Source organism: Lentzea sp. NPDC058436, from assembly GCF_042721515.1.
Classification (GTDB): domain Bacteria; phylum Actinomycetota; class Actinomycetes; order Mycobacteriales; family Pseudonocardiaceae; genus Lentzea.
The window spans coordinates 1-54,696 of the sequence record NZ_JBHXLF010000016.1 but is presented as its reverse complement, the minus strand read 5'-3'; the positions used below and the strand labels follow the sequence as shown (position 1 = coordinate 54,696).

Here is a 54,696-nt window from a genome sequence, read left to right as displayed (position 1 = left end):
AGTCGTCGGTGTAGGACGCGTGGGCGTTCGCCAGGCCTGTCGTCCTGTCGCCGTTCGACACCGCGTCGTTGCCGACGATCGCGACCAGTTCGCCGTCGTACTTCAACGCCTCCGGCCCGAGCTCGGCGATCACCGTGCCGGGGAAGCGGTTGCCGAGGTTCTCCGCAGGTGCCTCGCGCACCAGGTCCGCGAGGGCGGGGGACAGCAGCACCTCGCCCGCCTCCGGGTACCGCGTGATGCCCTTGGCCACCGGCACGTCACCCGGCTCGTTGCGCGCGACGTCCCACCGTTCGATGACCAGCCCTCGGTAGGAGTCCCTGGTCATCGCGACGGAGATCGTGCTTCTGCCGTCGGCGTTGGTGTGCACGTCGCGCCATGCCGTGCGGTCGGCGCGCGCCTGCAGGCCGTTCGGTGCGGCGAGGAGCCACAGGACCAGCGACACCGCGATCATCACGCCGAGCGCCACCAGCACCGTCGCGACCTGGCTGCGGCGGTCCCTGCGCAGCACCGCGAGAGCGATCCTCACGCGGACACCCCCGTGCCGATCTTGTGGGCGATCTTCCCGTCCTGGATCTCGACGACGCGCAGCGCCCTGTCCGCGATCGCCTTGTCGTGCGTGACGATCACGACGGCCGCGCCGGTCTCCTCGGCGGCCTGCAGGAGCGCGGTCATCATCTCCTGGCCGGTGCGCGTGTCGAGGGCGCCGGTCGGCTCGTCCGCGAAGATCACTCGCGGCCTGTGGGCGAGTGCCCGCGCGATCGCGACCCGTTGCGCCTGCCCGCCGGACAGCTGGCTCGGCAGCCGCTTCTCCAGCCCCTGCAGGCCGAGCCGCGACAGCCACAGCCTGGCCGCGCCGAGCGACTCCTCCCGCGCCCCGCCGGCCAGCAGCATCGGCAGGGCCGCGTTCTCCTCGGCGGTCAGCTCGGCCACGAGCATCCCCGACTGGAACACGAACCCGAACGCGGTGCGCCGCAGCGCGCTGCGTCCCGTCTCGTTCAGCTCGCCGATCGCGCGCCCGTCGAGGAACACGTCGCCGCCGTCGGAGCGCAGGATGCCGGACAGCACGTGCAGGAGCGTCGTCTTGCCGGATCCGGACGGACCGACGACCGCCAGCACGTCCCCGGCCTTGATGTCGATGTCCACCCCGGCGAGCGCGTGCACGTCGCCGTAGGTCTTGACCAGGCCACGAGCGGCCAGAACCGAATTCATGTTCCTCAAGGTGCCGCGTCCGGCCCCGGGAAACCTCAGCCTTGACGACACACCGGATCAGCCGGATGACCGAGGCCGCAGAGGTCTGGTGGTCCTACCGTTGACCCTCGTGGACAGTCATCGGGGCCAATGGCCGATCGCCGCCGTCCTCGCCTTGCTGATGCTCGGCGAGCTCATCATCATGGGCGACCTCGGAACCGGCGGCGCACTGGTGTGGCTGCTGACGGTGCCGGTCTGCATCGTGGCCGTCACGTCGTTCAAGTCGCGGGCCTTCACCATCCCGGTCGCGGTCGTGGCGATCTTCCTGGTGTCGCTCGTCATGGGCTTCTTCAACGTGCACGTGCCGACGATCCTCAGCCCGCTGACCATCGCCGAGACCGGTGCGTGCCTGGTCATCACGGCCGTGGTCGTCCGGGAGGAACCCCGCCGCTCCGCCACCTGGTCGGTCGGCGCGCTGATGGCCGTGAGCTTCTTCGCCGCCATCGTCCGCGGCAACTGGCTCTCCGGCGGCAACTACAACGAGCTGATCGGCTCGCTCGTGCTGGGCTTCGCCGCCGTCGGCACCGGCCTGTACTTCCGCGCCCGCGACGCCGAGAGCGGACGCCTCATCGCCGCCGCCGTCACCGACGCGCAGAAGGAAGAGCGCATCGCACTTGCCCGCGAGCTGCACGACGTCGTCGCCCACCACGTGACGGGCATGCTCGTGCAGGCCCAGGCCGCACTGGAGGTCTCCGACGACGACCCGCGCGCCGCCCACCGCCTGCTGCCGGGCATCGTCCGTTCGGGCACCGAAGCCCTCGGCGCGATGCGGCGCCTCGTCGGCACCCTGCGCCAGGGCGAGAACGAGGCCGCGACCACCGACCTCGCCGCGGACGTCATCGCGGCCGTCGAACGCACCCGCGAACTCGGCTTCGAGACGCGCCTGCGCATCGACCTGCCCGACGAGGTGGCCCCGGAGCTCGGCCGCTCGGTCCTGCGCCTGGTTCAGGAGTCGCTCACCAACGTGCACAAACACGCGGTACGGCCCACCATGATCGACGTGGACATCTCCCGCACGCCCGCAGGAGCGTTGCGCGTGGTCGTCGCCGACGACGGCCAGGCGCACGAGCTGAACCAGGGCGGCTACGGTCTCGTAGGCATGCGTGAGAGGGTCGACCTGCTGGGAGGCCTGTTCTCCGCCGGTCCGCGTGAGACCGGCTGGCAGGTCCTCGCCGAGCTACCCCTGGGAGCGAAGAAGTGATCTCGGTTCTGATCGCCGACGACCAGGAGATGGTCCGCGTCGGGTTTCGGATGATCCTGGAGAAGCAGCCGGACATCACCGTGGTGGCCGACGTGCCCGACGGCGTCTCGGCCGTCACCGCCGCCCGTGAGCACAACCCCGACGTGGCGTTGCTGGACATCCGCATGCCGGGCCTGGACGGGCTGGAGGTCACCAAGAAGCTCTCGCCCACCACGAAGGTCGTCGTGGTGACGACGTTCGACCTGGACGAGTACGTGCACACGGCGCTGGAGAACGGGGCGTCCGGGTTCCTCACCAAGGACGCCGGTCCGGCGCTGCTCGTCGAGGCCGTTCGTGCGGCTGCCGCGGGCAACGCGCTGATCTCGCCGCAGGTGACGGTGCGGATGCTGGAGCACTTCGCGCGGCCGGCCCAGCGGCCCGACCTGTCGTTGCTGACCGCTCGGGAGCAGGACGTGGTCCGCGAGGTCGCCCGTGGACTGTCCAACCAGGAGATCGCCTCGTCGCTCTTCCTGTCGTTGTCGACGGTGAAGACGCACCTGGCGTCGGTGCAGACGAAGCTGAACGTGAAGAACCGCGTCGGGATCGCGTCGTGGGCGTGGCGTGCGGGGCTGGTGAACTCGTGAGCGAGTTCCCGCGCACGATCGGCAAGGTCGCGGCCCGCGAACTGGCGGCGCACGGCTACACGACGTTCGACTCGCTGACCGCGGTGTCGGAGAAGGAACTGCTGAAGATCCACGGTGTCGGCCCGAAGGCGCTCAGGATCCTGGGGGAGGAGCTGGCGGCGCAGGGCAAGGCCTACGCCGCCGACTAGTGGTGTACGGGCCCGGCACACGTCGCCCCAGGCCACCTGGCGTGTGGACCCGGCGCACGTCGCCCGGGCCACCCGCCTGACTTCCTCAGACACCCATCGGGTGCCAGACCGTCTTCGTCTCCAGGTACGCGCGCAGGCGCGACATGTCCGGCGTGGCCGTGAAGTCCTCGTTCTGCTTGTTGCGCAGCACGCGCTTCACGGTGCCGGCCGCTGACCTCTCCAGGTCCGCGCGGATCGACTCCGGCGCACCGGTCAGGTCGAGCGCGTTCACGTCGCCGTGCGAGGCGAGCCACGGCGCGATCTCCGCCGTGCGGCCGGTGATGATGTTGACGACGCCGCCGGGGACGTCGCTCGTGGCCAGCACCTCGGACAGCGTGATCGCCGGCAGCGGGCGGTCCTGCGAGGTGATGACCACGCAGGTGTTGCCGCTCGCGATCACCGGGGCGATCACCGAGATCAGGCCGAGCAGCGACGACTGCTGCGGCGCCAGGACCGCGACCACGCCCGTCGGTTCGGGGGTGGAGAACGAGAAGTACGGGCCCGCCACCGGGTTCGAGGAACCCAGGACGGCCGCGATCTTGTCGGTCCAGCCCGCGTACCAGACCCAGCGGTCGATCGCGGTGTCCACGAGGGACTGCGCCTTCTTGAGCGCGACGCCCTCCGAGGTCGAGACCTCGGTGATGAACTGCTCACGGCGGCCTTCCAGCACCTCGGCCACCCGGTACAGGACCTGGCCGCGGTTGTAGGCCGTCGTCCCTGACCAGCCGCCGAAAGCCTTGCGGGCAGCGGAGACCGCGTCACGGGCGTCCTTGCGCGAGCCCTGGGCGGCGTTCGCGAGGAACGTGCCCTTCGAGTCCGTCACCGGGTAGCTGCGGCCCGACTCGGAGCGCGGGAACTTGCCGCCGATGTAGAGCTTGTAGGTCTTCGCGACCGTGAGTCGATCAGACATCGAGGTAGGCCTCCAGACCGGTGCGGCCGCCCTCACGGCCGAAGCCCGACTCCTGGTACCCGCCGAACGGCGCGGTCGGGTCGAAGCGGTTGAACGTGTTGGACCACACCACACCGGCGCGCATCCGTTGTGCCATCCAGAGGATGCGCGAACCCTTCTCGGTCCAGATGCCGGCGGACAGGCCGTACGGCGTGTTGTTCGCCTTGGCCACGGCCTCCTCCGGCGTGCGGAACGTCAGCACGCTCAGCACCGGGCCGAAGATCTCCTCACGGGCGATGCGCATCGCCTGCGACACACCGGAGAACACGGTCGGGGCGAAGAAGAAACCCTTGTCCGGCAACGGACACGACGACGTCCAGCGCGTCGCGCCATCGGCCTCGCCCGACGCGGTCAGCTCCTGGATCTTGGTGAGCTGCTCGCGCGAGTTGATCGCGCCGACGTCGGTGTTCTTGTCCAGCGGGTCGCCGACCCTGAGCGTGCTGGCGCGCGCGTGCAGCTTCTCGATCAGCTCGTCCGCGATCGACTCCTGCACCAGCAGGCGGGAGCCGGCGCAGCAGACGTGGCCCTGGTTGAAGAAGATGCCGTTGACGATGCCCTCGACGGCCTGGTCGAGCGGCGCGTCGTCGAACACGATGTTCGCGGCCTTGCCGCCCAGTTCCAGCGTGAGCTTCTTGTTCGTGCCCGCGAGCTGACCCTGGATGACCTTGCCGACGTCGGTTGATCCGGTGAAGGCGACCTTGTTGACGTCCTCGTGGCCCACCAGCGCCGCGCCGACGTCACCGGCGCCCGGGATGATGTTGACGACACCCGGCGGCAGGTCGCACTGCTGGATGATGTCCGCCAGCACCAGCGCCGTCAGCGGCGTGGTCTCGGCGGGCTTGAGCACGACGGTGTTGCCGCACGCCAGCGCCGGCGCGATCTTCCACGCCGCCATCAGCAACGGGAAGTTCCACGGGATCACCTGTCCCGCGACACCAAGAGGCTTCGGGTCGGGCCCGTACCCCGCGTAGCCGAGCTTGTCCGCCCAGCCCGCGTGGTAGAAGAAGTGCGAGGCCGCCGTCGGGATGTCGGTGTCGCGCGACTCCTTGATCGGCTTGCCGTTGTCGAGCGACTCCAGCACCGCGAGCTCACGGCCGCGCTCCTGGATCTGCCGCGCGATGCGGTAGATGTACTTGGCCCGTTCGGATCCGGGCATCTTCGACCACACGCGGTCGTAGGCCTTGCGCGCGGCCTTGACGGCGGTGTCCACATCGGACTCCGACGCCGTCGAGACCTCCGCGAGGACCTCCTCGGTGGCCGGGTTGATCGTCTTGAGCGGCTCGCCAGTGCCCTCGACGAACTTGCCGTCGACGAACATCTTGTAGGCGGGCTTGAGGTTCGCGATGTCCCGCGACTCGGGCGCGGGGGCGTATTCCCACATGTCTTCAGTCCACCGTCACGTAGTCCGGGCCGCTGTAGTGGCCGTCCAACTGGGTCCGACGCTGCATGAGCAGGTCGTTGAGCAACGTCGACGCTCCGAACCGGAACAGGTGCGGGTCGAGCCACTCCGGACCGGCCACCTCGTGCACGGCCACCAGGTACTTGATCGCGTCCTTGGTCGTGCGGATGCCGCCCGCGGGCTTCACGCCGCGCAGCTCACCCGTCTGGTCCTTCCAGTCCCGAACGGCCTGCAGCATCACGTGCGTCACCGGCAGCGTCGCCGCGGGCTGCACCTTGCCGGTCGACGTCTTGATGAAGTCACCACCCGCGAGCAGCGCGAGCCACGACGCCCGCCGCACGTTGTCGTAGGTGACCAGTTCACCGGTTTCGAGGATGACCTTGAGGTGCGCGTCCCCGCACGCCTCCTTGATCTTGACGATCTCCTCGAACACCTGCCCGTACCGCCCGCTGAGGAACGCGCCGCGGTCGATCACCATGTCGACCTCGGACGCGCCCTGCTCGACGGCGAACCGGGTGTCGGCCAGCTTGATGTCCATCGTGCTGCGGCCACTGGGAAAGGCCGTCGCGACACTGGCGACGTTGATCCCGGTGCCCACGAGGTCGTCGGCCGCCGTCTTCACCATGTCGGGGTAGACGCAGACCGCCGCGACCCGCGGCACGTCGGGCCGTTCGGGGTCGGGGCGCTTCGCCTTGGCGGCGAGACTGCGCACCTTGCCGTGCGTGTCCGCGCCCTCCAGCGTGGTGAGGTCGACCATGCTGATCGCCAGGTCGATGGCGTGCAGCTTGGAGGCCTTCTTGATGCTCCGCGTGCCGAGGCCCGCGGCTCGTTGCTCGACGCCGACCTGGTCGACGCCGGGGAGCCCGTGCAGGAAACGCCGCAGCGACGATTCGTCGCGCGTGGCGTCAGCCAGGGCCGACGGCAGTGTCGTTGGAGCAGCCATGCCTGGGAGTCTAGGCGGAATGGGACGCCCGTCCTAAGTGACGAATTTCGCGCAGCTCAGACGTGCTTAGTGGGCGTTCACCACGACCTGTTCGCCGGTGCCGTCGACGATGACGACCGCGCCGCGCCGACCCAGTTCCTCGTAGTGCTCGGCGAACTCGTCGAGGTCCTCGATCTCCTCGCCCAGCCACGACCAGTCGCCCGGCAGCTTCGCCAGCTCGTCCCGCACGATCTTCAGCACGTGCTCGAACCGGTTCACGTCCCTGCGGTACCGGAAGTCGGCACTCGGGCAGGTGAGGATCACGGTCCACCGGTGGGTGGCGCGTTCCCCGTCCATCTTCAGCCACACGGCCACGCCGGCGAACCCGGCGAGCTCGACGAGGTCGGCGACCCTCATCACTCGAGCAGCTCGCGCAGGATGCCCTTCTTCGGCTTCTTGGGCCCCTTCACCTCGACCCCGCCCATGATCGCGAGCCCCGTGATCCGCACGGTCGGCGCACCGGGGATGTGCCGCCGCACCGGCACCTTCTCCTCGAACGCCCCCATGAACCCGAACCCGTCCACCTTGACGTTGATGTCGTCGGGCACCCGGATCTCGACGCCGCCCCAGAACGCGAAGCAGCTGATCGTCACCTCGGCCTCGGCGAAGTTCGCGTGGGTCAGGTCGATCTCGATGCCGCCCATGATCGCGACGGCGTTGTGCATGCGCGGGACGACCCAGCCGCCCTTGCGGTTCACGCCGGACCAGAAGGCGATCGACACCGCGCTGCCGGGCTCGCCGCCGATGCGGTCGCTCACGGCGGGCTGGTACTGCGGCACGGCCGGGGTCTGCGGCAGACCGCTCAGCACGAGGTCCGCGGTGATGGGGACGAGTTCGCCGTAGGTCTTGGCGGCGTAGACGGCCACGAGTCGCTCGTCCAGCTCGTGGATGTCGAGGCGGCCCTCGGCGGTCGCCTGGTGCAGCACCTGCGCGATCCGTTCCCGGTCGGCGTCTGAGGCGCGCATATGGCTCTGGTCAGCGGGTACCAGCTCGTCGCTCACCCGAACGAGTCTAGAACGCTCACTTGCGGTTCGGTGCGTACTTGACCGTGATCGCGAAGGCGAGCACGAGGAGCGCGGCGAGCGCTGCCGCCAGGGCCGGGCTGTAGCCCCACGTCAGCGGCAGCACGCCGATCGCCACGGCGAGTGATGCCGAGACACCCAGGATGACCAGGGGGGATTCGCACATCTGCTGGACGGGCTTCTGTTCGATCGTCACCGTTCGCACCTCCGCGTCTCAACTGGCTATGAGACTTTTCGGAGTCGCTTTGTCGATTCTTTACTCCCGGATCGGGTTGCCCGGCCCCCTGATCAGGTGGTCATCGAAACGGGTTCGTGACCGGGGGATCGGCCCGTTGGACCGACTTGGCCAACGCGTCCAGGTCCGCCTGGGGCACGTCGCCCTGTGCGAAGCCGACGCCGCCGCGCAGCGAGACGCGGACGAAGTTCTCGAACTCCAGCTGGACGTCACCCGCGTCGTCGACGACGCGGTAGATCTGCCACGACGTCTGGACCGTGTACGGCACCTTGATCTGGACGTGCCCGTCGAACCGCAGGCTCTCCGCGAGCGCGCGTGACCGCGCCATGGGGTCCGGGAATCCCTGCACCTGGACGAACGCCCACGCGTCCGGCTCCCACTCGATCGCGAGATAGGTGTCGTTCCACAACGCCCGCCTGCCGTTCACGTCCGCGACCGGCTCGCCTCCCATCGGCTTCGCGGCGCCCGCCGTGTGCACGTTGACGCTCGCCATCCGGTCGCCGCCGCCCTCCGGCCGCAGCGAGATCGACTGCGAGGTGCGCCCGGTGGTGAAGAGGTCCGCCTTCAGACCGGGGAGCGACCCGACGCTGATCGTGCGCACGAACGGGTCGAACGTCGTCGCGGCCACCGGGGGAGGACCACCGCCCGGCTTGACCAGGAACGGCAGCACGCCCGCGACGACCAGCACGACCAGCCCGGCCGCCGCCACCCGCAACGACTTCGTGCGCCTGCCCGCTCTGATCGCCCGCTCGACGCTCACCCCGCCGGACGCGGGCACCTCCACTGCCCGCAGCGACCCGAGCAGCCGGACACCGTCCTCTTCGGACATCACTGAGTCACCCCCAACTGCGTGCGCAGGGCCGCGAGCCCGGCCGACGTCTGACTCTTCACGGTGCCCTCCGAGCACCGCAGGGCCCGCGCGACCTCGGCCACGGGCAGGTCGAACAGGAACCGCAGGACGAGCACCGCGCGCTGGCCGGGAGCCACGCGCATCAGGGCCACGCGGACTTCCTCGCGGGTCTCAAGATCCGGGTTCGTGACGCTGTGCAGCTCGTCGACCCGGTCGAACAGGCGCACGCGGCTCCACGGCCGCCTGCGTTCGTTGAGGAACGTGCGGACGAGGATCGCCCGCACGTACGCGTCGGTGTTGTCCGCGGCCCTGGCCCGCCGCCAGTTCGTGTAGAGCCGGGTGATCGCCACCTGGACGACGTCGTCGGCGCTGTGCACGTCGCCGCACAGCAGGTAGGCGGTGCGCCGCAACCAGGGCAGCGCCGCCGTGACGTACTCGGTGTACTCGGTGTCAGCCAACCCTCCCCCTTCGGTCGCACTCAAGACACGGCGACGGGGAGGTGGGGTTGGGTGACCTGGGTCACGGAGTCGGTTGCCTCAGCGGCAGTCCGGCCGCCCGGTAGATCGCGTCGATCACGACCATGTTCTTCACGGCGTCGTCCGCGGTCGTCGGGAACGGCTTGCCGTGCAGCACGGCGTCGGTGAACGCGTCGAGCTGGTAGGCGTAGGTCGGGCGCTTGCCGAACGTCTCGGTCGACCTGCTGTTCTTGAGCCGCAACGACAACCGGTGCACGGCGTGCGGGCCGAGAGGGTTGAAGACGCGAAGCTCGCCGTTCTCGCCGATGGCCTTCATCGACAGCTTGAACACGGTCGACGACCACAGCGACGTGTGCACGGAACCCGTGTGGCCGGAGGGGAAGCGTAGGGACGCACGCATCGCGCGGTCGATGGAAGGCCCGCGCAGCAACGCTTTCGCGGACCGCACCTCGGGTTCCTCGCCGCCCAGCAGCCGTGCCATGTGCACGGCGTAGCAGCCGGCGTCCATCATCGCGCCGCCCGCGAGTGAGTAGTCGTAGCGGATGTTGGAGAACACCGGCAGCGGGAACGCGACGGTGGCCTCGACGTGCCGCAGCGGCCCGAGGACGCCGGAGCCGATGATCTCGGCGACGCGCAGCGCCAGCGGGTGGTAGCGGTAGTGGAACGCCTCCATCACCACGAGGCCCGACGCGTTGGCCGCCTTGGCGACCTGCGCGGCCTCCACGGCGTTCGCGGTGAACGGCTTCTCGCACAGCACGTGCTTGCCGGCTTCGAGCGCGGCCAGCGTCCACTTGCCGTGCAGGCCGTTCGGCAGCGGGTTGTAGACGGCGTCGACCGCCGGGTCGGCCAGCAGGTCCTCGTACGAGCCGTGCACGCGGGCGATGCCGTGCTTGTCGGCGAAGGCCTGGGCCTTGTCCGCCGACCGCGCGGCGACCGCCACGACCTCGGCGACCGTCGAGGCGCGGGCCGGGCGGATGACGGCGGACGGCGCGATCATGGCCGCGCCCAGCACTCCGATGCGCACGTGGTCTGTCACGCGGCCGACCCTACACCTCTTCAGTTAACGCCGTTTACTCCACGAGGTCGGTCTCGCGCGCAGGGAAGAACGGGATCTTGTCGATCGGTGCCGGGTCGGACCAGCCCCACGACTCCATCTGCCGGCGCGAGCGCCTGCCGAAGAACGCGCGCCACAGCTCGTAGCCGTCGACCTCCAGCGTGATCGGGCCGTCGCCGAGGTCGCCGAACTCCGTCTTCACCGTCACGTCGGTCAGCCTGCGCGGCGCCATCCACACGAGGGTCGGCTGCCACACGGTGTCCGGCAGGCGGTCGCGGCCCAGCGTCGCGCGCAGGTCCGCCTCGTGCGTGATCGCGTCCAGCGCCAGCTGGAACGGGATGCGCGGCATCTCGCCGATCCGGTCGCCGGAGTCGTTCCACTGCTCCAGCAGGTCCTGCACGGGGACGTCCTCGCGCTCGGCGACGTGCCGCGCCGTCCACTCGTCCGACGGCGCCCCCTCCATGCGGCCGCTGACCAGATCGGACGCCTCGCCCGACAGGTGCGCGACCACCTGGTGCACGGTCCACTCAGGACAGGCAGGCACGGTGCGGGCGAGCTCCTCCGCGCTCAGGCCCATCGTCAGGCCGACGACGCGCTGACGTGCCTCGCGGTAGATCTCTTCGAACACCCCTGGCTCCTCGCTGCGGGTTACGGTGTCGGGCATGGACGTCCTGGTCGTCGATCATCCACTCGCCAAGGCGAGACTCACAACGATGCGTGACGCGCGCACGGACAATGCCGCATTCCGCGCCGCGTTGCAGGAACTGACCGTGATGCTGGTCTACGAAGCGATGCGCGAGGCGCCGCTGAAGGAGGACCGCACGCACACCCCGGTAGCCCGTACCACCGGCTACAAGCTCGCAAACCCGCCGCTGCTCGTGCCGGTGCTGCGGGCCGGCCTGGGCATGGCCGACCAGGCGCACAAGCTGATCCCGGACGCCCAGATGGGCTTCGTGGGCCTGGCGCGCGACGAGGAGACGCTGCAGCCGACGCCGTACATGGAGTCGCTGCCGGAGAACCTCGCCGGCCGTCCCGTGTTCGTGCTCGACCCGATGCTCGCCACGGGCGGGTCGATGGCGTACACGATCCGCCTGCTGACCCAGCGCGGCGCGACGGACGTGACGGCGATCTGCGTGCTCGCGGCGCCCGAGGGAATCAATCACCTGGAGGACTCGAAGCTCCCGTGCCGTCTCGTCACGGCGTCGGTCGACGAGCGCCTCAACGACTCCGGCTTCATCGTGCCCGGCCTGGGCGACGCCGGTGACAGGCTGTACGGGGCGGTTTAGGACATACCTCCGATCGGACGTAGCAGTGGTCTAGACCTCCGGGCTAACGTGCTCTGGACCACACATCGCCGCTGCCGCGATCCGACTTAGGAGTCACATGTCCAGACGGAGATGGGGTGCTGCCGCTCTTGCGGTCGGCGCCCTGTCAGCGTCGCTGGCCGTTGCGCCCGCGAACGCCGATGTCGAGACCAATGGGCACCACGGTTATTCGAAGACCCGCACCGTCGGGTACTTCATCCAGTGGGGCGTGTACGACCGGAACTTCCGCGTCAAGAACCTCGTCGACAGCGGGGCCGCCGCGCGGCTCACGCACCTGAACTACGCCTTCGGCTTCCTCGACGAGGCGGGCAAGTGCGTCAGCGCCGACCCGTGGGCCGACTGGCAGATGCCCCACACCGCGGAGCAGTCCGTGAGCGGCAAGGCCGACGAGGCCGGCCAGGTGCTGGCGGGCAACCTGAACCAGCTCAAGCAGCTCAAGGCCAAGTACCCCAAGCTGAAGATCAACATCTCGCTGGGTGGCTGGACGGGCTCGCGCTACTTCTCCAACGCCGCGCTGACCGCCGAGTCGCGCGCCGCGCACGTCAAGTCCTGCACCGACATGTGGATCAAGGGCGACCTGCCCGGTCTGCCCGCGGGTGCGGCGAAGGGCGTGTTCGACGGCGTCGACCTCGACTGGGAGTGGCCGTCGAGCCCGGGCAACCCGACTCCTCCGAACGTCATCCGTCCCGAGGACAAGCAGAACTTCACCCTGCTGCTCGCCGAGTACCGCAAGCAGATGGGCTGGAACCGCGACTTGACGGCCTTCCTGCCGGCCGACCCGGCCCAGGTGGACCGCGGCTTCGAGGTCAGGAAGGTGTTCTCCTACCTCACTTTCGGCACGCTGCAGGGCTACGACTACCACGGCGCGTGGGACGCCCCGGCGAACCAGCAGTCCGCGCTGCGGGTGCCGAAGGGCGACCCGTCGGAGTTCGAGTTCAGCACCGAGGTGACGGTCGACGCGTGGCTGTCGCGCGGCGCCCCGCGCTCCAAGGCCGTGCTCGGCGTTCCGTTCTACGGCCGCGGCTGGGACGGTGTGGCCCCAGGCAAGCGCAACGGCCTGTTCGGCACCGGTGTGCCGGCGCCCGCCAAGTACGAGGCCGGTTACGAGGACTTCCACCGCATCAAGGCGAAGCTCTCCGAGGCCGGCAACAAGTACAAGATCTACCGCGACGACCGCGCGGGCTTCGCGTGGATCTACGACGGCAAGACGTGGTGGACCTACGACGACGCGACGGAGATGAAGCGCAAGGCGCGCTACATCAACGACCGCAGGCTCGGCGGCGCGATGATCTGGTCGCTCGACGGCGACACGCCGCAGGGCGAGCTGATCAAGGCGCTCTCCGGGGCCCTGAAGTAGTACCGCACCACCGAGACGGACTGTCCTAACCGGACAGTTCAGCGGGTCCGGGGAGGTTTCGCGGCGGCCGCCTCCCCGGATTCCGTGGTGTCACAGGGTTTTCCCGGCCTCCGCCCGCCAGCCCCTGCCGTGCGCGCGCAACGCCAGTTCGTAGGTGGATTCCGCGTCCACGCCGGGCGGCAGGTTCCCGTTCAGCTCCAGGCTCACCAGGCCGTGCGCGAGGCCCCACATCGACATCGCGATCTGCTCCGGGTCCTCCGCGAGGTAGACGCCCTGCTCGACCGCGCGCCGCACCGCGTTGATCACCGGCGCGAACGTCCTGCCCGCCGCGCGGCTCATCTCCTTCGTCGGTTCGACGACCTTCGAGTACAGCACCGAGTAGAACTGCGGGTCCTCCAGCGCGCTGCGCCGGTACGCGAGCCCGATCTGCAGGAGGTCCTCCGCGGGGTCCTCGGTGACGGGCACCGCGGCGAGGCTCGTGCCGAACTGGGTGAACGCCTCGTCGTAGAGGGCCTCGAGCAGCGCTGGTTTTCCGCCGAAGAGGGAATAGACCGCCGTCGTCGAGGTGTTGACGTCAGTGGCGATCTTGCGCAGGCTCACCGCGGCGGGTCCGTCGGTGCTGAGCAGTTCGCCCGCCCGTTCGAGCAGACGCCGCCTCAGCGCGTCGTCGTGGGTCTTGGGCCTGGGCATCGCGCAATCCTATCGGCCTCTGGCCTGAGTGGTATCACGTTGATACCGTCACTCCATGGCGATGACCTTGCGGTTGACCGAGGAGGAGAACCACCGGCTCGCTGAACTGGCGCAGTCCGAGGGGCGCTCCAAGCAGGAGGTCGTGCGGCTGGCGATCGCGGATCGCTACCGGCGCATGCAGCAGGAGGAGAAGCTCGGCGAGGTGTTGCAGCGAGTCCTGCCCAAGTACCGAGGTCTTTTGGATAGGCTCGGTTCTTCCTGAAACTGTCAGACCTCTCTGATCAACTGGGTGCCGTGATCTCCTACCTCGACGCCGGGGACCTGTTAGTGCTGGCCACGGCCGTGACCGGCGGTGATCTCCTCGTCAGGGACATCGGCCTGCTGGACACGGCGGCTTACCGTCCCCGCGCCACCGTGCTCGGCGTGGAGGCCTACGACACGCTGTGGCTGAAGTCCTCCGCTCTGCTCGACTCGATCGTCCGAACCCGCCCTCTCGTCGAGGGCAACTGGCGGCTGGCCTGGGTCGCCGCCGTCACGATGTGCGACATCAACGGCTACTGGATCGACGCCGACGAGGACGACGCGCTGGACCTCGTCCGCGCACTCGGTCGCGACAAGATCGACGTGCCGGAGATGGCGGGCCATCTCGAAGCGTGGGGCATCTCGAAGGATTCCGCTTGACCTAGAGTGCACTCCAGGTCTTAGCGTCGAGTCGTGAGTTACTCGATAGCCCAAGCCGCGCAGCGCAGTGGGTTGTCCATCGACACCTTGCGCTACTACGAACGAATCGGGCTCGTCGACCCGCCCGCACGGGACTCGGGCGGGCGTCGCAGCTACTCGGAGGAAGACCTGGGTTGGCTGGCCTTCGTGACGCGCCTGCGCACGACCGGCATGCCGATCCGCATGATGCGCGAGTTCGCGCAGCTCAGACACCGCGGCGACCTCACAGCGGGCCGCCGCAGGCAGATCCTCGTCGAGCACCGCAACGACGTCCGTGCCCGCATCGCGGAGCTGCAGACGTCCCTCGGGGTGCTCGACTACAAGATCGACCACTACGCGGTGGTCGAGCGCGACTTGGAGGCGACGGCGTGAGCCGTTCACTGGGATCGTTGGAGGTCGGGCCGCAGGGGCTCGGCTGCATGGGGATGTCGGAGTTCTACGGCGCCGGCGACGAGCAGGAGTCGATCGCGGTGATCCACCGCGCCCTGGACCTCGGCGTCACGCTGATCGACACGGCCGACATGTACGGCCCGCACGTGAACGAGGAACTGGTCGGCCGCGCACTGGCGGGCCGCTCAGGCCACGTGCTGGCCACGAAGTTCGGCATCGTCCGCGAGGAGGGCGGCGGCCGCTCGATCCGCGGCGACCGCGCCTACGTGCGCTCAGCGGTCGAGGGCTCGCTGAAGCGCCTCGGCGTCGACACGATCGACCTGTACTACCTGCACCGCGTGCCGGCCGACACCCCGATCGAGGAGACCGTCGGCGCCATGTCCGAGCTGGTCACCGAGGGCAAGGTGCGCTTTCTCGGCCTCTCGGAGGCGGGCGCCGACACCCTGCGCCGCGCCCACGCCGTCCACCCGATCACCGCGTTGCAGAGCGAGTGGTCGCTGTGGTCGCGCGACATCGAGGCCGAGATCGTCCCCACCGCCCGCGAACTGGGCATCGGCATCGTGCCGTACTCGCCACTGGGCCGAGGCGTCCTGACCGGCCGCTTCGCGTCGTCAGATGACTTCGGCTCCGGCGACTTCCGCGCCGCGAACCCGCGGTTCTCCGGCTCGAACCTCGACGCGAACCTCCGGATGGTCGCCGCGCTGAAGGCCCTGGCCGCAGACCGGGGCGTGACGGCCGGTCAGCTCGCGCTGGCGTGGGTGCAGCACCGCGGGTCCGACGTCGTGCCGATCCCCGGCACCAAGCGGATCAGGTACCTGGAGGAGAACGTGGCGGCGGCGTCGCTGGAGCTGTCGGCAGCCGACCTGGCCGCGATCGAGGCCGCCGTGCCGGCGTCAGCCGTGGCCGGGGACAGGTACCCGGACATGAGCGTCATCGGTCGCTAGAACACACGTTCGAACGCATCCCCAGGGTTGTCCACAGGTTGGGGACAACAGGCTGTGGACAACCCTGGGATTCATGTGGACAACTGCGCCGCAACCGTGGCGCCGAGTTCCCAGCACGCCTGCGCGTCGCCCTTCGTCGGCTCACCCGTGACGACCACGTGCTGCGCCGCCTTCTCCCAGCCCAACCCGGTCGTGGCGGTCTCCACGCTGCGCACCGCCCCGGTCGTGTCGTTGTTGCCGTGCACGTAAAGCCCGAACGGCCTGCCCCGCGTGGAGTCGAGACACGGGTAGTAGACGGTGTCGAAGAAGTGCTTCAGCGCGCCGCTCATGTAGCCGAGGTTCGCGGGCGTGCCCAGCAGGTAGCCGTCGGCCCCCAGGACATCCACAGCGGTTGTGGACAACGCGGCCCTCCTCACGACCTCGACACCCTCGATCTCGGGGGTGGTGGCGCCGGAGACCACGGCCTCGAACATCGCCTGGAGGGCGGGGGACGGGGTGTGGTGGACGATCAACAACCTGGACATGCGCACACGCTGACGGGTGATTTTGCGGTGCGCAACCTGTTCGGCGCGGCTGATCGATATGCTGAGGTCGGCAGCGAGTGCCGGTCTGCGGGCCGGAGGCGTCGCGGACTTCTTCGGCAGTTGGAGCCATCCGAGGTGAGCAGGAGTCCACGGCTGCGCAAGGGAGAGCTTGCTGCTGCGAAGAAGTGAGATGTCAACACAGCGACCCATCAAGCTCACGATGGGCTTAGTCGTTGTGGAGTCGACATGTCGGCATGGTGGGCTGCAGCAGCTCTGGTGGTACCGACCATTTCCGCGTTGATCTGGCGTTGGGTCGAGTTGCGCTTCCTGCACCGCGTCTACGAGCGCGGAGGTGCCAAAGACCTCAAGGTCGCCGCGGAAGCCCTCCGCGCGACCCGATCCCGGAGCCTCACCGAAAAGCTCCCGCGCCGCCGCCCATAGTTCGGCACGATGGGCGCCCGTGACCCGCGCCTCCTACGACATCGTCGCCGCCGACTACGCCCGCCTCCTCCCCGACGCGCACGACGGCCGCCCGCTCGACGCCGCAATCATGCGCGCGTTCGCCGAACTCACCGACGGCCCGGTGGTAGACATCGGCTGCGGCACCGGCCGCATCACCCACCACCTGCACGAACTGGGCCTGGACGCCTCCGGCATCGACCTCTCCGACGGCATGCTCGACCAGGCGCGGCGGCTCTACCCGCACCTCACCTTCACGCAGGGCGACATGACGGACCTGGACCTCGAAGACGAGAGCGTCGGCGGCGCGGTCGTCTGGTACTCCACGGTGCACATGCCGGCGACCGAGGTCCCGTGGCGGGAGTTCCACCGGGTCCTCAGGCCTGGCGGACACCTGTTGCACGCCTTCAAACTGGGTGACCAGCAGAAGCCGCTCACCCACGCGTACGGCCACGACGTGGATCTCACGGTCCACTGGCACGACATGGACGAGACCGCAGGCAACGCGACCGAAGCCGGGTTCAACGAAGTGGCGCGGTTGCAACGTCAGAGGGGTGTGGGCGAAGGTGGCCCGCAGGCGTTCTTGTTGCTCGGCAAACGGAACCCTGGTGCCGGAAGCGCGTCTTGAAGGGTGTACACAGGAGGGACCATGAAGACCACCGCCCTAATGCACACCAGTCCTCGTCAACGTCGCATCACCTGGGGTTTCGGCCTTGCCGTCGGCATCGGGATGATCGGGTTCGGGCCGCTCTTCGCGTCCTTGTGGCCGGGGTTCGACCACAGCCCGTGGGACGTCAACACGATGTTGCTCGGACTCGGCGTGGGGCTCTGCACGATCGCGTACATCTTCGGGCGGATCGCCGTCGCGGCGGTCACCGAGGGGCGCCGCAACGCGGTGTCCCCGCCGACCAGAAGGGCCTACTTCGTGGCCGGCGGGGGTTTTGTCGTCGCCGCGTTGTGCCTGGCGATCGCTCTGACTAGCTGACGAGCGCCGTCACCCGTTCGCGTAGTTCTGCCAGCCGGGCCCTGCCTGACGCACGGGCGGACTCCAGTCCGTCCGTGACCGGCTCGACGACCTCCAGGTACGCCTTGAGCTTCGGCTCGGTGCCGGACGGCCGCACGATCACGCGCACCCCGTCCGCCGTCCAGCGCAGCACGTCCGCGCCGGGCAGCAGGTCCTCCGACGCGAAGTCGGACGGCGGGGTCGCGCGCAGCCGGGACATCGTCGCGCCGATCAGGCTCAGATCGGTGTACCGCAACGAGATCTGGTCGGTCAGGTGCAGGCCGTGGTCCGTCGCGAGCTGGTCCAGCGCGTCCAGCAGCGTGCGGCCCGAGGCCTTCAGGCCGGCCGCCAGGTCCGCGGCGACGACCGCGGCCGAGATGCCGTCCTTGTCGGCGACGTGCTCCGGGTCGACGCAGTTGCCGAGCGCCTCCTCGTAGGCGAACACGAGGCCCTCGCCCGCGCGGGCCAGCCACTTGAAGCCCGTCAGCGTCTCCGCGTAACGGGCGCCGTGCGCGGCCGCGATCGACTTCAGCAGCGACGACGACACGATCGTCGTCGCCACCAACGGATCCGTGGACTCCGTGGTCGACAGCACGAGCGAGCCGAGCAGCACGCCCGTCTCGTCACCGCGCAGCATCCGCCACGACGAGCCGTCCTTCACCCCGAGAGCACAGCGGTCCGCGTCCGGGTCCAGCGCGATGGCCAGGTCCGCGTCCACCGACGCCGCAAGGGAAAGCAGCTCGTCCGACGCGCCCGGCTCCTCCGGGTTCGGGAACACCACGGTCGGGAAGTCCGGGTCCGGCACCGCCTGCGACCGCACCACGTGCACGTCGGTGAAACCCGCGCGCCGCAACGCTTCCACGGCGAACGCGCCACCCACGCCGTGCATCGGCGTCAGCGCGATCTTCAACGAACGCGAGTTCCCGCGTGGCAGTGACGCGACCTGGTCCAGGTACGCGTCGACCTCGGCGTCGGAAACCGTTGTGTACGAGGAGTTCCGCATCACGGACACCGCCGCCGGAACCGCCTCGATCGCCTTCTCGATCTCCCCGTCCGACGGCGGCACGATCTGCGAACCACCGGCCAGGTAGAGCTTGTACCCGTTGTCCGCGGGCGGGTTGTGCGACGCGGTGATCTGGATCCCCGCCACCGCGCCGTGCGCGCGCACCAGGTACGCCAGCACCGGCGTCGGCAACGGCCCCGGCAGCACCCGCACGTCGAAGCCCGCGGCCGCCATCACCTCGGCGGCGGCCGTCGCGAACTCCTCCGAGCCGTGCCGTGCGTCGCGTCCGACGAACACCACGCCCGTGCCGGTGAGCCAGGCCGCCAGCCCGGCGGTCGCGCGGACCACCGTGGCGACGTTCATGCCGTTCGTGCCCGCCCGCACCGGCCCGCGCAGCCCGGCGGTGCCGAACGTCAACGGTCCCGCCATGCGGTCTTGGAGGTCCTCCAAGGCGGCCGGGTCGCCGCCCATGGCCCGTGCCAACACGCCCTGCAGCTCGGTTCGAGTCACGTCCGACGGGTCGTCAGCGATCCACCGGAACGTCGCGTCACGCAGTGCCGGCGTCAGGCTCATGCGCGGTCCACCAGCGAACGCAGGAGCGTGCCCATGCGCTCGGCCGCGGCAGCACCGGCCTCCAGCACCTCCTGGTGGTTCAGCGGCTCGCCGGTGATGCCCGCCGCGAGGTTCGTGACCAGCGACAACCCGAACACCTCGACACCTTCGGCACGCGCGGCGATCGCCTCGTGCACGGTCGACATGCCGACCAGGTCGGCGCCCATCGTGCGGAGCATCCGGATCTCGGCGGGCGTCTCGAAGTGCGGACCCGGCAGACCCGCGTACACGCCCTCCTCCAGCGAGGAGTCGATCTCCTGGGCGAGCTTGCGCAGCCGAGGCGAGTACAGGTCCGTGAGGTCGACGAACCGCGCGCCGACCAGCGGCGACAGCGACGTCAGGTTCAGGTGGTCGGAGATCAGCACCGGCTGTCCGACGGACATGCCCTGCCGCAGGCCACCGGCCGCGTTGGTCAGCACGACCGTGGACACTCCGGCAGCAGCAACGGCCCGTACGCCGTGCACGACCTTCTGAACGCCCTTGCCCTCGTAACCGTGGGTGCGGCCGAGCACGACGAGGACCTTCTTGTCGCCGACCTCGACGGAACGGATGGTGCCGCCGTGGCCGAGCGCGGTCGGCGCCTCGAAGCCCGTCAGTTCGCCCACCGGGATCTCGGTGACCGGCTCTCCGATCACGTCGGCGGCGGGTCGCCAGCCGGAGCCGAGCACGATGGCGATGTCGTGCTTCTTGATGCCGGTGCGGCTCTGGATCTCTTCCGCGGCCTTGCCGGCCAGCTCTTCTGGAGTCACCGCGAGAGCTTAAACCGGGGCGAAGGTGGAGGCGATCGCGTCGAACAACCGCACGCGCGCCTCGTCCTCCTGTTCCGTCGGCACGACCACCTCGACGACCCACAGGTCGTTGCCGAAGGGGAGCACGCGAGAGAAGTGCGACCTCCTCAGCGCGTTGGGCTCGTCGCCCTCAACGGTCTTGTAGAAGAACTGGATGCTCTCCTCGTACCGCGAGTCCGCGAGGCTCTCCGTCTGCACCTTCTCGCCGCCGAAGAACCTGCCGGGCCAGCGCCCCTGCACGCCGAGCACGTACGCCTTGATGTCCCGCTTCGGGTAGTACTCGGGGAACCGCTGCACGGTCACCTCGTACGCGCCGCTCCCGGACACGAAGTGCACCACCGCCGAGGGCGGAAACCGCAGGTCACCGGCCCTCTGCTCGCTGTAGGTCGTCCAGCTCTGCTCGACGTTCAGCGTGAACTTGCCGCCCTGGTCGCCGTTCGCCGTGATGGCCGCGGCGGTGCGCGGCTGCAGCGACGCCGACGTGGGCAGGGTCGGCAGCGTGGGCGCCGACTGCTCGGCCGGCGGCAGCAGCGGGGCTCCCGCGGCCAGCCTGGTCAGCGCGAACCCGCCGCCGGAACCCGCCACGAACAGAACGACGGCCGCCGCGACCACCAGCGCCGAGACGAGCCTGTTCCGCTGCCGCCGCGGTGCGGGCGCCGGCCTCGTGACGAGGAACGGCAACGGGCCGGGGTCGTCCGCCAGGGGCGCGTCGGGTGCGATCTTCGGCTTGGGCCGCACGACGATCGGCATTGCCACCGGCCCGCGGACCTCGAACGCGTCCGTGCCCGGTTCCGGCAGCAGCGCGTAGACCTGCTTGCGCACGTCGACCAGTTCCAGCCGGTCGGTCGGCTCCTTGCGCATCAACCCGCTGATCACCGGCGTGAGCCTGCCGGCGCCCGCCGGCACCGGCACGTCACCGTTGATCACCGCGTTGATCGTCTGCATGACGTTCTTGCCCACGTACGGCGGCTCGCCGGCCATCGCGGCCCACAACGTCGCGCCCAGCGACCACCGGTCCGCGGCCTCCGACACGTCACCGCCCTGCGCCACCTCTGGCGCGATGTAGGCGGGCGTGCCGAGCGTGATGCCGCGCGCGGTCATGGTGGCCTCGGCGACGTTGCGCGCGATGCCGAAGTCGGTGAGCTTGACCCGCCCGTCGTCCGCGATGAGCACGTTGCCGGGCTTCACGTCCCGGTGCGTGATGCCCGCGCGGTGCGCCGACCCCAGCGCCGCCGCGACCGCGTCCAGCACCGCCGCGCCCTGCTTCTCGGTGAGACACCCCTGTTCCTGCAGCACCTCGCCGAGGCTGCGCGACGGCACCAGCTCCATGACCACGTACGGCTCGCCGTCCTGCTGGACGACGTCGTAGAGCGTGACGAGGTTCGGATGGGACAGCGCGGCGATCGACCGCGCCTCGCGCATGGTCCGTTCGCGCAGCTGGGCGGCCTCGACGTCGGGCATGCCGGGGGTGTGCAGGATGCCCTTCACCGCGACCTGCCTGCCCAGCACCTCGTCGTGGGCGGCCCACACGGTTCCCATCGAGCCCTGGCCGAGCACGTGCAACAGCCGGTACCGATCCGCGATCAGGCGCTGGGGGTCAACCTCGTCCACGCTTCGATTCTTCCTGACTTACTGTCTGATTCGTTCACGGCGGTGAACCTCACATAGCCGTGCGGGTACCGGTCGGAGACACTGCAACGCATGATGGAGTTGGCCTTGCCCGCCGAATTCCGCCCGAACGAGTTCCCCTCGGCGTCGAGGGAACAGTGGCGAGAGCTGGTCGACGCCGTCCTGACCAAGACCGGAGCGAGCTTCGACTCGCTGGTCACGAAGACCTACGACGGCATCGAACTCCAGCCGCTCTACACCCTCGACGACGCACTGGAACCCTACGCGCTCGCCCCGGTGAAGCAGGGCTGGGACGTCCGCCAGCGCCACGCCGTTCCCGATCCGGTCGCCCTGATGAACGACCTGGAGGGTGGCGTCACCTCGCTGTGGCTCGCCGTGCCGGCGGCCTCGCTGGAACGCCTGCTGGACGGCGTCTACCTCGACCTCGCACCGATCGTGCTCGACGGTTCCGTGGACGCCGCACGAGCGATGTTGCGGATCTACGACCAGGCGCCGGTGCTGGCCTCCGATGTGCGCGGCAACCTCGCGCTGACCCCGTTCGGCGAGGCCCTCGACGTGATCCGGGAGGCGCGCTCGGCGTTCCCGGAGCTGCGGACCGTCGTGGTGGACGCACTTCCGTTCCACGACGCGGGCGGCTCCGACTCGGAGGAGCTGGGCGCCTCGCTGGCCCTGGCCGTGTCGTACCTGCGCGCCCTCGAAGGCGGCGGGTTCAGTGTGCCGGACGCCTTCGCACAGCTGGAGTTCCGCTACGCGGCCACCGCCGACCAGTTCATGACCATCGCCAAGCTGCGCGCCGCACGCCGCCTGTGGGCGCGGGTCGCCGAGGTGTCCGGCGCCGACGGCGTGCAGGTGCAGCACGCCGTGACGTCGTCGGCGATGATGACCCGCCGCGACCCGTGGGTGAACATGCTGCGCACGACGATCGCGACCCTCGCCGCCGGCCTCGGCGGGGCCGACTCGGTGACGGTGCAGCCGTTCGACGCGGCGATCGGCCTGCCGGACGAGTTCGCCAGGCGGATCGCGCGCAACACGCAGAACCTGCTGCTGGAGGAGTCGCACCTCGGCGAGGTGATCGACCCGGCCGCCGGTTCCTGGTACGTGGAGAAGCTGACCGACGAGCTGGCGCTCAAGGCGTGGGCGTGGTTCCAGGAGATCGAACGCGCAGGGGGCATCGGGGAGGCGGGGCCGCTGGTGGCCTCGCGGATCGCCGCCACGTGGGAGGCGCGGTCGGCGCGGCTCGCGAACCGCGCGGATCCGATCACCGGGGTCAGCGAGTTCCCGAACCTCGGCGAGAAGCCGGTGGTGCGCGACCCGGCGCCGGCAGTCGAGCCCGCAGTCGTTCCCGACCCGACGAGTGCGGCCGAGCCCGCACTCGTGCGCGACCCGGCGCCCCGAATCGATTCCGACTCGCCGGCCCCCAGGGGGGACGCGGCCCCCACTCCAAGTTTCTCAGGCAGGTCCGACAGTTTCGGGCTGCCGCGGGTGCGTTATGCACAGGCCTTCGAGGAGCTCCGCGACCTCGCCGACGCCCAGCCCGAACGCCCGCAGGTCTTCCTCGCCACCCTCGGCCCGGTCGCGGCCCACACCGCCCGCGCCACCTTCGCCGCCAACCTCTTCAACGCCGGCGGCTTCGCCACCCCGAACGCGGGCCCGACGAGGTCCGCCGAGGAGGTGGCCGAGAAGTTCAGGGAGTCCGGAGCGAAGGTCGCCGTCCTGTGCGGCAGCGAGACCAGCTACGCCGACCAGGCGACAGCGACCGTCGAGGCCCTGCGCGAGGCCGGCGCCAAAAAGGTGCTCCTGGCGGGCAAGAAGACCGAGGCGGAGGTCGACGGCTTCGTGTTCGCGGGCTGCCCGGCCCTCGAAATCCTCACCGGCACCTACACCTTCCTGGGAGTGGAGCGATGATCCCCAACTTCGCGGACATCGACCTCGGCCCTCTCCCACAGGCGAAGTACGAGACGGACCTGCCGCCGTGGGAGACGCCCGAAGGCATCGCGGTGAAGCCCGTCTACGGGCCGGAGGACACCGACGGCCTCGACTTCCTGCGGACCTACCCCGGCGTCGCGCCGTTCCTCCGGGGCCCGTACCCCACGATGTACGTCAACCAGCCGTGGACCGTTCGCCAGTACGCGGGCTTCTCCACGGCCGAGGAGTCGAACGCCTTCTACCGCCGCAACCTCGCGGCCGGGCAGAAGGGGCTGTCAGTCGCGTTCGACCTGGCCACCCACCGCGGTTACGACTCGGACCACCCCAGGGTCGCCGGTGACGTCGGCATGGCCGGCGTGGCGATCGACTCGATCTACGACATGCGCACGCTGTTCGACGGCATCCCGCTGGACAAGATGTCCGTGTCGATGACGATGAACGGCGCGGTGCTGCCGGTTCTCGCGCTCTTCGTGGTGGCGGCGGAGGAGCAGGGGGTGAAGCCGGAGCAGCTCATGGGGACGATCCAGAACGACATCCTCAAGGAGTTCATGGTCCGCAACACCTACATCTACCCGCCGAAGCAGTCGATGCGGATCATCTCCGACATCTTCTCCTTCACCAGCCAGCACATGCCGAAGTACAACTCCATCTCGATCTCCGGCTACCACATGCAGGAGGCGGGGGCGACGGCCGACCTGGAGCTGGCGTACACGCTGGCGGACGGCGTCGAGTACATCCGCGCCGGCAAGGCGGCCGGGCTGGACGTCGACAAGTTCGCGCCGCGCCTGAGCTTCTTCTGGGCCATCGGCATGAACTACTTCATGGAGATCGCCAAGATGCGGGCCGCGCGCCTGCTCTGGGCGAAGCTGGTCAACGACTTCGAGCCCAAGTCGCAGAAGTCCCTCAGCCTCCGCACGCACTGCCAGACCTCCGGCTGGTCCCTCACCGCGCAGGACGTGTTCAACAACGTCGCGCGCACGTGCGTCGAGGCCATGGCGGCGACGCAGGGACACACGCAGTCGTTGCACACCAACGCACTCGACGAGGCGCTGGCGCTGCCCACCGACTTCTCCGCGCGCATCGCCCGCAACACGCAGCTGCTGCTCCAGCAGGAGTCCGGCACGACGCGCGTGATCGACCCGTGGGGCGGCAGCGCGTACGTCGAGCGCCTCACGAACGAGCTCGCGGCCAAGGCGTGGGAGCACATCTCCGAGGTCGAGAAGGCCGGCGGCATGGCCCGCGCGATCGACGAGGGCATCCCCAAGCTGCGCATCGAGGAGGCGGCGGCGCGCACGCAGGCGCGCATCGACTCCGGACGGCAGCCCGTCATCGGCGTCAACAAGTACTTCGTGGACACCGACGAGCAGATCGAGGTCCTCAAGGTCGACAACGCCGGCGTGCGCACGCAGCAGCTCGAAAAGCTGCGCAGGCTCAGGGAAGAACGCGACCAGTCCGCAGTGGACAGTGCGCTGAACGCTCTCACGAACGCGGCGGACGCCGGTGGCAACCTGCTGGAGCTGGCGATCAACGCCGCCCGCGCCAAGGCCACCGTCGGCGAGATCTCCGAGTCCCTCGGCAAGGTGTGGGGGCGGCACAGCGCGCAGATCCGCACGATTTCCGGCGTGTACCGGCAGGAGGTCGGATCGGTGTCCAACGTGGACGCTTGCCGCGAGGTCGTCGAGGCGTTCGCGGAGGAAGAAGGCCGCAGGCCGCGCATCCTGGTCGCCAAGATGGGCCAGGACGGGCACGACCGCGGCCAGAAGGTGATCGCCACGGCGTTCGCCGACCTCGGCTTCGACGTCGACGTCGGCCCGCTGTTCCAGACGCCCGAGGAGGTCGCGCGCCAGGCCACGGAGGCCGACGTGCACATCGTGGGCGTGTCCTCGCTCGCCGCCGGCCACCTCACGCTCGTGCCCGCGCTGCGGGAGGAACTGGCCAAGCTCGGGCGCGAGGACATCATGATCGTCGTCGGTGGCGTGATCCCGCCGCAGGACTTCGACGAGCTGTACGCGGCGGGCGCGGCGGCGATCTTCCCGCCCGGCACCGTGATCGCGGACGCCGCGAAGGACCTCCTGGTCAAGCTGGCGAAGCAACTAGACCACGATGCCTAGGACGATAGACGTCGCCGAGTACGCGAAAGGCGTCCTCGACGGCAACCGGGGCGTGCTGGCCAGGGCCATCACCCTGGTCGAGTCGACGCGCGCCGACCACCGGGCCAAGGCCCAGGAGCTGCTGGTCGAGCTGCTGCCCAAGTCGGGCGGCGCCACCAGGGTCGGCATCACCGGCGTGCCCGGCGTGGGCAAGTCGACGTTCATCGACGCCCTCGGCACCATGCTGACCGGGCGGGGGCACCGGGTGGCGGTGCTCGCCGTCGACCCGTCCTCCACCCGCACCGGCGGCAGCATCCTGGGCGACAAGACGCGGATGCAGCGGCTGTCGGTGGACCGCGACGCGTTCATCAGGCCCTCGCCGACGTCCGGCACGCTCGGCGGCGTCGCGAAGGCCACCCGCGAGACGATCGTGCTGGTCGAGGCCGCGGGGTACGACGTGGTGCTGGTCGAGACGGTCGGGGTCGGGCAGTCCGAGGTGGCCGTCGCGAACATGACCGACTGCTCGCTGTTCCTCACGCTGGCGCGCACCGGCGACCAGCTGCAGGGGATCAAGAAGGGCATCCTGGAGCTCGCGGACGTCGTCGCGGTCAACAAGGCCGACGGCGAGCACGAGCTGGACGCGCGCAAGGCCGCCCGCGAACTGGCAGGCGCGCTCAAGCTGCTCCGCCCGCCGGACGCGGTCTGGCACCCGCCCGTGCTCACGTGTTCGGGCCTCACCGGCACCGGTCTCGACGACCTGTGGTCCCGAGTGCTGGAACACCGCGACACGCTGGAGAACGCCGGAGAACTGGACGAACGCCGCCGGCGTCAGCAGATCGACTGGACCTGGATGATGGTCCACGACGAACTGTGGCGGCAGGTGCGCGAGAGTGCCGCCGTGCGTTCTCTCGCCCCCTCTCTCGAAGAGAAAGTCCGCCTTGGAGAGCTCACCGCCACCCTTGCGGCGGAGCAGATTCTGCAGGCGTTCCAATCGGACTCCAGGTAGTCGCTTAACTAGTTTGGGTGACCTTCGATCGTGGTATTCGGGGTAGAGTTCAGGCCATGTCGAGGTTGCTGCTGGCCTGCGTGTTCTCGCTGATGAGCGTTCTCGGGATCGCCGGTGTGGCGTCCGCGCAAGAGGCGGCGGACGCGCCCGTGGCGGCCGCTCAGCAGACGACTGTGAACCCGGCTCCCGACGTGAACGCGCCGCAGGCGCCGTCGCCTGAGACCCGTGAAGAGACCAAGCGCAAGCTGTGGATCGGCGGCATCGCCGTCGTGCTGTTCGCGCTGGTCTACTACCGCAACAAGAAGCGGTGGGCGAAGTGGCGCAAGGAGCGCGCGGCCAAGAAGGGATAGTCGCGCGGCGACTCGGTGAGACGTGCCGTTCCACCTGATGGGACGGAATAGCCAAAGTTAAGCGTGTCTCTCGACCATTTGCGTCATCGTTGATCGGTCAGACCGAAACTCGCTCGCCGCTCGGCGCAGCGCTGCGACCGGCCGTCCGGTTGATCATCATCAGCGCGCGGCGTCTCCCAGGTGGTGATGCAGGATGGTGGCAAATGAGTACCGACTTGAAGATCAGCACACGCTCGACCGTCGAGCGGTACTCGGACGCGCTGCTGGACCTGTCGCACTCGATCCACGCCGAGCCCGAACTGGCCTTCGAGGAGCACTGCAGCGTCGAGAAGATCACGTCTTTGCTGGTGAACGAGGGTTTTGAGGTCGACCGCGGTGTGGCCGACCTCGACACCGCGTTCGTCGCGACGTTCGGCGACGGCGAGCTGGTGCTCGGACTCTGCGCCGAGTACGACGCTCTGCCCGAGGTCGGGCACGCGTGCGGGCACAACGTCATCGCCGCCGCGTCCGTCGGGTCCGCGCTCGCTCTGCGTGACGTCGCCGACCAGCTGGGTATCACCGTGAAGGTGATCGGAACCCCGGCGGAAGAGGTCGGCGGCGGCAAGGTGCTCATGCTGGAACGGGGCGTGTTCGACGACGTCTCGCTCTCGATGATGGTGCACCCGGCGCCGTACGAGTCGTGCGCGTCGAAGTCGCTGGCCATCACCGATCTCGAGGTGCACTACAAGGGCAAGCCCTCCCACGCGGCTGCGGCGCCTCACCTGGGCGTCAACGCCGCGGACGCGGTCACGATCGCGCAGCTGTCGATCAGCCTGCTGCGGCAGCACTTCGAGCCGGGCCAGATGGTGAGCGGCATCGTCACCAACGGCGGTACCGTGCCGAACGTAATACCCGCCCGCGCGTCAGCGATGTTCGACGTGAGGGCGGAAAACCTGGAATCGTTGCAGCGCCTGGAGAACCGTATTCGGGACTGCTTCTCGGCCGGCGCGCTCGCGACCGGCTGCACCCATGAGGTGGTGCAGGTCTCCCCGATCTACGCCGAGTTGACACCCGACCCGTGGCTCGCGGACGCCTACCGGCGTGCGGCCACCGAGCTGGGAAGACGACCGCTCTCGCCGGAGCAGGAACAGCGCGAGAAGATCGGGAGCACCGACATGGGCAACGTCACCAGAGTGTTGCCCGCCATCCACCCGACCATCGCCATCGACTGCGGAGACGCGGTGAACCACCAACAAGAGTTCGCGACCGCCTGTGCCTCGGCGTCGGCCGACCGTGCGCTCCTCGACGGAGCACTTGCCATGGCTTGGACGACGATCGCGACAGCCACCGATTCCCGGCAGCGTGCACGGCTGCTGTCCCGCGGAGGTGCGGCATGACGGTTCTGGACTCCCGGCCTTCGGGCTCCTCAACTGTGAAGACGTCCCCTGAGATGCTTGTCGACCCCACCGGGGTGAGCATGTCTCCTGTGGATGATCTCGGAGAAGGCCGCGGCCCCGCGTGGCTCGACGACTGGCTGAAGGCGCACGCCGCCGACGTAGTCGCCTGGCGGCGCCACATCCACGCCAACCCCGAGCTCTCCCGGCGCGAGTACAACACCACCGAGCTCGTCGCGAAGCTGTTGCGCGAGGTCGGCCTCAAGCCGCGCATCCTCCCCGGCGGCACGGGCCTGATCTGCGACATCGGCAACGGCCCTCGCTGCGTTGCACTCCGCGCGGACATGGACGCCCTGCCGCTGCACGAGAACACCGGCCTGCCGTTCGAATCCACTGTGGACGGTGTGTCGCACGCGTGCGGTCACGACGCCCACACGACGGTTCTGCTCGGCACCGCGCTGGCGCTCGCGTCGGCGACGGAGCTGCCGGGCCGCATCCGCCTGGTCTTCCAGCCGGCGGAGGAGGTCATGCCGGGCGGTGCGCTCGACGTGCTCGCCGCCGGCGGCCTCGACGGCGTGGAGCGGATCTTCGGCCTGCACTGCGACCCGCGCCTGCAGGTCGGCAGGATCGGCACGCGCATCGGCGCCATCACGTCGGCCTCCGACCTGCTGGAGCTGCGCCTGTCCTCGCCGGGCGGCCACACCTCGCGGCCGCACCTGACCGCGGACCTGGTGCACGCACTCGGCACGGTCATCACCGGCCTGCCGACGATGCTGTCGCGCCGCGTCGACCCCCGTTCCGGCACCGTCCTGGTGTGGGGCGCGGTGCACGCGGGCGAGGCGCCGAACGCGGTCCCGCAGGACGGCCTGGTGCGCGGCACGCTGCGCACCGGTGACCGCGACATCTGGGCCGAGCTGGAGCCGCTGGTCAAGGACCTGGTGACCGGCCTGCTGGCGCCCACGGGCGTCGGTTTCGACCTCCACCACCGCCGCGGCGTGCCGCCGGTGGTGAACGAGCGCGAGTCCACCCAGATCCTGCGGGCCGGTATCGAGGCCGCACTGGGTGACGACGCGCTCGCAGGTACCGAGCAGTCGTCCGGTGGAGAGGACTTCGGCTGGTACCTGGAACACGTACCCGGTTCGTTCGCTCGCCTCGGCGTGTGGAACGGTCAGGAGAAGCAGCGCGATCTGCACCAGCCGACGTTCGACCTCGACGAGCGCGCGCTCCTCGTCGGTGTTCGGGTCATGGTGCACACAGCGTTGGCCGCTCTCGCCTAGAGCGGAACCCTCTCGGCGAGAGCAGTGTTGTGGCGCGTGCGGAACGAATGCGCACGCGCCACAGTGCTGTCCGGGTCCCTTTTGTCGGCCACGTAGTGCCAGTCGAACTGCACCTCGTCTGCCGTCACGCGCAGCGTCGAGACGCCGTGCGAGTCCAGCTCCACGAACCGCACGTGCGGGTTGAGGGCCATGAACTGGGCCTCCACCTGCAACGACGCGGTGCGCGGCGGCACCTTCAGCAGCTCGTCGAAGTTGTCCGAGGTCAGTGACGTGACCACGTACTCCGTGGCCACCGACTGACCGCCGAACGGCACCTCGTTCGCCCACGAGCTGTGGATGTCACCGGTCAGGAAGACGGTGTTCCTCCGGTCGCCCAACGACCTCAGCACCAGCTCCCGGTCGACGGGGAACCCGTCCCACTGGTCGGGGTTCGACTGCGGCAGGCCCGGCAGCGGCGGCACCTTCAGCGGGCTGATCATCACCGAGTTGCCGACGAGCTGCCAGCGCGCGCCGTCGGTGCTCAACGTGCTGATCAGCCGGTCGCGCTGGGCGGCACCGAGGATCGTCGTGTCCGTGCGGTACGAGCGCAGGTCGAGCATCGTCAACGTCGCCAGCTCACCGAAGCGGAACGTGCGGTCGAGCTTGCCCTCGCGCACGGGCATCCACTCGAAGTAGGCCTGCGTGGCGGCGGCCATCCGCGCGCCCCAGGGACCCTCGGTGGCCGGGTCGTGCTGCGGTGAGCCGATGCTGGACGAGTTGTCGGCCGACTCGTGATCGTCCCAGGTGGCGATCATGGCGTGCGCGGCGTGCAGGGCCTGCACGTGCCGGTCGGTCTTGTACTGCGCGTGCCGCTGCCGGTAGTCGTCGAGGGTGACGCACCGGTGCGCCGGTTCGTGCGCCCGGACCGCGCCGTCGAGGTTCTCGTAGACGTAGTCGCCCAGGTGGATCACCGCGTCGAGGTCCTGGCGGGCGAGGTACCCGTACCCGGCGAAGTGCCCGGCGGGCCAGTTCGCGCACGACGCGACGCCGAAGTTCAGCTCCGACCCGCAGCCCGCCGTCTTGGTCCTGCCCACGGGCGACACGACGTCACCGGCGCGGAACCGGTACCAGTAGCGGGTGTTCGGGCGCAGGCCGTGCACCTCGACCTTCACGGTGTGGTCCCGCGACGCGGACGTGCGGGTGACACCGCGCTTCACGATCCGGTGGAAGGCCTCGTCACGGGCGACCTCCCAGCGGATCGCCGCGGAAGTCACCACGCGAGTCCAGAGCAGGACGCCGTCGGGCAACGGGTCGCCGGACGCGACGCCGTGCTCGAACGCGGTGGAGGCAGCGTGGGCGGTACCGGTGGAAACGGCACCGGCCACGGCTGCGCCTAACAGGAACGTTCTTCTACCAACCCCAGTCATGCCTACAGCATGCCGAAGATCAGCTCACCGGTTCCGTCAACTGCGGACGCGCTTCCGGAGCAGCCGCACGAACCGCGTCCGCCGCCTGGTCGTCCGCCTTCGTCTGCGACACCCGCTCGGACTCGACGCGCGCGTTGTAGACCTCGACCTCGCGCTTGATCGCGTCGTCGTCCCAGCCGAGGACCGGCGCGATCAGCCTGGCCACCGCCTCCGCCGAGTCGACGCCGCGGTGGGCGTACTCGATGGAGATGCGGGTGCGCCTGGTCAGCACGTCCTCCAGGTGCATCGCGCCCTCGTGCGAGGCCGCGTACACCGCCTCGACCTGCAGGTAGTCGGGGGAGGCGGGGATGGGCTTCAACAGCTCCTGGTTGTCCGCGGCCAGCGACAGCACCTCGTGCACCAGCGAGCCGTAGCGGTCCAGCAGGTGCCGGACGCGGTACGGGTGCAGGCCGTGCTTGGCCGCCAGTTGATCGGCCTGGTTGACCAGGGCGTGGTAGCCGTCGGCGCCGACCAGCGGCACCTTGTCCGTGATCGACGGCTGGATCCGGCCCGGCAGGTCGACGTGCGCCGCGTCCACGGCGTCCGCGCCCATCACCCGGTACGTCGTGTACTTGCCGCCCGCGATCGCGACCAGACCGGGCGCCACGCGCGCCACCGCGTGTTCGCGCGAGAGCTTCGACGTCGAGTCGTTCTCGCCCGCCAGCAACGGCCTGAGGCCCGCGTAGACGCCCTCGATGTCGTCGTGCGTCAACGGTGTCGCGAGCACCGAGTTCACGTGTTCGAGGATGTAGTCGATGTCGTGCTTGGTGGCCGCGGGGTGCGCCAGGTCGAGGTTCCAGTCGGTGTCGGTGGTGCCGACGATCCAGTGGTTGCGCCACGGGATGACGAACAGCACGGACTTCTCGGTGCGCAGGATCATCCCGGCCTCGGCGACGATCCGGTCGCGCGGAACGACGATGTGCACGCCCTTCGACGCCCGCACCCGGAACCGGCCGCGCGAGCCGGACAGCCGCTGCAGCTCGTCGGTCCACACACCGGTCGCGTTGATCACGGCGTGCGCCCGCACGTCGACCTCGCGCCCGTCCTCGACGTCGCGGACCCGCACGCCGGACACGCGGTCCGCCTCGCGCAGGAACCCGACCACCTGCGTGGACGTGCGCACCACGGCGCCGTAGTGGGCGGCGGTGCGGCCGACCATCATCGTGTGCCGGGCGTCGTCGGCCTGCGCGTCGTAGTAGCGGATGCCGCCGATCAGCGCGTCGCGCTTCAACGCCGGAACGAGCCGCAGCGCGCCCGCGCGGGTGAGGTGCTTCTGCCCCGGCACGGACCGGGCGCCGCCCATCGTGTCGTACATGAACAGGCCGGCCGCCGTGTACGGGCGCTCCCAGACGCGGTTGGACAGCGGGTAGAGGAACGCCACCGGCTTCACGAGGTGCGGCGCGATGCGCGTCAGCATGAGCTCGCGCTCGCGCAGTGCCTCGCGGACCAGACCGAACTCGAGCTGCTCCAGGTACCGCAGGCCGCCGTGGAAGAGCTTGGAGGACCGGCTCGACGTGCCGGACGCCAGGTCACGGGCCTCGACGAGCGCCACCCGCAGACCGCGTGTGGCAGCGTCCAGCGCCGCACCGACGCCGACCACCCCACCGCCGATCACCACGAGGTCGAACGTCTCCGCGCCCAGCCGCTGCCACGACTCCTCGCGCTCGGCGGGGCCGAGCCTGCCCGTGATGGGCGGGGCGCTGGGGGTTTCCGTTGGTGCAGCTGAGTTCTTTCGCGTGGCCACGACAGGCGCCTCCCTGTGGACGACTCGCGGATCACGTTACCTGCAGCAACGCCCCTTCGCCCACGGGCGCGGCGACCAGTACCCATTGGCCTAAAAATGGCCTGACCACGGGTACTTGGCGTAGACAACTGATCAGCTCGGTAATAGCGTCCGAGCACGTTGAAGGCGGGCAGCGCGGCCCTGACCTCGGGTTTGCGCGTCCTGTCTGGCCGCAAACGAGTGGAGGCCGACGATGAGCGCAGGCTCGATCTTCGTCTGGGAGCTGCTGGGGACCGCGGTCCTCATCCTCCTGGGCACCGGTGTCGTCGCGAACCAGGTGCTCAAGAACACGCTCGGCAACAGCACGGGTTTCCTGTTTGTCAACTTCGGCTGGGCCTTCGCGGTCTTCGCCGGCGCGAGCATCGCCAACCCCAGCGGTGCGCACCTGAACCCCGCGGTGACCTTCGCGCTCGCCATCGCGGACAAGACGCCCTGGGGTGACGTTCCGTTCTACGTCCTGGGGCAGATGGTCGGCGCGATCATCGGCGCCATGCTCTGCTGGGCCGCCTACAAGCTGCAGTTCGACACGCACGACGAGCCGCAGAACACGCTCGGCATCTTCTCCACCGGCCCGACCGTGCCGAACGCGCCGTGGAACCTCGTCACCGAGATCATCGGCACGTTCGTGCTCGTCGCGTGGATCCTGCTGTCGCCGGCCGCGAAGGAGGCGACCGACGGCGTTCCGCAGTTCGGCAACTCGGCGCTCGGATACGCGGGTGTCGCGTTCGTCGTGCTGGTGATCGGCACCTCGCTCGGTGGCCCGACGGGCTACGCCATCAACCCGGCGCGCGACCTCGGGCCGCGCATCGCCTACGCGTTCATGATGCCGATCCACAACAAGGGCAACGCCAACTGGGGTTACTCGTGGGTTCCCGTCGTGGGCCCGCTCGTGGGTGGCGCGCTCGCCGCGTTGCTCTTCCTGGTTCTCCCGGTCTGAAAGGACTTCTCGCATGACGCAGTACGTGGCCGCGATCGACCAGGGCACCACGTCGACCCGGTGCATGATCTTCGACCACTCCGGGCGGGTGGTGTCGGTCGACCAGAAGGAACACGAGCAGATCTTCCCGAAGGCGGGCTGGGTCGAGCACGACCCGAAGGAGGTCTGGCAGAACACCCGCCAGGTCGCCGCGGGCGCGCTCGCGAAGGCCGATCTGTCCACTTCGGACATCGCAGCCGTCGGCATCACCAACCAGCGCGAGACCGCGGTGGTGTGGGACCGCAACACCGGCGAACCCGTCTACAACGCCATCGTCTGGCAGGACACCCGAACCGACAAGATCGTCGCCGAGCTGGGTGCGCTGGGCGGCGGGCAGGAGCGCTACCGCGCCAAGGTCGGACTGCCGCTCGCCACCTACTTCTCCGGCCCCAAGGTCCGCTGGATCCTCGACAACGTCGAGGGCGCGCGGGAGAAGGCCGAGGCGGGCGACCTGCTGTTCGGCAACATGGACACGTGGGTGCTGTGGAACATGACGGGCGGGGTTGACGGTGGCGTGCACGTCACCGACCCGACGAACGCCTCGCGCACCATGCTGATGGACCTCGACACGCTGCAGTGGGACGCCTCGATCGCTTCCGACATGGGCATCCCGCTGTCGATGCTGCCGGAGATCCGTTCCTCGTCGGAGGTCTACGGCCAGGTGCGCGAACGCGGCGCGCTCGCGGGCGTGCCGATCGCCGGCATCCTCGGCGACCAGCAGGCGGCGACGTTCGGCCAGGCCTGCCTGTCGCCCGGTGAAGCCAAGAACACCTACGGCACCGGCAACTTCATGCTCCTCAACACCGGCACCGAGAAGGTGATGAGCGAGAACGGTCTGCTCACCACCGTCTGCTACAAGATCGGCGAGGCACCCCAGGTCTACGCCCTGGAGGGTTCGATCGCCGTCACCGGTTCGCTGGTGCAGTGGCTGCGCGACAACCTCGGCATGATCGGCAGCGCGGCCGAGATCGAGGAGCACGCCAGGTCCGTGGAGGACAACGGCGGCGCGTACTTCGTGCCGGCGTTCTCCGGTCTTTTCGCGCCCTACTGGCGTTCCGACGCACGCGGCGCGATCGTCGGGCTGACCCGGTTCGTCAACAAGGGACACCTGGCGCGGGCCGTGCTGGAGGCGACGGCCTTCCAGACGCGTGAGGTGCTCGACGCCATGAACGCCGACTCCGGTGTTGACCTGACCGCGTTGAAGGTCGACGGCGGCATGGTCGTGAACGAGCTGCTGATGCAGTTCCAGGCGGACATCCTCGGCGTTCCGGTCATTCGGCCGGTCGTCGCGGAGACCACTGCGCTTGGTGCGGCCTATGCGGCTGGGCTTGCCGTCGGGTTCTGGAAGACCGAGGACGACATCCGGGAGAACTGGGCTCAGGACAAGCAGTGGGAGCCGCAGATGGACGACGGGCGGCGCACGTCGGAGTACGCGAACTGGAAGAAGGCCGTGTCGAAGACCTTCGACTGGGTCGAGGACTGAGTCTTTGGTCGCTGCTTCGCAGCTCCGGCGAGTTCGCCGGGGAGCTGGTCGTCCGCCCGCCGCTTCGCCCCGATTGGACTTCGTCGAATCGAGACGAAGAGGCGAACGGACGACCAGCGCGAACTCGCGAAACACCGGTCTTGCCTTCGGCGTTGACCTTGCCTGATCCGGCCTTGGTCCGGCCTGACCTGGCCCTGCCTTGGTCTGGCCTGACCTAGCCCTGCCTGACCTAGCCCTGCCTTGGTCCGGCCTGACGTGGCCCGGCTCGCCCGACCCCGCATTGCACGACTCGGCCCGACCTTGTCTTGCGCGACCCGTGCGCCGATTCGTGGGTTGGGGTCAGGCGGTGGCCGGGGCTGCGTGCACGATCACGTTGTCGCGGGTGCCGCACGTGATCAGCCGCAGCCCCTCCTCGTCCTCGTCCCGCGCGACGGCCTCGGCGAAGAAGTCGTCGCGGATGATCCTCTCCGTGCGCGTCACCGTGAAGCGGGCGACCGAACCGTCCTTCTTGGACACTTCGATCAGGTCGCCCTGCAGCAGGTCGTTGAGGCGGAAGAAGACGCCTCTCGCGTTGTTGCTCTCGATCCGGCCGACGAGGATCCACTGCTTCGGTTGCGTTTGGTACCAACCGGCCTGCATGCCCTCGTTGGCCGGCGGCATCTGCACCACGCCCTGCGGGTCGAGGCCGAGCGCGACGAGCGACGACCGCACGCCGATCCGTTCGACGCGCAGCTCCTTCGGGTCGGAGTTGCCGAGTGGTGACACCACGGGCGGCGGAGCGGTCTCGCTCGAAGTCGCCGACGACGGCTTCGGCGCGGGCCCCTGCGCACAGGCGGTGAGAAGGGCAGCGCACAGCACCGCGATCAAGACACGAGTCCCCACGAATCCATTGACGCACATCCGGTGGCTTCGTTGCGCGTCCAATCGCGACTGATCGAGAACCGGTCCGTCCGACCAGCGGCGGACGCACCGGGCGGTCACCCGATGTGTCCACCGCCACATCATCGGACGGGCGTCAGGAGATGATCTCGAACTCCGCGGCGCCGCGCGTGCCGCCCGTGCACGTGAGGATCGCGGTGTACTTGCCCGGCCTGCCTTCCGCGATCCCGTTCGGGCTCTCGACGCGGACCTGCGAGCGGAACCCGAGCGAGTCGACGGTGCCGCCGTCGGGGCAGTCGCCCTCCGCGATGCGCACCTCGAACGGCTGGCCCGCCCGCAGGGACGAGGGTTCGATCGTGAACTGCGGTCGCACGTTCCGGTTGACGACCTGGTACTCGACCGTGCCGGTCTTCGACGTGCCGGCGCAGGTCAGCGTCGCCGTGTACGTGCCGGGCGTGGTGCCCGCCATCCCGTGGACGCCGCCGGCGCCCACCGGTGCGGCGAATCCCGGCGACGTGACCGAGGTGGAACCGCCGGGGCAGGTCCCCTCCTCGATCTGCACCTCGAACCACTGGCCCTTCATCAGGGCGTTCGGCGCCAGCGCGAACTTCGGCGTCACGTCGTCCTGCGCGAGAGCGCTCGGGCCGAACGCGCAGGCTGCCGCCGCGATCGCCGCTACCGCGACGATCGTGCTGATGGTCTTCATCTTGGTTCCCCCAGTGCGGTCTTCGGGTGTCCGTCCAAGGTGGACGGTCGAACCCTCGTGCACTGAGAACACGCAGAGGCCGAGGGCGCGGTTGCCCTCGGCCCAGATGAGTTCGGCGCGGTCAGTCCAGGTCGTCGTGGCGCATGAGCTGACGGCCGGCCTCGGTGATCGAACCCGTCAGCGACGGGTAGACCGAGAACGTCGTCGCGAGGTGCTCGACGGTGAGCTGGTTCTGCACGGCCAGCGCGATCGGCAGGATGAGCTCGCTCGCGTTCGGCGCCACCACGACACCACCGATGACCACGCCCGTGGCCGGACGGCAGAACAGCTTCACGAAGCCGCGGCGCAGTCCCTCCATCTTGGCGCGGGGGTTCGTGGCGAGCGGCAGCATGATCGTGCGCGCGGGCACCTCGCCCGAGTCGATCGCCTGCTGGCTGATGCCGACGCTCGCGATCTCGGGGTTGGTGAAGACGTTCGCGGCGACGGTCTTGAGCTTGATCGGGCTGACGCCCTCGCCCAGCGCGTGCCACATCGCGATGCGGCCCTGCATGGCGGCGACCGATGCGAGCAACAGCACACCGGTGCAGTCGCCGGCCGCGTAGACGCCGCTGACGTTGGTCCGGCTGACCCGGTCGACGGGGATGTAGCCGCCGCGCCCGAGCTCGATGCCGATCTTGTCGAGGCCGATGTCGGTCGTGTTCGGCACCGAGCCGACGGTCATGAGGGCGTGTGACGCCTCGATCGTGCGACCGTCTTCCAGGTGGATCAGCACGCCGTCGCCGGTGTTCTCGACCTTGTCCGCGCGGGCGTGCTTGACGACGGCCGTGCCGCGCTCGGCGAACACGTCCTCCAGCACCACGGCCGCGTCGGCGTCCTCGTGGGGGAGCACCCGGTCCCGGCTGGAGACCATCGTCACCTTCACGCCCATCTCGGTGTAGGCGCTGGCGAACTCGACACCGGTGACGCCGGAACCGATCACTGCGAGGTGCTCGGGCAGTTCGGGCAGGTCGTAGATCTGCCGCCAGGTGAGGATCCGCTTGCCGTCGGGCTCCGCGCCCTGCAACACGCGCGGGGTCGCACCGGTCGCGATGAGCACCACGTCGGCGTTGAGGACCTCTTCCGACCCGTCCGCGCCCGTCGCCACGACCCGGTGCTGGGCGAGCCCGCGCGAGTCGTCGACGAACTTCGCACGCCCGTTGATCAGTCGCACGCCCTCGCGCTGAAGGCGCGCCCGCACGTCCGCGGACTGGGCCAGTGCGAGGCCCTTCACCCGTCCGTGTACGACCGGCAGATCCACGGCTGCCTGCTCGTTGTGGGTCTGAATGCCCAGCTCACCGGCGTTGCGGAAGGCACTGCGGGCCCCTGCGGACGCGATGAAGGTCTTGGACGGCACGCAGTCGTACAACACGCACGCGCCACCGGCCCCGTCGTTCTCGACCAAGGTCACGTCGGCGCCGTGCTGGGCCGCGACCAGGGCTGCCTCGTAACCTGCGGGTCCGCCGCCGATGATGACGATGCGGGTCACGATCAGTTCCCTTCCACGGGCTTGTTGGGCGGCTCAACCGTACGCGTTGACCGAATCGACCGTGTCGTCAGTACCGAAAGCTGATCGCCACGCCGCTACGCTGTCGGACGTGCCGCTCTATGCCGCGTACGGGTCGAACATGGATCCGAACCAGATGATGGAGCGAGCCCCGTACTCCCCGCTCGCGGGGACCGGCTGGCTCGTCGGTTGGCGCATGACGTTCGGTGGCGAGGACCTCGGGTGGGAGGGGGCCCTCGCGACGATCGTCGAGGAGCCAGACCACCAGACGTTCTGCGTGCTCTACGACGTGTCACCCCGCGACGAGTCGCGGCTGGACCGGTGGGAGGGCGCGCTCGGGCTCTACAAGAAGATCCGGCTGCGGGTGCAGACGCTGGAGGGGTCTGTCGTGGCCTGGCTCTACGTGCTGGACGCGTACGAGGGCGGGCTGCCGTCCGCCCGGTACATCGGGGTGGTCGCCGACGCGGCCGAGGCAGCCGGAGCGCCCGACGACTACGTGAACGACCTGCGGACCCGGCCCTGCCAGGGCATCGGGCCCTGATCACGGGGTGACGCGGCGTGCGGCCGATCCGCACGCCGGTTCGTCAGCTGCCCGCGGCCTCCGCCAGCAGTTCCACCAGGTGGTGGTGCATGCGCCGGTAGTCGACCGGGGTGATGGTCGACCAGGGCGCCTGGCCCTCCGCGGCCCTGCGCATCTGCAGGTAGCGGCCCTTCGGCGTGTCGTAGAACGCGACCACGCGGTCCGGCCGGACCCGCTTGCCCCACTTGTCGCGCGCCGCCGCGCCGAACTGGCCGCGGTTCGTGGCGTCGCGGACCATCTCGGCCAGCGTGTGGGCGTCGTCTGCCCGCAACCTGTTCTGCAGCCCTGCCTCCAGCTCTTCCGGGCTGGTGGCTGAGGACGCGGCTGCGTCCAGGTCGGCCGAGGGCAGGGTGATCGAGTGGCCCTCACCCGCCGGGGCGGCGGGCAGGGCTGTGAGGGCCTCGCGGGGCAGGCCGTCGGCTTCCGCGGGGCGCAGGACGAGCTGCGTGCCGTCCAGGACGGCGAGAACGCCCGCCTGACCCTTGCCGGCGGCGAGGACGCGCAGGCTGCGTTCGTCGAGCCACATGCGGGCGTCGATCTCCTGCTGCGGGCGGTTGAGGACGTGCAGGAGGTCTTCGAGCATCGGGTCGAGGGAACGCGGGCCGCCGAGGCCGCGGGCTCCGAGCTGGAGCCAGACGCGGTCCTCGATGGCGCGGCGTTCCTCCGTCGTCTTGCCAGGTGAGGGCACCTTCAGGACGAGAGGCATCGTCTCCAGGCCCAGGTGGTCCCAGAGGACGTCGAACTCCAGCGTGGAGATGACCACCGGGTCGCGCGTGTCGCTCGCCCCGGTGTCCAAGCCGAACAAAGTCATCAGTCGGTCGTGCTCTCCCCGATGACGGGCAGCGAGTAGCTGCCCACTCCGTAGATGTCGTCGCGCTCGCGGAGGTAGTCGGCGGCCTTGTGCTCCAAGTCCTCCTCGTCCTCTCCCTTGCGCGGGCCCATGCCGCCGAACGGGTCGAACGACTGCGGCATCGGCACGGCCCTGCGGTGGACCTGGTCGTTGTTGTTGTTCGCGCCGACCGTGCCCGTCGGGCCCATGGCCGTGCCCGAACCGCCCATGACACCGGCCGCGTGGCCCTGGTTCATGACCGTGCCCGCCGCGGCGGCGCTGGAGGCCGCGGTCGCGCCCTCCTCCATCTGCTTCGGACCGGACTCGGAGGCCGAACCCGAACGGCTGGAGCTGCGCTGACCGGGCAGGCCGACACCCGCGGTGCCCGTGCCGCCGGGGCCCGCGGTCCCGGCCGAGACCGAGGAGTGCGAACCCTTCGTGCCGGGCGTCGTGCTGGTGCCGGCGTTCGAGGTGCTCGTCGTGGAACCCGGCGCGCCGGTGCTGCCCTTCGGAGGCGTGGCGGCGGTGCCGCGCGTGCCTGACGTGGGACGACCGGCCACCGCACCACCGTTGCTGCCGCGGGCGCCGACGCCCCAGACGGGAGCCGCGCCGATCTGCGCGCCACCGCCGTGCACCGGTCCCGTGCCGCTGATCTGCAGCTGCGGGGGCTGGCTGAACTGGCCCAGCGTCGAGGTGTTCGCCGTCGTGGACGACGCGTAGGTGGACATGACCTCACGGGCGCGGCGCTCGGCGGCGTCCTGGGCCGCCTCCTGCTTCTCGTGGTCGGTCTGCCCGCCGAAGAGGTGGGTGATGCCCGTGACCAGCGCGCCCGGCTGCTCGGCGGTCACGTTGACCGGCGCCGGCATGTCGGCGCGGGCCTTCGAGATGTACCCGGCCTGCAGTTCGGCCGAGTAGCGCATGACGTCGGAGCCGGTGCGGGCGCTGTCGGCCCAGGCGGCGACGGGGTTCAGGCCGGACTGCGCGATCTCGGCGGCCTTGCCCTGCCACTTCGCGCCCGAGAGCGTGATGCCCTTGTGCAGGTCGTCGTTGATCTCGGTCAGCGCGGCTGACACGCCCTGCCAGCGCTCCATCGACGCGAACGACGCGGAGGCGCCAGGACCGGAGTGGATGCGCTCGTACAGCTCTTTGTGGCTGTAGCCCTGCCAGCGGTGATCGACCATGCTCAGCACCCGCTCTTGTTCATCATGCCGGTGTTGTCGCCCTCGACCACGTTGTACTGGCGCTCGATCTGGTTCAGGTTGTCCATCGCCGTCTTGAGCTGCCGCTGGTAGTTCAGCAGGGCCTGCAACGCGGAGTCACCGTCCGCGATCGAGCGGTCGTTGAACCTCTCCGCGGCCTCGGCGCTGACCGGGTCGCCTGCCCACGGGCGCACGCGGAACTCGGTGACCGCCATCTCGATCTGCTTGTCGAGCTTGATCAGCGCGGCCGAGAACGTGTTGCGCAGCGCTGGGATCGCCTCCGGCTCCACGTTCAGCTGGTGCGAGGCGGGTGGCGAGGAGTCTGCCCCGCTGCGTCCCCCTGGCGGCATCGTGAAACCTCCGGCGGTCGTGCCTACAAGCGCTTCGTCACTCTAACCACTGAAGGTGACGCTGGGGAGTGCGATCAGTGACATCCGCCCGTGTGGGTCAGCGTCTTTGGAGCAAACTGGCCATCGCGGCCTCTGCCACGCGCTGGGCTCCGAGGCAAAGATGATCTTGTTGCACCGCAGTGGAATTGCCTCCGTCGCGGAACATCACGTCGAGGAACTGCCCATCGGCAACGTCTATTTCCACATTGCAGACGTCGTGCACGTCGGGTGTGCGGACAGTAATCGCCGTGAAACCCTCGATCGTGCCGGCCGTGTAGTCGACCTGAGCGTTCTCCGAGAGCCAGACGTCGGCGCCCGAGACGAGCACGAGTGCGATCCTCGCCACATTTCCACTCGTGGTGCTCCGGATGGTGCACGCCTTCGCGTTGCCGAAGCTCGGATCGACGTACGCGCTCGGCGGGTTGTCGAGGCTCAGCGACGTGCGCTGCTCCTCGGTCAGGATCGCGCAGGGGTCCACCGCGTCGAGCGGCACGGCCCGTGGCCGCTGGGGGAAGTCGAACGGGGTCGTCGTCGTGGGCGACGGTGGCGGAGGCGGTGGGGTGGTCAGCGCGCTCTGCTCAGGAGGGGCCGTGCACCCGGCCAGTACCGCCGCGACGATCAGGAGCGCCGTGGTCCGCATGGCCGGTCACCGTAGCTGCTCCGGGTGAGGATCCGATGCCAGTCGTGACCACAGCAACTGGTCTTCTCGCTGATCATCGACGATCGCCTCCTCGCGAAGACGACCCTCAAGAGTGAATCCGCACTTCTCCGCGACCCGCCGAGAGGCCGTGTTCGACACCGCGTGCCGGTAGGTGATGCGGTGCATCTCCATCGCGCCGTAGACCCAGCCCAGCACGGAGTTCAGCGCGGCCGGCAGCACGCCCTTGCCGCGGTGCGCGGGCTGGCTCCAGCACATCACCTCGGCGGACAGCAGGTGCCGGTCGACGTTGTGGATGACGATCCCGGCCAGCACCTCGGCCGTGACGGCGTCGCACACCGCCCACGACCAGCGGTAGTCCTTCTCCCAGCCGTCGGTCATCAGCACGACCAGCAGCTCGGCGGACGGCGCGCCCTCCGCGGTGAGGCGACTCATGTACCGCTTGGTCTCGGGGTCGGCGAAGGTCTCGGCCAACGCCGGCACGTCGTCGATGCGGTCGTCGCTGCGGAAGGCGCGCAGGTAGTACTCGCCCGCGTTGATCTCGACTGGCTCCACGGCAGGAGGCTAATCCCCGGCGGGCTCGTGGTGCCGCGCGACCGGGAATCAGTCGCCGGTGGGCGCGTGGTGCCGCGCGACCGGGGCTGGTGGTCGGGGGCTGGTGCAGCTCGCTGGGGCCGGTGGGCCACTGCCCAGGCTGGCTGCCGGCGGTTCGGTGGTGCCGGTCGATCGCAGGGCTGGTGGGGCAGAGGTGCTGCGGCCGGCAGGCTGGTAGCCGCCGGGCGCACTGCGCGGCTCAGCGGTTGGTCGCCGCCGCACTCGCGACGCCGCGGCCGGCGAGCTAGTCGCCGGTGAAGCCGTCGTGCTCCCCGGCCAGCTCGTCGAGCACGGCGCGGTGCGCGGACGCGGGCAGGCCGTCCGGCGCGGTCGTCAGCTCGACCACCCAGTCCACGTCCTCGGCGTCGTCCTCGCCCGCCAGCATGTCCCGGTGCACGTGGCACGGGCCCCAGCCGGCTTCCAGGAGCTCTGCGGCCAGCTCCTCGGCCTCGTCGCGGTCGGGCAGGATCAGCAGCACGGTCGGCGGAGTCAACGGACGACCTCCGCGTTGCGGTAGAAGGGTTTCAGCGCCGGCGTCCGTTCCACTGGCCCCACAGGATCGCCACGGCGGGCACCAGCAGGAAGATCAGCGGGTTCTTCACCAGCGCGAAGAACAGGATCACCGTCGCGATGCCCACGACCGGGATGACCGCGCTCTCCCAGCGGCGCGCGGGGGCCCTGACGGGCTCGTTGAACATCGGGACGGGCGCCACGAACTGCGGCCGCGGGTCGGGCAGGTCGTAGAACAACGCCATCAGCTCGCCGCGGGTCTTCGCGGTGGTGATCTTCGCGGACCGGTCGCCGTACTCGGTGATGTCGATGCGGCCCGCGCTCATGTGCTCGCCGAGGACCTGCAACGCCTGCTGCCGCTCGGTGTCACCGATGCGGATGTCCCTGCTCGGGTCGCTCACGAACCCAATCGTAGGTGAGCGACCCGGCAGCTCAGTCCTTCAGCTCGCAGATCACGGTGCCCTGGGTGATCGGGTCGCCGGGCGCCGCCGCGAGACCCGTCACCGTGCCGGCCTTGTGCGCCGTCACCGGGTTCTCCATCTTCATCGCCTCCAGCACGACGATCAGGTCGCCAGCCGCGACGGTCTGCCCGTCCTCGACGGCCACCTTCACGATCGTGCCCTGCATCGGCGCGGCCACCGCGTCACCCGACACGGCCGCGGAACTGCCACCGGCACGCTTCGCCTTGGGCTTCTTGGCAGCGGAAACAGCGGGCTTGCCGCCACCGATCGCGAGGTCACCCGGCAGCGACACCTCCAGGCGACGCCCGCCGACCTCGACCACCACGGTCTGGCGCGGCGACTCGTCCTCAGAGGCTCCGGCCGAACCGGCGAACGGCTCGATCTGGTTGTCGAACTCCGTCTCGATCCACCGCGTGTGGACGGTGAAGCCCTCGGGCTTCTCGGCGGTGAACGCCGCGTCCCGCACGATCACGCGGTGGAACGGCAGCACGGTCGCCATGCCCTCGACGACCATCTCGTCCAGCGCGCGGCGGGAGCGGGCCAGCGCCTCCTCGCGGGTCTCGCCGGTGACGATCAGCTTGGCCAGCAACGAGTCGAACTGCCCGCCGATCACCGTGCCGCTCTCGACACCGGCGTCCACGCGGACACCGGGACCGGAGGGCGCGACGAACGTCGTCACGGTGCCGGGCGCGGGCAGGAAGCCGCGGCCGGCGTCCTCGCCGTTGATCCGGAACTCGATCGAGTGCGCGCGCGGCGTGGGGTCTTCGAGCACGCGCAGCTTCTCGCCCGCGGCGATGCGGAACTGCTCGCGCACCAGGTCGAGGCCCGTCGTCTCCTCCGACACGGGGTGTTCGACCTGCAGGCGCGTGTTGACCTCCAGGAACGAGATCGACCCGTCGAGGCCCACGAGGTACTCCACGGTGCCGGCGCCGTGGTAGCCCGCTTCGAGGCAGATCGCCTTGGCGGACGAGTGGATCGTGGCGCGCTGCTCGTCGGTGAGGAACGGCGCGGGCGCCTCCTCGACCAGCTTCTGGTGGCGCCGCTGCAAAGAGCAGTCGCGTGTGCCGACGACGATCACGTTGCCGTGCGTGTCGGCGAGGACCTGGGCCTCGACGTGGCGCGGCTTGTCCAGGTAGCGCTCGACGAAGCACTCGCCGCGGCCGAACGCCGAGACGGCCTCGCGCACCGCCGAGTCGAACAGTTCGGGAATCTCCTCCAACGTCCGCGCGACCTTGAGGCCACGACCGCCACCGCCGAACGCCGCCTTGATCGCGACGGGCAGCCCGTGCTCGGAGGCGAACGCGATGATCTCGTCCGGGCCGTTGACCGGGTCCTTGGTGCCGGGCACCAGCGGAGCGCCAGCGCGCATCGCGATGTGCCGCGCCGTCACCTTGTCACCGAGGTCGCGGATCGCCTGCGGCGTCGGGCCGATCCACACCAGACCGGCGTCGATCACGGCCTGCGCGAAGTCGGCGTTCTCGGACAGGAAGCCGTAACCGGGGTGCACGGAGTCGGCACCGGACTGCGCGGCGGCCGCCAGCACCTTCTCGAACGACAGGTAGCTCTCGCCGGGGGTGTTGCCGCCCAGCGCGAACGCCTCGTCGGCGAGCCGCACGAACGGCGCGTCGCGGTCGGGATCGGCGTAGACGGCGACGCTCGCCAGTCCGGCGTCACGGCAGGCTCGGATGACCCGGACGGCGATCTCACCGCGGTTCGCGATGAGCACCTTGCGCAGCGACACGGCGTCGTACCTCCTGCTGGACCGGTTATTTACGGCTCTGGCTGGTGCCGCAGTCTACGGAAATCGACGAACTCCGAGAGGGAGAGACGCCTCACTTCACGTCGATCGTGAGCCCTTCGAGCACAATCGGCGACGTGGGTGGAACCAGGTCAGTGCAGGTGGTCGCCGTCGCCGCCGCCGTGGTCGTCATCGCGGGGCTGGTGTTCGCCTATTTCCAGAGGCCGAACAGCACCGATTCAGGTCAGTACGGCAACGACGTCAACATGCGCTGCGGCACCACCGTGTGCCAGGTCGTGATAGGCAGATCCGTCGGGAGGGACCTCGTCGAGCTGCTCGCGGGAACGGGCGGCGGGCGGATCAGGGTGACCGGCGAGTCCGGGCCGTTCATCTTCGAGATGACCATCGCCGAGTCGGGCGCGACGGTGACCGACAAGTCGCTGCTCTGCTCGGAGGCACCGGTCAGCGTGTGCCTCGTGCGCGGCGAGCACGGCAGCAAGGTGCTCGGCGAGGTGCTCGTCCGCAAGGACGGCACGTGGTCGCGCGCGCAAGCCGCCTATCTGTCCAGTGCCGGGTACCTCGGGCTGCACGACGTCAACGAGGACGGCACGGCGGACGTCGTCTCGGCCCAGCGCGCGTGCGACGGCCAGTGCAACGACGCGTTCGTGCAGGTGTTCTCGGCGCTCGGCGCGAACATCGGCTGTACGACACCGGCACCGGCGCGGGAGCAGCTCGCTGGCTGGCCCACACCGGTGCCGAAGTTGTCGCAGTTGCGCCCGTGCGCTGATTCCTAGGCGTTGATGAGGTCCTTCTCGGCGGGAGCGGCGGGCTCCTCGATCAGGTTCTCGCTGCGCGCCACCAGCACCGGCACGGTGATCTGGCCGGCCACGTTGGTCGCGGTGCGCATCATGTCGAGGATCGGGTCGATCGCGTAGACCACGGCCACACCGGTCGCGATCACGGCCGGCGGCAGGCCGACGACGCTCAGGGTCAGCGTGAGCATCGTGTACCAGCCGGTGGTTCCGGCGGTGGCCAGAGCGCCGAACACGGCGACGAGCACGATGGCGACGTACTGCCACACCGAGAGCTGGATGCCGAACAGGTTCGCGATGAAGATCGTCGCGACGGCCGGGTAGACCGCTGCGCAACCGTCCATCTTGGTCGTCGTGCCCAGCGGGACGGCGAAGTTCGCGTACTCGTTCGGCACGCCCAGGTCGGCGGCTGCCTTGCGGGACAACGGAAGCGTGGCGCCCGAAGAGCGCGACACGAACGCGAACTGCAGCGCCGTACCGGCCTTGCGGAAGAACTCGACCGGCGAGGTCTTGCCGACGAACTTCAGCAGCACCGGGTAGACGACGAACAGCACGAGCGCGGAACCGATGTACACGGCCAGGATCAGCGAGAACAGCGGCTTCACGAACGAGTTGCCGTACGACGCGACGGCGTTGCCGATGAGGCCGAAGATGCCGATCGGGGCCAGCAGGATGATCCAGCCGACGACCTTCTGGACGATCTCGAAGAACGAGCGGACCAGGTTGGTGAACGGCGCGGCCTTGTCACCGAGCGCGTAGGCGGCGAAGCCGACCAGCACCGCGATGAAGACGACCTGCAGCACCTCGCCCTCGGTGAACGCGCTGAAGATGTTGGTGGGCACCAGGTTGTCGAGCAGCGCCTGCCACGAGCCGGACGCGCGCTTGGCGAGCTTGTCGACCGCGCCGGCGGCGGGTTCGATCTGCAACCCGTTGCCGGGCTTGAGGATCGAGGCGACCGCGATGCCGATCAGCACCGCGATGAACGACGTGATGGCGAACCACAGGAACGTCTTGCCGCCCAGGCGCGCGGCGGTGCGGCCACCGCCGAGGTTCCGCAGCGACGCGATGCCGACGACGATCGCCGTGAACACGAGCGGGATGACGGTCAGCTGCAGCAGCGCGGTGAACGTGGAGCCGATCTTGGCGAGGACGGGCGCGAGCCACGTGCCCTTGCCGAGCCAGCCGGCGAGCGCGCCGAGGACGAGCGCGCCGAGAACGGTGAATCCGAAGACCTTGGGCTTGCGATATGTCTGGACGAACGACATCGGAGCATCTCCTGGGCAGGGATGTGCTGAGTGAGGGGTGGCGGAGGCGTTAGCTCCGACAACCCGTGCTCGTCCTGCGTGCCAGGTCGATGTTCCTGCGACGCGTCAAGTACTCGTTCACCGCTAGCCCCCAACGCCGGCGTTGAGGGCAGTCTTCCCCGATCGGGTGAACTGTGACCAGGGTCTACCAGAGTGTGGACACGGAAACACCCACCTGGCCGAGGAGCCTGCGGGTGAGGGGCAGGCTGATGCCGATGACCGACGTGTGGTCGCCCTCGATGCCGTCGATGAACCAGCCGCCGAGCCCGTCGATCGTGAAGCCGCCCGCGACGTGCAGCGGCTCGCCCGTCGCGATGTAGGCCTCCAGTTCCTCGTCCGACGGCGTGCCGAACCGCACGGTCGTCGACTCGGCTTGGGAAGCGCGGTCGACGATCTCGCCCCCGGAGACCTTCAGCACGGTGTGACCGGTGATCAGCACGCCGCTCTTGCCCGCCACCCGCCGCCACCGCTCGCGCGCGACCTCGGGCGTGCCCGGCTTGCCCACGAGTTCGCCCTCGAACAGCAGCATCGAGTCGCAGCCGACGACCACGCACTCGTCGTCGTGCTCGATCGCCTCGGCCTTGGCCGCCGACAGCGCGACGACGGTCTCCTCGGGCGTCGGGTTCTCCAGCGAGTCGACGAGCGCGTCCTCGTCGACGCCGGAGACCCGGACGACGGGCTCGACGCCCGCGGACCGCAGGACGCTAAGACGGGCGGGTGACTGGGAGGCCAGGATCAGACGCACGCGCCGAGTCTGTCACGGTCGGGGCGGCCACCTGCCGAAAGGCGAACGCGGCCGCGATCCCCAGCGCCGTCACGGCCAGGAGCAGGTAGAACGCCGCCCGCACTGCCGTGGTGAAGTCGCCGGTGGCCGCGAGCACGATCTGCAGCACGGCCGCCGTCGCCGCGCTGCCCAGCACGTTCCCGAACTGCCGCGACGTGTTGTAGATGCCCGACCCGGCGCCCAGCAACGAGCGGTCGAGCGTCCGCGTGGAGATGTTCGTCAGCGGCGAGAACACCAGCCCCATGCCGATGCCCAGCGCGACCATCGACGGCAGCAGCACCCACTGCGGGCCGTCGCTGAGCAGGAACGTCATCGCGAGGATGCCGACCGCCATCAGCGCGAACCCGGTGATCGGCAGGAACTTGGCGTTAGCCCGGTTCGACAGCCGTCCCGCGAAGATCGCCACCACCCCGGACATCAGCGACGCCGGGGCCGTGACCAGGCCCGTCATCAGCGGCGACAGCTTCGGCACGGTCTGCAGGAACAGCGCCAGCGGCACGAACACGCCGGTCACGGTGATGCCGATGGCGATGTTCGCGACGTTGCCGAGCGAGAAGTTGCGGTTGCGGAAGATCCGCAGCGGCATCAACGGCTCGGGGTTGCGCGCCGACGCCTGCCAGAGCACGAACAGCGCGAGGAACAGCACCCCGGCCGCGATGATCTCGGCGACCGTGATCGGTCCCGCCACGCGACCCCACTGGTAGTGCTCACCGTTCTGGACGCCGAACACCAGCAGCCCGAGCCCGAGGCAGCACAGCACGACGCCGAGCACGTCGAACCTGGGCGCGCGGTTCGGCTGCAGGTCAGGCACCCACAGGAACAGCAGCACGAGCGCGAGCACGCCGATCGGGAGGTTCACGAAGAAGATCCACTCCCAGCCCAGGTGCGTGACCAGCACCCCGCCGAGCAACGGCCCGGAGACCGTCGCGAGCCCGGCCACCGACCCCCACATGCCCAGGGCCGCACCGCGCTTGGCCGGCGGGAACAGGTGCGTGATGAACGCCATCGTCTGCGGCGTCATGGCGGCGGCACCCAGGCCCTGGAAGACGCGGGCGGCGATCAACGCCTCCGCGCTGGTCGCGAGACCGCAGGCCAGCGACGCCCCCAGGAACAGCACGAGCCCGATCCCGTAGAGGCGCTTCGGCCCGAACCGGTCACCCAGCCGCCCGGTCAGCAACAACGGCACCGCGAACGCGAGCAGGTAGGCGCTCACGACCCAGATGACGTCGTTCAGGGACGCGCCGAGGTCGGTGATCATCGACGGCAACGCGACGTTGACGATGGTCGTGTCCAGCAGCGTCATGAAGAAGCCGATGCACAGCGCATACACGGTCCGCCAGTTCGCACGGTCCGATTGAGTAGTACTGCTGATGCGCGATCACCTCTTCGGTCGGCACTCTCGGCGGAGTGAAGCGCTGGGTGCTTGTCCTCACCGAACGCGGTTCCGATCGCGAAGGCAAGCGCAGACGGATCGCGGCACTGCTCGTCGTTCTCGGCGGGCTCATTGGATCGTGGGGCGTTGGAAGCGTGCTCGCGAGTGACCCGATCGGCTACGGAGTGCCCATCTGGCCGTTCGCCGACACCGCCGACCGCGCGGAGAACGCGCTGCTCGCCTCGGTCGTGCCCACGGTGCGCTCAGGCCTGCCGCTCAACCACGCCGGCGTCGAGGTGCTGCGCAGGACGTCGGCGTACGGCAGCGCGTTCTGGACGCTGAAGCTGCAGGTCGACGGCGAGACGCGGTGTCGCGAGGTCGCCGTCGGCCTGAACGTGTCGAGCCGCCGGGTGGACTGCGCCTAGCCGGGGAAACCGGACGCGCGCCACGCGCCCGGTCCGTGCTGGAGCGGCCTGCGCACGCGTCGCGCGTGGTTCGCCCACTCCGAACGTGCCTCCGGCTTCTCCTCGACCGGTGCGGCCGAGGCCAGCCCGGCGATCACCGCGGTCAGCGCGGCCAGCTGGTGGTCGTCCGGCGTGCCCTTGACGACCTTCAGCAGCGGCTTTTCCTGAGGCGTTTCCTCGGGCCCGGTCACAGCGGGATGTTCCCGTGCTTCTTGGGCGGCAGCGTCTCGCGCTTGTCCCGCAGCATCGACAGCGCCCGCGCCACGTACCCGCGGGTGTACGACGGCGGGATCACCGAGTCGACATACCCGCGCTCGGCGGCCACGTACGGGTTGCACAGCGTGTCCTCGTACTCCTGCTGCAACTGGGCGCGCAGGGCGTCGACGTCCTCGCCGTTGGAAGCGGCGGCCGCGAGGGTCTTGCGGTGCACGATGTTCGCCGCGCCCGACGCGCCCATGACGGCGATCTGCGCGGTCGGCCACGCGAGGTTGATGTCGGCGCCGAGGTGCTTGGAGCCCATGACGTCGTACGCGCCGCCGTACGCCTTGCGCGTGATGACGGTGACGAGCGGAACGGTGGCCTCGGCGTAGGCGTAGATCAGCTTGGCGCCGCGCCGGATGATGCCGTTCCACTCCTGGTCGGTGCCGGGCAGGAAGCCGGGCACGTCCACGAACGTCAGCACCGGGATGTTGAACGCGTCGCAGGTGCGCACGAACCGCGCGGCCTTCTCGGAGGCGTCGATGTCGAGGCAGCCGGCGAACTGCGTGGGCTGGTTCGCGACGACGCCGACGCTGTGGCCGTCCACGCGGCCGAAGCCGATCAGGATGTTCGGCGCGAACAGCGGCTGGACCTCCAGGAAGTCGCCGTCGTCGAGCACGCGGTTGATGACCTCGTGCATGTCGTACGGCTGGTTCGCCGAGTCGGGGACGATCGTGTCGAGCTCGCGGTCCTCGTCGGTGATCGAGTCGGAGATCGAGCCCTCGGCGAGCGTGCCCTCGAACGCGGGCGAGTCGCTCAGGTTGTTGGACGGCAGGTAGCTCAGGAGCTCCTTGACGTACGCGATCGCGTCTTCCTCGTCGTTGCCGAGGTAGTGGGCGACGCCGGACTTCGTGTTGTGCGTGCGTCCGCCGCCGAGCTCCTCGAACGTCACGTCCTCGCCGGTGACGGTCTTGATGACGTCCGGGCCGGTGATGAACATGTGCGAGGTCTGGTCGACCATCACCACGAAGTCGGTCAGCGCGGGCGAGTAGACGTGCCCGCCGGCGTTCGAGCCCATGATCAGCGAGATCTGCGGGATCACGCCGGACGCCTTGACGTTGCGGGAGAAGATCTCGCCGTACAACCCCAGCGAGACGACGCCCTCCTGGATGCGCGCGCCGCCGCCCTCGTTGATGCCGACGATCGGGCGGCCGGTCTTGATCGCCAGGTCCATGACCTTGACGATCTTCTCGCCGTACACCTCGCCGAGCGAGCCGCCGAAGACCGTGACGTCCTGGGAGAACACGCACACCGGACGGCCGTCGACGGTGCCGTAGCCCGTCACGACGCCGTCGCCGTAGGGGCGGTTCTTCTCCTGGCCGAAGTTCGTGGAGCGGTGCCGCGCCAGCTCGTCCAGCTCGACGAACGAACCGGGGTCGAGCAGGAGGTCGATGCGCTCGCGGGCTGTCTTCTTGCCCTTCGCGTGCTGCTTCTCGACCGCGCGTTCCGAGCCGGCGTGAACCGCCTCGTCGTTGCGCCGGTAGAGGTCAACGAGCTTGCCCGCGGTGGTGTGGACGTCCGGAGCGCCTGAAGCGTCTGGGGGGACGTGCCCGATCGGCTCGGTCGCACTGCTCATGGGCTCGCAGCCTAACGAGACCATTGCTGAACTGCTCCGTGCAGTTGTCCAGGTCACGGCAACCTGTTGGTCGCCGTTGATCGCACGTACTCTCTTCCGTTCCCATAGCCTGGCGCGATGACCACCGCACTCGACGCTGCAGAGCTGCGCTCGCGGCTCGTCGCACCCAACGGCCCGTACGCCGCTCTCGACGTCGTGGCGTCCACCGCGTCGACGAACGCCGACCTCGCGGGATCCGGCGCCGCCGACCGAACCGTGCTGATCGCCGGCGAGCAGACCGCGGGCCAGGGCCGTCGCGGACGTTCCTGGTCGTCGCCCGAGGGCGGGCTCTACGTGAGCGTGCTGTTCCGTCCAGCCGGAGTGCCCGCCGACCGGTTGCCGTGGCTGAACCTGATCGCCGGCCTCGCGCTGCTGCGCGTCGCCCAATCGGTTGGTGTCGAGGCGTCCCTGAAGTGGCCGAACGACCTGCTGCTGGGCGCGTCGGCCGGCAAGGGCGCCGGGATCCTGTCCGAGATCACCGCCGACGGCTCGGTCGTCGTGGGCATCGGCCTGAACGTGGCGAAGCTGCCCGCGGACGTCGAACCCGCCCCCGGTGGCCTCGCGCCGACGTCGCTGGAGGACCTGGGCGCCGCCGAGTTGGACCGCGGCGAGCTGGCGTTCCGGCTGCTCGTGGAGCTCGCAGGCCTGGAAGGCGTGTGGCGCAAGAACGGCGGCGACGCGGTCGAGTCGGGCGTGCTGGAGGAGTACGCCGAGCACTCGTCGACCGTCGGCCGCCGCGTGCGGGTCGAGCTGGCGGGCGGCGTGGAGCTCCTCGGGGTGGCGCAGCGCATCGAGCCGGACGGCACGCTGACCGTGCGCGGGGACGACGGCGAGGACCACGGCGTGTCCGCTGGTGACGTGGTGCATTTGCGCCCGGCGTAGTTAGGGTTGGCCCATGGCCTACCCCGACGACCTGCTGAGCTCCGGCGAGCACGTCGTGATCCACAAACACCCCCACTGGAAGATGCTGATCTTCCCGGTGTTCTGGCTGCTGGTGGTGGTCGCGCTCGGCACCTACCTGGCGGGACTCGTCTCGGACCAGTCGTGGGCGACCATCGCGTACGTCGTGCTGGCCGTCGTCGGCGTCGTCCTGGTGCTGTGGCTGACCATCGCGCCGGTCGTGCGCTGGCGCACCACGCACTTCATCATCACGTCGGACCGCGTGATGTACCGCGAGGGCGTGTTCAAGCGCACAGGCCTCGACATCCCTTTGGCTCGTGTGAACAGCGTCCGCTTCGAGCACAGTCTGATGGACAGGGTGCTCGGCTGCGGCACGCTGATCATCGAGTCGGCCTCGGACGAGCCGCTCGAGTTCGACGACATCCCGTCCGTGGAGAAGGTGCACACGATGTTGTACCGAGAGGTGAACGACAACCCGGACGACGACTTCTACCCCGGAGTGGTCGATGGGCGCGCGTGAGGTCGGCCTGCCGGACGTCGTCGGCTCCGGGTCGTTGCCGTCGCGGGTGACGATCTGGGAGGTCGGGGCTCGGGACGGGCTGCAGAACGAGTCCGTCGTGGTGCCGGTGTCGGTGAAGCTGGAGTTCCTGGCGCGGCTGGCTTCCGCCGGGTTGTCCGTTCTGGAGGCCACGTCCTTCGTGCACCCCAAGTGGGTGCCTCAGCTGGCCGACGCCGCTGAGCTGCTGGCGGGGCTTTCTCCTGTGCCCGGGGTTGTTTATCCCGTGCTGGTGCCCAATGAGCGTGGGTTGGATCGGGCTATTGAGGCCGGCGTTTCGCACATCGCGATCTTCGCTTCGGCCACGGAGACCTTTGCCTCTCGGAACCTGAACCGGACGTTGGACTCCCAGTTCGAGATGTTCGAGCCGACTGTCGCTCGGGCTTTGGCCGCTGGGATGGATGTTCGCGGGTATGTGTCGATGTGCTTCGGTGACCCTTGGGAGGGGGCTGTCGCCCGGTCTCAGGTTGTGGCCGTGGGGGAGCGGTTGCTTGAGATGGGGTGTTCTCAGCTTTCTCTCGGGGACACGATCGGGGTTGCCACGCCTGGGCAGGTCGAGTCGTTGCTGGAGGGGTTCCGGGACGTTTCTTCGCTTGCTGTGCACTTTCACGACACCTATGGGCAGGCGTTGTCCAACACCCTTGCGGCTTTGCGTTGTGGGGTGACCACTGTGGACTCTTCCGCCGGTGGGCTGGGTGGGTGTCCTTATGCCGAGTCTGCCACTGGGAACCTTGCCACTGAGGATCTTGTTTGGATGTTGGACGGGTTGGGGATTGAGACCGGAGTCGACTTGGATGCGCTTGTTGCTACTTCGGCTTGGATGGCTGAGCAGTTGGGGCGGCCCAGTCCTTCTCGGGTGGTTCGGGCGTTGACCAAGTAGGTCGCGGCTTCTGCGGGTGGCTGGTTTGCGTGCGGCCTGGTCGCCTTGCGTGCTTCCCCTGGGGGCTCTGCCCCCAGACCCCCGGCAATCTGAAATGGGGGTAGCGCCGTGGGCAGGTTGATGGCACGCCTGTTGCTTAGAGCGGCTGCCTGTTTCGTATGAGGGTTGCGTTGGCGGTGGGGTCCCATCACGAGCCGCACCAAGAGCGGGCCACACCTGAGGGGTGAGGTCAAGTCGACGAAGAGC

Annotated in this window: 60 protein-coding genes (1 of these 60 only partly in view); 25 read left to right on the top strand and 35 right to left on the bottom strand. The window is 69.4% G+C overall.

The annotated features are described in order from the left end of the window. Both ACFWN2_RS35380 and ACFWN2_RS35375 read right to left on the bottom strand, forming a co-directional pair. Positions 1–526, bottom strand: the start of a protein-coding gene (locus ACFWN2_RS35380; protein ID WP_382434923.1) for an FtsX-like permease family protein. 1,658 nt of this gene lie to the left of the window's left edge; the window shows 526 of its 2,184 coding nt (coding positions 1–526); it begins with the start codon at positions 524–526; the stop codon falls past the left edge of the window. Beyond that, positions 523–1,209, bottom strand: coding sequence for an ABC transporter ATP-binding protein (locus ACFWN2_RS35375; protein WP_382434921.1), 687 nt, complete (start codon positions 1,207–1,209; stop codon positions 523–525). Before ACFWN2_RS35375 ends, ACFWN2_RS35380 begins: the two co-directional genes overlap by 4 nt. Positions 1,210–1,318: 109 nt before the next feature. On the opposite strand from ACFWN2_RS35375, the gene ACFWN2_RS35370 reads away from it, so the two are divergent. Genes ACFWN2_RS35370 through ACFWN2_RS35360 form a run of 3 tightly spaced genes read left to right on the top strand, consistent with a single transcriptional unit; the run spans position 1,319 to position 3,260 of the window. After that, entirely contained in the window at positions 1,319–2,449 is a 1,131-nt protein-coding gene (locus ACFWN2_RS35370; RefSeq protein ID WP_382434920.1) for a sensor histidine kinase, read from the top strand. Further along, complete coding sequence (locus ACFWN2_RS35365; RefSeq protein ID WP_191304646.1) at positions 2,446–3,072, top strand: response regulator; 627 nt, start codon at positions 2,446–2,448, stop codon at positions 3,070–3,072. Before ACFWN2_RS35370 ends, ACFWN2_RS35365 begins: the two co-directional genes overlap by 4 nt. Beyond that, on the top strand, positions 3,069–3,260 hold the full coding sequence (locus ACFWN2_RS35360; RefSeq protein ID WP_382434917.1) for a helix-hairpin-helix domain-containing protein: 192 nt from the start codon (positions 3,069–3,071) through the stop codon (positions 3,258–3,260). The genes ACFWN2_RS35365 and ACFWN2_RS35360 overlap by 4 nt, the downstream gene beginning before the upstream one ends. 85 nt (positions 3,261–3,345) lie before the next feature. Here the strand turns inward: ACFWN2_RS35360 and ACFWN2_RS35355 are convergent, their stop codons facing one another. The 10 genes from ACFWN2_RS35355 to ACFWN2_RS35310 all read right to left on the bottom strand — a co-directional run bounded on the left by ACFWN2_RS35355 (position 3,346) and on the right by ACFWN2_RS35310 (position 10,930). Beyond that, entirely contained in the window at positions 3,346–4,209 is an 864-nt protein-coding gene (locus ACFWN2_RS35355) for an aldehyde dehydrogenase family protein (RefSeq protein ID WP_382434916.1), read from the bottom strand. Then, positions 4,202–5,629, bottom strand: a complete 1,428-nt coding sequence (locus ACFWN2_RS35350) for an aldehyde dehydrogenase family protein (RefSeq protein ID WP_382434915.1) — start codon at positions 5,627–5,629, stop codon at positions 4,202–4,204. The genes ACFWN2_RS35355 and ACFWN2_RS35350 overlap by 8 nt, the downstream gene beginning before the upstream one ends. A gap of 4 nt (positions 5,630–5,633) precedes the next feature. Beyond that, a complete protein-coding gene (gene deoC, locus ACFWN2_RS35345) occupies positions 5,634–6,590 on the bottom strand; it encodes a deoxyribose-phosphate aldolase (RefSeq protein ID WP_382434914.1) in 957 nt (318 codons plus the stop codon). 66 nt (positions 6,591–6,656) lie between these two features. Then, complete coding sequence (locus tag ACFWN2_RS35340; RefSeq protein ID WP_382434912.1) at positions 6,657–6,986, bottom strand: hypothetical protein; 330 nt, start codon at positions 6,984–6,986, stop codon at positions 6,657–6,659. Then, positions 6,986–7,630, bottom strand: coding sequence for a DUF1707 domain-containing protein (locus tag ACFWN2_RS35335; protein ID WP_382434911.1), 645 nt, complete (start codon positions 7,628–7,630; stop codon positions 6,986–6,988). The genes ACFWN2_RS35340 and ACFWN2_RS35335 overlap by 1 nt, the downstream gene beginning before the upstream one ends. Positions 7,631–7,649: 19 nt before the next feature. After that, positions 7,650–7,847 (bottom strand): hypothetical protein, encoded by a 198-nt coding sequence (locus tag ACFWN2_RS35330; protein ID WP_382434909.1) that lies wholly within the window; start codon positions 7,845–7,847, stop codon positions 7,650–7,652. Positions 7,848–7,947: 100 nt separating this feature from the next. Further along, positions 7,948–8,715: a hypothetical protein gene (locus tag ACFWN2_RS35325; protein WP_382434907.1), complete on the bottom strand. Its 768-nt coding sequence runs from the start codon at positions 8,713–8,715 to the stop codon at positions 7,948–7,950. Then, positions 8,715–9,194 carry a SigE family RNA polymerase sigma factor gene (locus ACFWN2_RS35320; RefSeq protein ID WP_382434905.1) on the bottom strand — a complete coding sequence of 160 codons (480 nt, stop codon included), beginning with the start codon at positions 9,192–9,194 and terminating at the stop codon, positions 8,715–8,717. The genes ACFWN2_RS35325 and ACFWN2_RS35320 overlap by 1 nt, the downstream gene beginning before the upstream one ends. Positions 9,195–9,255: 61 nt before the next feature. Beyond that, the gene (locus ACFWN2_RS35315) at positions 9,256–10,248 is read right to left on the bottom strand and encodes a Gfo/Idh/MocA family protein (protein ID WP_382434903.1); all 993 of its coding nucleotides are present in this window, start codon (positions 10,246–10,248) and stop codon (positions 9,256–9,258) included. Between the two features lie 34 nt (positions 10,249–10,282). Beyond that, on the bottom strand, positions 10,283–10,930 hold the full coding sequence (locus ACFWN2_RS35310; RefSeq protein ID WP_382434901.1) for a maleylpyruvate isomerase N-terminal domain-containing protein: 648 nt from the start codon (positions 10,928–10,930) through the stop codon (positions 10,283–10,285). Between ACFWN2_RS35310 and upp the strand changes: the two genes are divergently transcribed. Together upp and ACFWN2_RS35300 are read left to right on the top strand one after the other, a co-directional pair. Further along, complete coding sequence (gene upp, locus ACFWN2_RS35305) at positions 10,929–11,552, top strand: uracil phosphoribosyltransferase (protein WP_266039222.1); 624 nt, start codon at positions 10,929–10,931, stop codon at positions 11,550–11,552. The genes ACFWN2_RS35310 and upp overlap by 2 nt on opposite strands. Positions 11,553–11,649: 97 nt before the next feature. Beyond that, complete coding sequence (locus ACFWN2_RS35300; protein WP_382434899.1) at positions 11,650–12,948, top strand: glycoside hydrolase family 18 protein; 1,299 nt, start codon at positions 11,650–11,652, stop codon at positions 12,946–12,948. A 90-nt stretch (positions 12,949–13,038) separates the two neighbouring features. On the opposite strand, the gene ACFWN2_RS35295 is transcribed toward ACFWN2_RS35300, so the two are convergent. Further along, entirely contained in the window at positions 13,039–13,638 is a 600-nt protein-coding gene (locus tag ACFWN2_RS35295) for a TetR/AcrR family transcriptional regulator (protein ID WP_382434897.1), read from the bottom strand. Positions 13,639–13,693: 55 nt separating this feature from the next. On the opposite strand from ACFWN2_RS35295, the gene ACFWN2_RS35290 reads away from it, so the two are divergent. From ACFWN2_RS35290 to ACFWN2_RS35275, 4 genes are read left to right on the top strand one after another with little or no spacing between them, the layout of a single operon-like run. Next, complete coding sequence (locus tag ACFWN2_RS35290) at positions 13,694–13,900, top strand: type II toxin-antitoxin system VapB family antitoxin (protein ID WP_382434895.1); 207 nt, start codon at positions 13,694–13,696, stop codon at positions 13,898–13,900. Positions 13,901–13,932: 32 nt separating this feature from the next. Next, a complete protein-coding gene (locus tag ACFWN2_RS35285; protein WP_089914793.1) occupies positions 13,933–14,319 on the top strand; it encodes a type II toxin-antitoxin system death-on-curing family toxin in 387 nt (128 codons plus the stop codon). Positions 14,320–14,352: 33 nt separating this feature from the next. After that, on the top strand, positions 14,353–14,730 hold the full coding sequence (locus tag ACFWN2_RS35280) for a MerR family transcriptional regulator (RefSeq protein ID WP_382434893.1): 378 nt from the start codon (positions 14,353–14,355) through the stop codon (positions 14,728–14,730). Positions 14,731–14,777: 47 nt separating this feature from the next. Further along, on the top strand, positions 14,778–15,692 hold the full coding sequence (locus ACFWN2_RS35275; RefSeq protein ID WP_382435029.1) for an aldo/keto reductase: 915 nt from the start codon (positions 14,778–14,780) through the stop codon (positions 15,690–15,692). 71 nt (positions 15,693–15,763) lie between these two features. On the opposite strand, the gene ACFWN2_RS35270 is transcribed toward ACFWN2_RS35275, so the two are convergent. Continuing rightward, complete coding sequence (locus ACFWN2_RS35270) at positions 15,764–16,216, bottom strand: flavodoxin family protein (RefSeq protein WP_382434891.1); 453 nt, start codon at positions 16,214–16,216, stop codon at positions 15,764–15,766. A 460-nt stretch (positions 16,217–16,676) separates the two neighbouring features. Here ACFWN2_RS35270 and ACFWN2_RS35265 point away from each other — a divergent pair, with 460 nt between their 5' ends. Then, positions 16,677–17,303, top strand: coding sequence for a class I SAM-dependent methyltransferase (locus ACFWN2_RS35265; protein ID WP_382434889.1), 627 nt, complete (start codon positions 16,677–16,679; stop codon positions 17,301–17,303). A 21-nt stretch (positions 17,304–17,324) separates the two neighbouring features. Next, the gene (locus tag ACFWN2_RS35260) at positions 17,325–17,660 is read left to right on the top strand and encodes a hypothetical protein (RefSeq protein ID WP_382434887.1); all 336 of its coding nucleotides are present in this window, start codon (positions 17,325–17,327) and stop codon (positions 17,658–17,660) included. Here ACFWN2_RS35260 and ACFWN2_RS35255 read toward each other — a convergent pair. The 3 genes from ACFWN2_RS35255 to ACFWN2_RS35245 are packed head-to-tail and all read right to left on the bottom strand — an operon-like array spanning position 17,653 to position 21,692. Beyond that, positions 17,653–19,254 carry a phospho-sugar mutase gene (locus ACFWN2_RS35255; protein ID WP_382434885.1) on the bottom strand — a complete coding sequence of 534 codons (1,602 nt, stop codon included), beginning with the start codon at positions 19,252–19,254 and terminating at the stop codon, positions 17,653–17,655. The genes ACFWN2_RS35260 and ACFWN2_RS35255 overlap by 8 nt on opposite strands. Beyond that, positions 19,251–20,042, bottom strand: a complete 792-nt coding sequence (locus ACFWN2_RS35250) for a purine-nucleoside phosphorylase (protein ID WP_382434883.1) — start codon at positions 20,040–20,042, stop codon at positions 19,251–19,253. The genes ACFWN2_RS35255 and ACFWN2_RS35250 overlap by 4 nt, the downstream gene beginning before the upstream one ends. Before the next feature lie 9 nt (positions 20,043–20,051). Further along, positions 20,052–21,692, bottom strand: a complete 1,641-nt coding sequence (locus ACFWN2_RS35245) for a serine/threonine-protein kinase (RefSeq protein WP_382434881.1) — start codon at positions 21,690–21,692, stop codon at positions 20,052–20,054. 90 nt (positions 21,693–21,782) lie between these two features. Between ACFWN2_RS35245 and ACFWN2_RS35240 the strand changes: the two genes are divergently transcribed. The 6 genes from ACFWN2_RS35240 (at position 21,783) to ACFWN2_RS35215 (ending at position 29,732) form a co-directional block, all read left to right on the top strand. Next, on the top strand, positions 21,783–23,615 hold the full coding sequence (locus ACFWN2_RS35240) for a methylmalonyl-CoA mutase family protein (RefSeq protein WP_382434879.1): 1,833 nt from the start codon (positions 21,783–21,785) through the stop codon (positions 23,613–23,615). After that, positions 23,612–25,747: a methylmalonyl-CoA mutase gene (gene scpA, locus ACFWN2_RS35235; protein ID WP_382434877.1), complete on the top strand. Its 2,136-nt coding sequence runs from the start codon at positions 23,612–23,614 to the stop codon at positions 25,745–25,747. The genes ACFWN2_RS35240 and scpA overlap by 4 nt, the downstream gene beginning before the upstream one ends. After that, positions 25,740–26,732, top strand: coding sequence for a methylmalonyl Co-A mutase-associated GTPase MeaB (meaB, locus tag ACFWN2_RS35230; RefSeq protein ID WP_382434875.1), 993 nt, complete (start codon positions 25,740–25,742; stop codon positions 26,730–26,732). The genes scpA and meaB overlap by 8 nt, the downstream gene beginning before the upstream one ends. A 56-nt stretch (positions 26,733–26,788) precedes the next feature. Then, positions 26,789–27,082: a hypothetical protein gene (locus ACFWN2_RS35225; RefSeq protein WP_382434874.1), complete on the top strand. Its 294-nt coding sequence runs from the start codon at positions 26,789–26,791 to the stop codon at positions 27,080–27,082. A gap of 203 nt (positions 27,083–27,285) precedes the next feature. After that, on the top strand, positions 27,286–28,458 hold the full coding sequence (locus ACFWN2_RS35220) for a M20 family metallopeptidase (protein WP_382434872.1): 1,173 nt from the start codon (positions 27,286–27,288) through the stop codon (positions 28,456–28,458). After that, positions 28,455–29,732, top strand: a complete 1,278-nt coding sequence (locus tag ACFWN2_RS35215) for a M20 family metallopeptidase (protein WP_382434870.1) — start codon at positions 28,455–28,457, stop codon at positions 29,730–29,732. The genes ACFWN2_RS35220 and ACFWN2_RS35215 overlap by 4 nt, the downstream gene beginning before the upstream one ends. Here the strand turns inward: ACFWN2_RS35215 and ACFWN2_RS35210 are convergent. Together ACFWN2_RS35210 and ACFWN2_RS35205 are read right to left on the bottom strand one after the other, a co-directional pair. Continuing rightward, positions 29,729–31,096: an alkaline phosphatase D family protein gene (locus ACFWN2_RS35210; protein WP_382434868.1), complete on the bottom strand. Its 1,368-nt coding sequence runs from the start codon at positions 31,094–31,096 to the stop codon at positions 29,729–29,731. The two genes, ACFWN2_RS35215 and ACFWN2_RS35210, sit on opposite strands and share 4 nt — an antisense overlap. A gap of 61 nt (positions 31,097–31,157) precedes the next feature. After that, the gene (locus tag ACFWN2_RS35205; protein ID WP_382435028.1) at positions 31,158–32,867 is read right to left on the bottom strand and encodes a glycerol-3-phosphate dehydrogenase/oxidase; all 1,710 of its coding nucleotides are present in this window, start codon (positions 32,865–32,867) and stop codon (positions 31,158–31,160) included. A gap of 286 nt (positions 32,868–33,153) precedes the next feature. On the opposite strand from ACFWN2_RS35205, the gene ACFWN2_RS35200 reads away from it, so the two are divergent. Together ACFWN2_RS35200 and glpK are read left to right on the top strand one after the other, a co-directional pair. Further along, positions 33,154–33,897: an MIP/aquaporin family protein gene (locus tag ACFWN2_RS35200; protein ID WP_382434866.1), complete on the top strand. Its 744-nt coding sequence runs from the start codon at positions 33,154–33,156 to the stop codon at positions 33,895–33,897. A 13-nt stretch (positions 33,898–33,910) separates the two neighbouring features. Beyond that, positions 33,911–35,419, top strand: coding sequence for a glycerol kinase GlpK (gene glpK / locus ACFWN2_RS35195; RefSeq protein WP_382434864.1), 1,509 nt, complete (start codon positions 33,911–33,913; stop codon positions 35,417–35,419). Between the two features lie 339 nt (positions 35,420–35,758). Here the strand turns inward: glpK and ACFWN2_RS35190 are convergent, their stop codons facing one another. From ACFWN2_RS35190 to ACFWN2_RS35180, 3 genes are all read right to left on the bottom strand, one after another. Further along, complete coding sequence (locus ACFWN2_RS35190) at positions 35,759–36,301, bottom strand: sortase domain-bontaining protein (RefSeq protein ID WP_382434862.1); 543 nt, start codon at positions 36,299–36,301, stop codon at positions 35,759–35,761. A gap of 133 nt (positions 36,302–36,434) precedes the next feature. Then, complete coding sequence (locus ACFWN2_RS35185) at positions 36,435–37,004, bottom strand: hypothetical protein (RefSeq protein ID WP_382434860.1); 570 nt, start codon at positions 37,002–37,004, stop codon at positions 36,435–36,437. Positions 37,005–37,125: 121 nt separating this feature from the next. Then, a complete protein-coding gene (locus ACFWN2_RS35180) occupies positions 37,126–38,529 on the bottom strand; it encodes an NAD(P)H-quinone dehydrogenase (protein ID WP_382434858.1) in 1,404 nt (467 codons plus the stop codon). Positions 38,530–38,638: 109 nt separating this feature from the next. Between ACFWN2_RS35180 and ACFWN2_RS35175 the strand changes: the two genes are divergently transcribed. Then, the gene (locus ACFWN2_RS35175) at positions 38,639–39,088 is read left to right on the top strand and encodes a gamma-glutamylcyclotransferase family protein (protein WP_030478530.1); all 450 of its coding nucleotides are present in this window, start codon (positions 38,639–38,641) and stop codon (positions 39,086–39,088) included. A gap of 43 nt (positions 39,089–39,131) precedes the next feature. Here the strand turns inward: ACFWN2_RS35175 and ACFWN2_RS35170 are convergent, their stop codons facing one another. The 8 genes from ACFWN2_RS35170 to ACFWN2_RS35135 form a co-directional block, all read right to left on the bottom strand. Further along, entirely contained in the window at positions 39,132–39,938 is an 807-nt protein-coding gene (locus ACFWN2_RS35170; RefSeq protein ID WP_382434855.1) for an ESX secretion-associated protein EspG, read from the bottom strand. Next, positions 39,938–41,137, bottom strand: a complete 1,200-nt coding sequence (locus ACFWN2_RS35165; RefSeq protein ID WP_382434854.1) for a PPE domain-containing protein — start codon at positions 41,135–41,137, stop codon at positions 39,938–39,940. Before ACFWN2_RS35165 ends, ACFWN2_RS35170 begins: the two co-directional genes overlap by 1 nt. Positions 41,138–41,139: 2 nt before the next feature. After that, positions 41,140–41,505, bottom strand: coding sequence for a transcriptional regulator (locus ACFWN2_RS35160; RefSeq protein ID WP_382434852.1), 366 nt, complete (start codon positions 41,503–41,505; stop codon positions 41,140–41,142). A 97-nt stretch (positions 41,506–41,602) separates the two neighbouring features. Further along, positions 41,603–42,184, bottom strand: a complete 582-nt coding sequence (locus tag ACFWN2_RS35155; protein ID WP_382434851.1) for a DUF3558 domain-containing protein — start codon at positions 42,182–42,184, stop codon at positions 41,603–41,605. A 6-nt stretch (positions 42,185–42,190) separates the two neighbouring features. After that, positions 42,191–42,757: a GNAT family N-acetyltransferase gene (locus ACFWN2_RS35150; RefSeq protein ID WP_382434850.1), complete on the bottom strand. Its 567-nt coding sequence runs from the start codon at positions 42,755–42,757 to the stop codon at positions 42,191–42,193. Positions 42,758–43,040: 283 nt separating this feature from the next. After that, positions 43,041–43,289 (bottom strand): hypothetical protein, encoded by a 249-nt coding sequence (locus ACFWN2_RS35145; RefSeq protein WP_382434849.1) that lies wholly within the window; start codon positions 43,287–43,289, stop codon positions 43,041–43,043. Between the two features lie 31 nt (positions 43,290–43,320). Next, positions 43,321–43,707 (bottom strand): DUF1707 domain-containing protein, encoded by a 387-nt coding sequence (locus tag ACFWN2_RS35140; protein ID WP_382434848.1) that lies wholly within the window; start codon positions 43,705–43,707, stop codon positions 43,321–43,323. Positions 43,708–43,738: 31 nt separating this feature from the next. Beyond that, on the bottom strand, positions 43,739–45,508 hold the full coding sequence (locus ACFWN2_RS35135; protein WP_382434846.1) for an acetyl/propionyl/methylcrotonyl-CoA carboxylase subunit alpha: 1,770 nt from the start codon (positions 45,506–45,508) through the stop codon (positions 43,739–43,741). 134 nt (positions 45,509–45,642) lie between these two features. On the opposite strand from ACFWN2_RS35135, the gene ACFWN2_RS35130 reads away from it, so the two are divergent. Next, complete coding sequence (locus ACFWN2_RS35130) at positions 45,643–46,299, top strand: hypothetical protein (RefSeq protein ID WP_382434845.1); 657 nt, start codon at positions 45,643–45,645, stop codon at positions 46,297–46,299. On the opposite strand, the gene ACFWN2_RS35125 is transcribed toward ACFWN2_RS35130, so the two are convergent. The 3 genes from ACFWN2_RS35125 to ACFWN2_RS35115 form a co-directional block, all read right to left on the bottom strand. Beyond that, the gene (locus ACFWN2_RS35125; RefSeq protein WP_382434844.1) at positions 46,296–47,582 is read right to left on the bottom strand and encodes a dicarboxylate/amino acid:cation symporter; all 1,287 of its coding nucleotides are present in this window, start codon (positions 47,580–47,582) and stop codon (positions 46,296–46,298) included. The genes ACFWN2_RS35130 and ACFWN2_RS35125 overlap by 4 nt on opposite strands. Positions 47,583–47,766: 184 nt before the next feature. Continuing rightward, a complete protein-coding gene (locus tag ACFWN2_RS35120) occupies positions 47,767–48,366 on the bottom strand; it encodes a Maf family protein (protein ID WP_382434842.1) in 600 nt (199 codons plus the stop codon). Then, positions 48,326–49,735 (bottom strand): MFS transporter, encoded by a 1,410-nt coding sequence (locus tag ACFWN2_RS35115; protein WP_382434840.1) that lies wholly within the window; start codon positions 49,733–49,735, stop codon positions 48,326–48,328. Before ACFWN2_RS35115 ends, ACFWN2_RS35120 begins: the two co-directional genes overlap by 41 nt. Before the next feature lie 77 nt (positions 49,736–49,812). Here ACFWN2_RS35115 and ACFWN2_RS35110 point away from each other — a divergent pair, with 77 nt between their 5' ends. Further along, complete coding sequence (locus tag ACFWN2_RS35110) at positions 49,813–50,202, top strand: hypothetical protein (protein ID WP_382434838.1); 390 nt, start codon at positions 49,813–49,815, stop codon at positions 50,200–50,202. Here the strand turns inward: ACFWN2_RS35110 and ACFWN2_RS35105 are convergent. Then, entirely contained in the window at positions 50,199–50,432 is a 234-nt protein-coding gene (locus tag ACFWN2_RS35105; RefSeq protein WP_382434836.1) for an acyl-CoA carboxylase subunit epsilon, read from the bottom strand. The two genes, ACFWN2_RS35110 and ACFWN2_RS35105, sit on opposite strands and share 4 nt — an antisense overlap. Next, positions 50,429–52,075 carry an acyl-CoA carboxylase subunit beta gene (locus ACFWN2_RS35100; RefSeq protein ID WP_382434834.1) on the bottom strand — a complete coding sequence of 549 codons (1,647 nt, stop codon included), beginning with the start codon at positions 52,073–52,075 and terminating at the stop codon, positions 50,429–50,431. The genes ACFWN2_RS35105 and ACFWN2_RS35100 overlap by 4 nt, the downstream gene beginning before the upstream one ends. A 117-nt stretch (positions 52,076–52,192) precedes the next feature. Between ACFWN2_RS35100 and ACFWN2_RS35095 the strand changes: the two genes are divergently transcribed. From ACFWN2_RS35095 to ACFWN2_RS35085, 3 genes are read left to right on the top strand one after another with little or no spacing between them, the layout of a single operon-like run. Beyond that, the gene (locus ACFWN2_RS35095; protein ID WP_382434833.1) at positions 52,193–52,996 is read left to right on the top strand and encodes a biotin--[acetyl-CoA-carboxylase] ligase; all 804 of its coding nucleotides are present in this window, start codon (positions 52,193–52,195) and stop codon (positions 52,994–52,996) included. A gap of 13 nt (positions 52,997–53,009) precedes the next feature. Continuing rightward, a complete protein-coding gene (locus tag ACFWN2_RS35090) occupies positions 53,010–53,534 on the top strand; it encodes a PH domain-containing protein (protein WP_382434832.1) in 525 nt (174 codons plus the stop codon). Further along, positions 53,521–54,450, top strand: a complete 930-nt coding sequence (locus ACFWN2_RS35085; protein ID WP_382434831.1) for a hydroxymethylglutaryl-CoA lyase — start codon at positions 53,521–53,523, stop codon at positions 54,448–54,450. The genes ACFWN2_RS35090 and ACFWN2_RS35085 overlap by 14 nt, the downstream gene beginning before the upstream one ends. Positions 54,451–54,696 lie beyond the last annotated feature (246 nt).

Bases quoted from the DNA above. Each gene is read 5' to 3' on its own strand.
- ACFWN2_RS35375 (WP_382434921.1), bottom strand. From the start codon at position 1,209: ATGAATTCGGTTCTGGCCGCTCGTGGCCTGGTCAAGACCTACGGCGAC.
- ACFWN2_RS35355 (WP_382434916.1), bottom strand. From the start codon at position 4,209: ATGTCTGATCGACTCACGGTCGCGAAGACCTACAAGCTCTACATCGGC.
- ACFWN2_RS35350 (WP_382434915.1), bottom strand. From the start codon at position 5,629: ATGTGGGAATACGCCCCCGCGCCCGAGTCGCGGGACATCGCGAACCTC.
- deoC (WP_382434914.1), bottom strand. From the start codon at position 6,590: ATGGCTGCTCCAACGACACTGCCGTCGGCCCTGGCTGACGCCACGCGC.
- ACFWN2_RS35340 (WP_382434912.1), bottom strand. From the start codon at position 6,986: ATGAGGGTCGCCGACCTCGTCGAGCTCGCCGGGTTCGCCGGCGTGGCC.
- ACFWN2_RS35325 (WP_382434907.1), bottom strand. From the start codon at position 8,715: ATGTCCGAAGAGGACGGTGTCCGGCTGCTCGGGTCGCTGCGGGCAGTG.
- upp (WP_266039222.1), top strand. From the start codon at position 10,929: ATGGACGTCCTGGTCGTCGATCATCCACTCGCCAAGGCGAGACTCACA.
- ACFWN2_RS35310 (WP_382434901.1), bottom strand. From the start codon at position 10,930: ATGCCCGACACCGTAACCCGCAGCGAGGAGCCAGGGGTGTTCGAAGAG.
- ACFWN2_RS35300 (WP_382434899.1), top strand. From the start codon at position 11,650: ATGTCCAGACGGAGATGGGGTGCTGCCGCTCTTGCGGTCGGCGCCCTG.
- ACFWN2_RS35295 (WP_382434897.1), bottom strand. From the start codon at position 13,638: ATGCCCAGGCCCAAGACCCACGACGACGCGCTGAGGCGGCGTCTGCTC.
- ACFWN2_RS35290 (WP_382434895.1), top strand. From the start codon at position 13,694: ATGGCGATGACCTTGCGGTTGACCGAGGAGGAGAACCACCGGCTCGCT.
- ACFWN2_RS35275 (WP_382435029.1), top strand. From the start codon at position 14,778: ATGGGGATGTCGGAGTTCTACGGCGCCGGCGACGAGCAGGAGTCGATC.
- ACFWN2_RS35270 (WP_382434891.1), bottom strand. From the start codon at position 16,216: ATGTCCAGGTTGTTGATCGTCCACCACACCCCGTCCCCCGCCCTCCAG.
- ACFWN2_RS35260 (WP_382434887.1), top strand. From the start codon at position 17,325: ATGAAGACCACCGCCCTAATGCACACCAGTCCTCGTCAACGTCGCATC.
- ACFWN2_RS35255 (WP_382434885.1), bottom strand. From the start codon at position 19,254: ATGAGCCTGACGCCGGCACTGCGTGACGCGACGTTCCGGTGGATCGCT.
- ACFWN2_RS35240 (WP_382434879.1), top strand. From the start codon at position 21,783: ATGATGGAGTTGGCCTTGCCCGCCGAATTCCGCCCGAACGAGTTCCCC.
- scpA (WP_382434877.1), top strand. From the start codon at position 23,612: ATGATCCCCAACTTCGCGGACATCGACCTCGGCCCTCTCCCACAGGCG.
- meaB (WP_382434875.1), top strand. From the start codon at position 25,740: ATGCCTAGGACGATAGACGTCGCCGAGTACGCGAAAGGCGTCCTCGAC.
- ACFWN2_RS35225 (WP_382434874.1), top strand. From the start codon at position 26,789: ATGTCGAGGTTGCTGCTGGCCTGCGTGTTCTCGCTGATGAGCGTTCTC.
- ACFWN2_RS35220 (WP_382434872.1), top strand. From the start codon at position 27,286: ATGAGTACCGACTTGAAGATCAGCACACGCTCGACCGTCGAGCGGTAC.
- ACFWN2_RS35215 (WP_382434870.1), top strand. From the start codon at position 28,455: ATGACGGTTCTGGACTCCCGGCCTTCGGGCTCCTCAACTGTGAAGACG.
- ACFWN2_RS35200 (WP_382434866.1), top strand. From the start codon at position 33,154: ATGAGCGCAGGCTCGATCTTCGTCTGGGAGCTGCTGGGGACCGCGGTC.
- glpK (WP_382434864.1), top strand. From the start codon at position 33,911: ATGACGCAGTACGTGGCCGCGATCGACCAGGGCACCACGTCGACCCGG.
- ACFWN2_RS35185 (WP_382434860.1), bottom strand. From the start codon at position 37,004: ATGAAGACCATCAGCACGATCGTCGCGGTAGCGGCGATCGCGGCGGCA.
- ACFWN2_RS35170 (WP_382434855.1), bottom strand. From the start codon at position 39,938: ATGACTTTGTTCGGCTTGGACACCGGGGCGAGCGACACGCGCGACCCG.
- ACFWN2_RS35165 (WP_382434854.1), bottom strand. From the start codon at position 41,137: ATGGTCGATCACCGCTGGCAGGGCTACAGCCACAAAGAGCTGTACGAG.
- ACFWN2_RS35160 (WP_382434852.1), bottom strand. From the start codon at position 41,505: ATGCCGCCAGGGGGACGCAGCGGGGCAGACTCCTCGCCACCCGCCTCG.
- ACFWN2_RS35155 (WP_382434851.1), bottom strand. From the start codon at position 42,184: ATGCGGACCACGGCGCTCCTGATCGTCGCGGCGGTACTGGCCGGGTGC.
- ACFWN2_RS35125 (WP_382434844.1), bottom strand. From the start codon at position 47,582: ATGTCGTTCGTCCAGACATATCGCAAGCCCAAGGTCTTCGGATTCACC.
- ACFWN2_RS35100 (WP_382434834.1), bottom strand. From the start codon at position 52,075: ATGAGCAGTGCGACCGAGCCGATCGGGCACGTCCCCCCAGACGCTTCA.
- ACFWN2_RS35095 (WP_382434833.1), top strand. From the start codon at position 52,193: ATGACCACCGCACTCGACGCTGCAGAGCTGCGCTCGCGGCTCGTCGCA.
- ACFWN2_RS35090 (WP_382434832.1), top strand. From the start codon at position 53,010: ATGGCCTACCCCGACGACCTGCTGAGCTCCGGCGAGCACGTCGTGATC.
- ACFWN2_RS35085 (WP_382434831.1), top strand. From the start codon at position 53,521: ATGGGCGCGCGTGAGGTCGGCCTGCCGGACGTCGTCGGCTCCGGGTCG.